Here is a 57,671-nt window from a genome sequence, read left to right on the forward strand (position 1 = left end):
AGCGCATGGTTGCCCAGGCCCTCGATTGGTTAAACTTGCAGCCAAATGAACGTGTATTGGAGCTGTTCTGCGGCTTTGGCAATTTTACCTTACCGATGGCTACGCAATGCGAAAGTGTACTAGGTGTGGAAGGCAGCTTGAGTCAAGTAGAGCAAGGCAGCAAAAATGCGCAACTGAACCAATTTGATAATCTCCGTTTCACATCAGCAGACCTGAATCAGCCACTCAATAAATTCAGTTGGGCTAAAAACTCGTTCGACGTGGTAGTACTCGATCCACCTCGCGCAGGTGCCGAGCATGTGTGCCAACAAATATCAATATTGGCGCCGGTGCGCATTCTTTATGTATCCTGTGACCCCGCAACCCTTGCCCGGGATGCGGAAATTCTCGTGGCCCAGGGCTATGTTCTCAAACAATGGGGAATGCTCGACATGTTCCCGCAAACAGGCCATATGGAAACTATGAGTCTTTTTGTGCGAGCCAACGATCAAGGTGATTAGCAAATTTTTGTCGGTCCGCCTGAGTTAACGGTGGCGGGCCACCCGTATGCACTCCACTGGCCCGCATTGTGTCCATAAAGTCGCGCATATTCAGGCGCTCCCCTATTGACTCGGTGGTATACAGCTCACCGCGAGGACTTAACGCCTGCGCACCTTTTTTGATCACATCAGCAGCAAGTGGGATGTCACTGGTAATCACCAAATCATTCACGCCACAGCGCTCTGCAATCGCGTCATCGGCCACGTCAAAGCCTGCTGCCACCTGCACAACATCTATAAACCGAGACGGTGGCACTTTTATCCGTTGATTAGCCACCAAGGTAAGTTTTGTTTGAGTTCGATTTGCAGCCCGATATAAGATATCTCGGATTACCACTGGGCATGCATCTGCATCAATCCAAATTTGCGCCACTTGAGTATAAGCCTTGAAGTAGTAGTTGAAAAATAAATAGAAATTTCGACCAGTTAAACTAAACTGGTTGGTACACAATGGTCCTGTCTTTGGAGCCCACTTGCAAGCGATTAACGATCAAAGCCGCTTAGCATTCTATCAGATGGTCGCGAAAGTTTCGGCGCGTTTTGTTGCGTCTAAAGTAGATGATATCGACAGCTCTATTAATCAGGCTTTGGCCGATATCGGCGCTTTTTTCCATGCCGACCGCAGTTACATATTTGAATTTAGCGAGCACCTAAAGTTTGCTGATAACACCTATGAATGGTGCGCTCCTGGGGTTTCTGCAGAAATAGACAACCTCAAAGACCTGCCAATGGATATGTATAAAGATTGGATTGGCGATTGGCAAGCAGGCCGCTCCATCCCAATTTCAGATGTACAAAGCCTAGACCCCAATAGCCCCGAGCGAGCTCTTTTAGAACCGCAAGGAATGCGTGCATTACTCATGGTGCCTCTACCGAGTGATGAAGGCTTGCAAGGCATCTTCGGCATCGACTTAATGCAGCACCCCTATGACTGGCAAGAAGAGCAAGTCACATTGCTGCAAGTGATTGGCGAGATCGTATCAAGCGCATTACAGCGCAAACGCGCCGACCAATCCTTTCGTTTACGCCAACTTATCTCACGCATTGCAGTCGAATTTATTAATCTGCCGACACAAAAAGTCGATGCCACTGTACGCAAGGCCCTTTCACAAATTCGAGCCTTCTTGGGGCTACGAGATATCAGCATTAAGCGACCTTTAGCGCAAACATTTCAAAATGAGCACCGCAATCTTTTTAAGCAGTTACAAAAACAACCCGTACTAACCACGTCCTTTCAGCTTGGCGTTCCACTCAAGAAAGATTTGCCTGCGTTAGGAGTGTTGCTGCGCCATGGTGACACCGAGCTTGGAGTTTTGCGTGCAGTGCATAACTCTCGGCGTATTTTCGAGCAAAATGAAATCATCGAATCCTTGCAGTTGATTACCGACCTCATTGCCGGCACATTGGTTCGCAAAGCAACAGAGCAAAAAGTAGAACACCTCGCCTATTTCGACGAATTGACCGACTTACCAAATCGCCGTTTGCTAACCAATCGACTCGAACATGCGCTCAGTGTTGCCAGCTCTCAAGCGCATACATGTGCGTTACTGTATCTCGATCTGGATCATTTTAAGCGCATTAACGACAGCTTAGGGCGGGATGCAGGCGATTTACTGCTGCAATATACAAGTAAACGATTACTCGCCGCTGTTGGTGAGGGCGACACTGTGGCCCGAGTCGGCGGCGACCAATTTGTTGTGCTTATGGAAAGCCCATTTGAAAGCGAGGAGCAGGCGGTATTGAAGGTGCAGGATTGCGGTGAACGGGTGCGCAGCGAACTAGCTCGACCGTTTCGGCTTGATGGTCACACCTTCCACGGTTCCGCAAGCGTAGGGATTGTCTATGGTAAACATCATGAAACTCCTGCTAGCCTGCTCAAACAGGCAGAACTTGCGATGTACCGGGCCAAAGCCCAAGGTCGCAATACCATTCAGTATTACGACCCTGCCATGCAGCAAGAAGCCGTCGAACGGGCACAACTTTATGCCGATTTGCGCACAGCCATAGCCGAGGAGCAATTTGAAGTGTATTACCAGGCACAAAGCGATGCCAGTGAACGCATTATTGGTGCCGAAGCCCTAGTTCGTTGGAATCACCCCACCCGAGGGTTGCTCGCTCCAGGGCGTTTTATTGAATTTGCAGAAGAAACGGGACTGATTGGCGGGATCGGGCGTTTGGTCTTGAAGTCAACCTGTCACTTATTGAAACACCTAGACGACGCGGGATACTCTATCCCTATCGCAGTGAACATCAGCGCAGAGCACATTCTACAACCGGAATTTTTACAAGATATTCATGACATCTTGCAGGCAACTGGGGCTAAACCGGAACGCCTGAAATTCGAGATCACCGAAAGTGCGATGATCCGTGATACCCATACGGTTGTTGAGCACATGCTCGAGTTACAAAAACTCGGAATACGCTTCTCACTCGATGATTTTGGAACCGGTTACTCGTCTCTTTCCTATTTAAAAGCATTGCCTATACACGAGATCAAACTCGATTTACGCTTTGTTCAAGATATGGTCATCAACAAAGACGATGCCGCCATTGCTGATCTTGTGTTTAATTTAGCAAAAGCAATGAAACTTGAGGTTATCGCAGAGGGCGTGGCTCAAGAAACGCAAAAAGATTTTCTCTTGAAGCTCGGCTGTAATCGTTTCCAAGGCTTTTTGTTTTGTCATCCGCTGCCGGTTGCTGAGTTTTGGCAGTTTCTCGAGTCAACACACGCCGAGTGATAATCCGCTCCTAGCGTCTGCGCTTGCGCCCCATCAGCCCCTGATCCGCACGTTGCAGGGCTTCTTCTAAAGTTTCTTCTGGCTCCACTTGTACCATGCCATAAGATGCTGAAATGGGCTCGTCCAAACCATCTACCGCGATATACTCAAAGGCTTGGCGAATACGCGCCATCACTTTGGCACCGCTTGCCTCCGTCAGTCCAGGCAAAAGAATAAGAAACTCGTCTCCACCAAAGCGCCCGCATAAATCCGAAGGGCGCAATTGACTCTTTAATACATCAGCCACGGCGATCAGGGCCTTGTCACCCACCGCATGACCGTAGGTATCATTGATTCGCTTAAAGTGGTCAATATCGAGCATTAACAAGGTAATAGGATATTGATAATGACTGGCCCGCTCTAGCTCATCGACAGCCAACTCGGTGAAATAACCGCGAGAACTAACGCCTGTTAAATAATCGTACTGGGCTTGCAACTGTAACTGCTGGTTCTGCGCCAGCAACACTGGAACGGCTAAGCCAAAGTATACACTTGCGGCAATCACGGTAACCGCAAATTGATACACCATGGCCGACTCACCTAAATCAAAGATATTTACGCCAATCGCAAGAGACAAGCTAAACACCCCTAAACTAATGGCGGTGCGTAACGCGTTTTCGGTGTAGGCAATCCACATTTGCGGGATAATCAGGAAAAATACGGCGAAGGCGACATCACGATGCTCAAACCACCAAGACAAAAGAATACAGGTGTAGAGCAGCGAAAGTAGTAGTGTCAGCTTAACCCCAAACTGGTAAATAGGCGTCGGTTCAGTGCTGATCCGCAACGTACGCACCCAACTAGATAAGTGCGGTTGTCGCCACAGCATTAACACCATAAACAATGGGGTGAGTACAAGCACCCCAGCCATATCGCCAATCCACCATGGAAGCCAAATCGTGTACACATCGAAAATGCTAACGGTGCCGGCAATCAAAAGTACTTGGGTGCCCAAGAAAGATGCCAATAACGACGTAAGCGCACCCAACGCAAGAAACGACATCACCATGACCGGTAAATCACGCACGACGCCAAAGCGCACAAATTGGCGCAACAAGGCGGCACCTAATCCATAGGAAAACGAAATAGCGAAGGTGAATAAGAGACCCACAAAGAGGGTCTCGGTGAGCGTTTGTCCCGCATCATAAATGATGTTCATCCAGAAGGTGGTGAGCAGCATAGCCGCCGCCAGCGGAATCAAGGCGCGGACACCGAAGATGAGAAATGCAGCAAGTGTCCAGCCTGCCGGAGGAAACCACAGACTCGCATGGGGGGCGTATTCCATCAGCGCAGAAACACGCCATAAGAAAACATAACCTAAGAACAGCAGCAGTCCGCGCACTAACGTTAATTCGCTAGATTGTTCAAAAACACGCGGTGTTTGATCATCCTGTTGAAGTTTTCCGCTTAATTCATCCATTGTTTTATCATTTTTATGGTACCTAGCGTTGATGTATTCAAAATACGTGAATCAGGTAAAGATGCAAAGGATAAGTTGCCCGATGCCGCGCAAAAAAAACCTCGGCGATAGCCGAGGTTTGATGTAGTTGATTGATACCTTTTGATTAAAACTCGTGATCAGCAAGATCAAACAAACTGTCGGAGCCGGATTCAATGGCTGCGATTAGGCCCGAAATGCGAGGCAATAACTTAGCAAAATAAAAACGTGCTGTTTTTTCTTTTGCCGTTGCGAATTCAGCGAGTTCCGGCTGGGTTTCTGCCACCCGAGCCATGCGCAACCACATATAGCCGTAAACCACGTAACCTAGCAAATGTAAGTACTCAACAGCAACGCTGTTGATAATGTTTTCATCACTTGGCACCTGCTCTAATACGCGTGTCGTTACCGCCTCTAGTTGATTCACTGCATCGTTTAATTGTTGGTACTGATGTGCCCAAGCGCCGGCATCTTCCGCAAGGAATGATTTCATTTCTTGCACCAGCGGCTTTAGTAACTCACCGCGCGATCCGGCGACTTTCCGACCTAACAGATCCAAGGCTTGGATGCCATTGGTACCTTCATAGATTTGCGCAATCCGGCAATCACGAACCCATTGTTCCTGACCCCATTCCCGCACATAACCGTGTCCACCAAGGATCTGCTGACCGGCAATCGTCGCCTCAAAACCGGTGTCGGTCATAAACGCCTTAGCCACGGGTGTAAGCAATTGCACTGAAGCTTCTGCTTTGGCTCGCTGTTCCGGCGTGGGCGCGTATTTAGCCCGATCTAACTGCTGCCCCACATACGTCGAGAATGCACGGCCTCCTTCAACGAATGCTTTCATGGTTAAAAGCATCCGGCGCACATCACCATGCACTAACAATGGATCCGCTTCCGCTTCACGCTGCTGGGTTGCTTTCGCACCACGGCCCTGACGACGATCTTTCGCATACGCAAGAGCAGTCACGTATGAGCGAGAGGCGGCGCCTAAGCCTTGAATGCCCACACCTAAACGCTCGTAGTTCATCATGGTAAACATTGCTGCCAAGCCACGGTTCGGTTCACCAACGAGCCATCCTTTCGCACCATCGAAGTTCATCACACAGGTCGCCGACGCGTGGATACCCATTTTATGTTCGACCGAACCTGCCACAACCGGGTTGCGCTCACCCAAGCTGCCATCTTCGTTTACCAAAAACTTCGGAACTAAAAACAGAGAAATCCCTTTGGTTCCCGGAGGTGCATCAGGTAATTTGGCCAGCACTAAGTGCACAATGTTGTCAGCTAAATCGTGTTCACCGCTGGTAATAAATATCTTGGTACCAGAAATTGCGAAGCTGCCATCGGCGGCAGGAATCGCTTTGCTGCGGATAATGCCTAAGTCGGTACCACAGTGAGGTTCAGTTAAGCACATCGTGCCAGTCCATTCTCCTGCAGCTAGGCGTGGCAGATACATGTCTTTCAGTGCATCACTGCCATGCGAGTCGAGGGTCATAATCGCACCCGCAGTAAGCCCCGAATACAAACTAAAGGAAATATCAGCAGCACACATCATTTCTTCGTATTGCGCTGAGAGCGTTTTCGGCAGCCCCATACCACCATACTCAGGATTTGCGGTCACCCCTACCCAACCGCCTTGAGCGAGCTGGCGGAATTGTTCTTTATAGCCATCAGGTGTCGTCACGGTGCCATCTTTAAAGGTAATCCCTTGCTCATCGGCAGCACGCGCATTCGGAGCAATCAAGGTTTCCGTGAGTTTGGCGGCTTCGTCGAGAATCGCTCGCGCCGTATCAGGGTCCATCATTTCTGCCAACTGTGGCATGGTTTCCCAGTCTTGGCCGACTTTAAATACATCATGCAACAGGAAATTCATATCCTGCAGCGCCGCGCGATAATCAGTCATGTGCTACTCCCATATTCATCAATAACGGACTTTATAGGCCCTGGTGAACATTTTCAAACAGGTGTTTAATTTAGGAGCATCATCGCAAAGCTTCGAGATTGACGCAAGTATTTCGGCGGGTTAGAAATTCAAATCTTCGAGGGCATCAAGGCGGAATAGAATATCCCGATAACCAAAGACCGTATGAGATGGTTCAATTGCAATGACTCGCAATTCACCCATGCGCTCACCTTCACGGAGCATGCGATCATTCAAACGAATCCAACGATCTCGAGTGCGTCCACTATACATATGGGAGTCATAATTAAAGCGCGGTAATTGTTGCCGTTCATCACGCGATAAATCGCGAGCAAAAGGTAAACTCATGGTTACCGCGGCTTGATTCTCATTGCGCAATACATCATCGATACCAATTTCGGCTACTGCACTATCAAATAAATTGCGAATATGCGAAGAGACCTCCTCGGAAGCCACGTCTGGGTTCGGGGGCGTCGTTTGAGTGTCAGCGCTCGCGGTTGTAACCCGCTCACCACTCGTATTCCCAGAGCTTACTGGCTTAGTTCTGCGCTCCAACGGAATAGAAATCTCTGCCATAAGCGTCGTGCGATCATCATCCGCCACGAGACCTTGCGGAATCTGCACGTTCTGTGGACGTTGTAGCGAGGGTCTATTAGTAAAATAACCTGAGCTCAAATAAGCTAATTCAATATCCGTTAGCTCATCATCACTAAATTCAGATAAGCGCGAGTTCACCAAACGTCCAAGGCTTGCTCGCAGCCACTCAAGCTGTTGTGCCAGCGAAGCAGATCGCAATGAATAGGGAAGATACTCCTGCACCCCTTCCCGTACCCAACCTTCAAAATTTGATTCCGTTGGCAATTGCCAGAATACAATCGCTTCGCCACTCCAGTTTCGTTGCAATTCGTTTTCACTAAGTGAGCGCACGCCATAGCGATCCGCTACTCGATAACGGTGCTGTCCTTGCTCTGTCGTTTCAATGCCATTGAGCATGAGCCAAAGTTCGGGAACACGGGATTCTAATACCGCCGGTAAATCCAGGCGCACTAGCTGTTCTGCGGTAAAATGACCGCGCACACAGGCTAAGTTTAACGCCGGAATTTCGGCACAGGCGTCTATACCGGAAATGTAATTTTGAACCTGCCAACGATCCCCAAGTATTCGCAACATATGGGCTGGTGATAAACCTGTTAGCACTACCTCTCGCGAGGCACTTTCACGTTGCTGCTCTTGTTGAACTCGTTGTTCTGATAAGCGTGCGGTTTCAGCCTCTTCGGTCTGATCCAAGCGCCACCAGAGGGCTGCGGCTGCAATAACCGCAACAACACTCACACTGGTAAACACTGTCGCCCAAGGCACCCGCCCACGTGACTCTTGGTGACGTTGCACCGAAAAACTGAGCGATTCTGCTGCTTCCGCCACGATTGCCTTGCTCACTTTTCGGGTTTCTTGGCGGGCGGCTAATTGTAGCGCGCGATCCGCTACTAAATTAATTAAACGAGGCGTGCCTTGGCTAAATCGAAAGATCTGCTTGAGTGCCGCCGCTTCAAATATATCAAAATCACCACCTACGCATTGTAGGCGATGCTGAATATAGGCTTGTGTCTCTTTCTCCGTTAGTGGGAGCAAGTGATAGCGCGCAACAATGCGCTGGGCAACCTGACGTAATTCGCGGCGTTGCAACAATGTTTGCAGCTCTGGCTGCCCAATAAGAACAACGCTCAATAGCTTGCGTGAATTGGTTTCTAAGTTGGTTAGTAAGCGTAATTGCTCAAGTACGGAAGGCAACAAGTGCTGTGCTTCGTCGATCAACACAACCGGCTGTCTGCCTTGGGCACTGGCTTCCTGTAGGAAGCGACTCAGGTGGTCGGTTAAGCGTTTGAGGGAGGCTTTCTCATGCCGACCTGGAATGGCAAATTGGTCACAAATTGTAGCTAATAACTCGCGCTCGCTCAGCATTGGGTTAAGCACAAATGCAACATCCACATGCTCTTGTAACTCAGCCAACACGGCCCGCGACAAGGTTGTTTTTCCGGTACCCACTTCGCCGGTGAGCAACAAGAAACCACCACTCCCACTTAATCCTTGACGCAAGTGCTCAAGTCCCTCTTGATGACGGGGCCCTAAATACAAAAAATCGGGATCGGGCGCGATAGAAAAAGGCGTTTGCTCGAAACCAAAATAATCGTGGTACATGGATGTGCTCAATTCAACCGAATAGAAATCAAAGTAGCAGGCCTTATGAATCCTTGCAATGCGCGCACGCATTCGTGATTATCTGTACCTTGAATTCATTAAAAGTTTCATCAGGAAAAAAATAGTATTCTTGATGCAGGATTTTATAACGCATGCACCGAGCAAAGGACAATCATGAACGACGATCCTAAATTAAAAGGACTGCAAGTGTACCTCGTGGGCGGTGCCGTTCGGGATGCGTTGCTTGAGCTACCCGTGCATGAACGTGATTATGTTGTGGTGGGCGCAAGCCCAGAGGAACTAACCGCTCGTGGATTCGAGGCGGTAGGCCGTGACTTTCCGGTATTCTTGCATCCCCACAGCAAAGAGGAATACGCTCTCGCGCGCACGGAACGCAAGTCAGGCCCCGGGTACACAGGATTTATCTGCGAATTTAGTCCCGATGTGACTCTCGAAGATGATCTCCTCCGACGGGACTTGACCATCAATGCAATCGCTCAAGACCCAGATGGGACGTTAATCGATCCGCATCACGGCGTCGCCGATATTAAAAACCGGGTATTACGTCATGTCTCCCCTGCTTTTAGTGAAGATCCTCTTCGAGTGCTGCGGATTGCGCGCTTCGCTGCTCGCTTTCATGGCTTAGGCTTTACCATAGCCGCTGACACAAAACGTCTGATGACCACCATGAGTCGCGTCGGTGAGTTGCAACACCTCACACCGGAACGAGTGTGGATGGAAACCTATAAGGCACTTACAACGGATTTTCCTGCGGTATATTTTGATGTACTACAACAAGTTGGGGCATTATCGGCCATCGTCCACAAATCCGTTGAAAGTGTGCCCATGCGCACACTCGAACGGACACACAAAATCAAAGAGAGCGATATCGTTCGTTATGCTCTGGCCCACTATGATCTAAATCTTTCTGTCCTTACGGCGGATAAATGCTCGATCGATTTATCGCACTGGTGCCGAGTACCCAACCTGCACCATAAAATCGCTGACTCGGTTATCCATATCAGTCGAAAACTGCAATCAGGCACATTAGGCGCTGCCAATATTTTGGCATTTCTGCATTTCTGTGATGCCTTTCGCCGCCCGGAGCGGCTAGAACTCACCCTAAAAGCACTTACTTATATTGCGCAAGAGAACGGCTGGAGTCAGCGCGACGACGTGATGTTACTGGCACGCGCCTTGTCTATTACCGCAGAAGTCGATGTACAGAGCGTGATTGCTGATGGTCATCAGCATGGAGCGATTAGTGAAGAACTCGACCGTCGACGCTTGGCTAAACTAAAACAACACCTAGGGTCTTAATTCTCCATGGCCTCTGTCACCATCGATAGATGCTGATTTTGGTGATGTTCTTGCTCTTGGAAGGTCTTCCATAAACGTTGAAAAGACGTGTTCGACCCTGGATGACACACGTGCGGTGCCAATTCAGCAAGCGGCTTGAGTACAAATGCACTTGTAAGAATTTCCGGACGGGGCAATTGCGGTTCGCGACCCGGCACTTCGTTTTGAACACAGTTCCCATACATCAAAATATCGATGTCTAACGTGCGAGAACTAAACTTTTCCGCATCCCTCGCTCGCCCATAACGGGATTCAATCGTGCGAATTTTTTCCTGAACTTCCGCTAAGGAAAGAGGCGTTGCGGTCATCGCGACTAAGTTATAGAACGGCGGACCTTCAAAACCTAAGGCTTCACTTTCATACACGCTGGAAATTCGCAAAGGCGCATGGGGGAAGCTCTCCGCCAATTCGGAAATGCCCGCCTGAATATGTTTTTTGCGTTCAAGGTTACTACCAATGCCAAAATAGACATGTTGGAGATCTGCAAGAAAAGCCATACGCTAGTTCGCTCCTTCCGTATAACGGGTAATTTGAACAGCCACGGAGCGAGCCGCTTTAACAGCCGTAGGTTTAGCGACCTTTAGTTGCACCGCCGCGACTTTAAACTCATGAAGAATACGATCCGCGAGCACTTCTGCCACTTCTTCAATTAAGCCATAAGGCTTTTCTTGAATCCAATCCTGTATCGCACGACTCAAACGATCGTAATCGAGGGCGTCATCAATCGACCCCGAGGCAGCAGGAATGCGGTTATCCCAAACAACCGCCACATCCACGACTAACGGCTGCTGGATGTCTTGTTCCCAATCGAAAATGCCAATCACAGCTGGCACTTCAAGGCCCTCTACAAGCACTAGATCGCCGGAAAACGGGGTCTGATTAAACACACTTTTGCTCTCAGTCTTCATCTGAATCGCTGTACCTCTGCGCGCATTCTGCGCCATGGTTATAAATTGTTACAGTTTTGTCGAAATAATCGACGACTCAGCCTTACAGGTCGGATAGCATTTATTGAGGAAACACCGTATCCTTGGGAAAACTAACGCACTGCAGCAGGCATCTTAACGTGCTGGCTACAGCGCAACAAGAGCAACGCTACAAGGAATTGCCGTACCGCTGATGTCTGCCCTAGCCATCCTCATGATCGTCTTTGCCTACTTGTTAGGCTCAATTAGCAGCGCAATAATCATGTGCAAGCTGTTCGGACTTGACGATCCCCGTTTTCGCGGTTCAGGTAACCCTGGGGCCACTAACGTGTATCGACTCGGCGGCCCCATTCCTGCGGGGATGACACTCCTATTCGATGTACTCAAAGGGATGATTCCGGTATGGGCCGCGTATTTACTTGGCCTCCCCCCCATCATTTTAGGCTTAGTAGCCGTTTCCGCCTGCCTTGGCCATATTTATCCGTTATTCTTTAAATTCCAAGGTGGCAAAGCGGTAGCAACCGCGTTGGGGGCTATGTTCCCAGTTGCCACAGAAATGGCGCTACTACTGATTGTGACTTGGGTGATCGTGTTCTGGATCAGTCGCGTTTCGTCATTGGCAGCATTGATTACGGTTTCACTGGCACCTCTATTCGCATGGCTCATTAAGCCCCAGTACACCATTCCAGCCATTATGCTTGCGGCGCTTATTATTTGGCGCCACCGTACCAACATTAAACGCTTGTGGCATGGCACAGAAGTAGGCTTGCGCAACGCCAAGCCGAACCGCAAAACCCCGCCTAAAAAATAATTAAATTGCCGGTAACTCAACCAAAGGCCAACGAGGACGAACCTGCACGCTTAAGCCCTCGGTACTACCTGCCGCCAAGCGCTGTGCTCCCGCAAGGGCAATCATAGCCCCATTATCGGTACAAAACTCAGGGCGCGGATAAAACACCTCGCCACCTAAACTTGCCATGGTCGCTTCGAGCGCTTCGCGTAAACGCAAGTTAGCACTTACGCCCCCGGCCATAACCAAACGCTTTAAGCCAGTCTGTTCAAGAGCTCTGCGGCATTTGATAATTAACGTATCCACCACCGCATCCTCAAAAGCACGTGCAATATCTGCGTGGGTTTGCGGATCGTCACCGTGCTTTGCGATGGCTTGTGCAGCAGCTGTTTTTAAGCCGCTAAAAGAAAAGTTAAGCCCTGGCTTATCAGTCATCGGACGCGGGAATTGAAAACGGTCTGGACGCCCAGATATAGCTAGTTTGGCTAAACGTGGGCCACCAGGATAATCCAACCCCAATAGTTTGGCGGTTTTATCAAACGCTTCGCCTGCCGCATCATCCACCGACTCTCCCAATAGTTCGTAGTGACCAATACCATCGACACGGACCAATTGGGTATGACCACCGGACACAAGCAACGCCACAAACGGAAACTCTGGGCGACGATCTTCTAACATGGGTGCCAGCAAATGCCCTTCCATATGATGAACGCCAATTGCAGGCACATTCCATCCAAACGCTAAACTACGACCGATGGTAGCCCCAACCAACAGGGCACCAATTAAGCCCGGACCTGCGGTATAGGCCACGCCATCAATGTCAGAAGCGGTCAGGCCCGCATTAGCTAGGGTTTGTTCAATCAGTGGGAGTGTTTTACGTACGTGATCGCGGGATGCTAGCTCTGGCACAACGCCGCCATAGTCCGCATGCAGCTTCACTTGGCTATATAAAGTATTCGCCAGTAAGCCCTTTTCGGTATCGTAAATCGCAATACCGGTTTCATCACAACTGGTTTCAATTCCTAAAACGCGCATGTTGTCTCCACACCTTCAACATCAACTTCCGGGGGTGTAGAAGGCTTACCATCATCCACCGCTCGTGCTACTCGGGTGTAGTTTACCAGAGCTTGCCGAGGGCATGAAGACTTCACTACCCTCGACCATCGGCAACTAACTGCTAATTTGCCCTAGTTTCGCACGCACTTGCTCATCGGATATTTCGCCAGCATCGCGCAATCGGTTCAGTGCTTGCTCCATAGTTTGCATCCCCAAAGCGCCACCGGTTTGAATGGCGGAATACATCTGCGCCACTTTATCTTCCCGAATCAAATTCTTAATCGCATGGGTGGCCAGCATAATTTCATGGGCAGCCACGCGCCCACCGCCTTCTTTTTTCAGCAACAATTGGGCGACAACCGCTCGTAGTGATTCCGATAGCATAGAGCGCACCATTGCCTTCTCGTCACCGGGGAACACATCGATAATGCGATCGATCGCTTTCGGAGCCGAGGTAGTATGCAAGGTTGCAAATACTAAGTGACCGGTTTCCGCCGCTGTCAGCGCTAGGCGAATTGTTTCCAAGTCACGTAACTCACCGACCAAAATCACATCAGGATCTTCACGTAGAGCTACACGCAAGGCATTTTTAAAACTTAACGTATCCCGATGCACTTCGCGCTGATTGATCAACGCACGTTTATTCTTATGCACAAACTCGATGGGATCTTCGACCGTCAGCACATGATGGGGGAAGGTATCGTTGATATAATCAACCATCGCCGCCAAAGTGGTCGATTTACCTGAGCCAGTGGGTCCCGTGACCAACACCAGCCCGCGCGGGTATTCGGCGATTCGCTTCAATATTGGAGGAGCGTTTAAGGCATCCAAACTCAGCACTGAATCTGGGATGGTGCGAAACGCTGCGGCGGGTCCGTTCTGTTGCACATACACATTGGCTCGAAACCGCGCTAACCCTTCCACGTGAAACGAAAAATCCACTTCAAGATTTTTCTCAAACTCAGATTTTTGCCGATCATTCATCACCGAGTAGACCATTTTCTCTACATGATGAGATGACAACACCTCTGTGTTAACCTTATGCAAGTCGCCATCAATACGAACGACCGCTGGAGAACCAGAGGAAAGATGCATGTCTGATGCATTGCGCTTTACAGCGTACGAGAGCAGTTCGTTGATATCCATAATTACGAGTCTTGGTTCTTTTTAGTATGATGCCCACATTCCAGAGCAGGATTAATTTCGAGGCTTGCAATTCATGACACCTAACGCAAATGCGATTGCAATGAATCTTACCCAAGTGCGCCAGCAAATCACTGACGCTGCTCAAGAAGCAAACCGTACTCCTGAAAGTATCGCACTTCTGGCGGTCAGTAAAACGAAACCTGTGTCAGCGATCCGCGCAGCCTACGCTGCAGGGCAGCGTCTTTTTGCGGAGAACTATGTGCAAGAAGGGGTCAACAAGATCCACGAATGCCAAGATCTCGATGGAATCCAATGGCATTTTGTCGGGCCCATCCAAAGTAACAAAACCAAAGACATCGCCGAGCATTTTGATTGGGTTCACAGTATTGATCGAGAGAAAATTGCGCGGCGCTTGAATGAACAGCGTTTACCTCGCCAAGCACCGCTGCAAGTCCTCATTCAAGTGAATATTGATGATGAAGCAAGTAAAGCGGGAATCACGCTTCATCAAATAGATACCCTAGCTAGCTTTATTCGATCCTGCCCCCACTTACAGCTGCGGGGATTAATGGCAATTCCGCGGGCGAATAGTAGCGAAAATGAACAAGCATCGTCTTTTTCTGCACTTCAACACGCTTTTCTTGAGTTACAACAAGGCGATCCCAAAGTAGATACATTATCCTTAGGGATGAGCGGCGATTTAGCATCGGCAATTAAATATGGCTCAACCATGGTGCGTATTGGCACCGCTATCTTTGGAGCCCGAGAACGCAACGCGTAGTACATGAACGTGCGTCCAATTATCAACAAAGAAGGAAGTAACATGACCTCATCCAATGTTCGGACCATCGGTTTTATCGGTGCGGGCAATATGCCCCAAAGTATACTCGGTGGCATGGTGAAAGGCGGATATCCAACCACCGCAATCATGGCTAGCAACCCGAGTCGGCCGAAGCTTGATATGTTGGAAGAAAAATACGGGATTTACACAAGTCAGGATAATCATGAAATAGCGGGCAAAGCCGACGTTATTGTCTTGTCTGTGAAACCTCAGTTAATGCGCGACGTATGCGCAGATCTTGCAGCCCATGTTCCTGATTTAGATGAAAAACTTATCATCACCATTGCCGCCGGGCTACGTTTCGAACGCTACTACGAGTATTTAGGGAATAATATTACCCTTGTACGGGTGATGCCCAATACACCATCATTGGTTGGTGAAGGTGTGTCTGGATTGGTGGCCGACGATAAAGCCACGCAAGCGGATAGAGACTTTGTCACCCAAGTGTTTAATTATGTGGGTCTGACATTATGGCTCGACAACGAAGATGCCATCGATGTACTTGGCGCAGTCGCAGGGAGCGGCCCTGCTTACTTCTTTGAGTTTATGCATGGTTTGCAGCGCGCTGCAGAAGATTTAGGGTTTGACGCTGAGCAGGCCCGTGCCATGGTTCAACAAACGGCATTTGGAGCCGCTAGAATGGCCATGGAAAGTGACTTGTCATTAGTTGATCTACGTAAGCAAGTCACCAGTAAGGGCGGCTCTACGGCGAAGGGTATTGAGGTATATCAGAACGCTCAACTGAGCGATATTTCTAAGCGAGCGGTTGGTGCTGCGGTAACGCGTAACCAAGAAATGGCTAAACTTTTTTAAAGGAACTCAGCAATGAGCAATGGTGCTACTTTTTTAGTACAAACGATATTCGATCTCTTCATTATGGCGGTTATTTTGCGTTTATGGATGCAACTGGCCCGGGTCGATTATTTTAATCCGTTCTCACAATTTATCGTGAAGATCACCAGCCCTGTATTGAATCCTCTGCGTCGAGTATTCCCTACGCTTGGTCGCTTTGATATTGCTGCCGCTTTTCTCGCAACAGCGCTCGCAGCACTGAAAATTTTTGTAATTGTACAGATGCAAGTCGGTGCATTTCCGTATTCCGTGCTAAACCTATTTATGGCATCCATACAAAGTGTGCTGATCATCACCTTACAATTGATGTTCTGGATATTAATTATTCGAGCCATTTTGAGTTGGTTTAGCCAGGGGCGCAATCCTATCGAGTTCGTGTTTGCGCAGTTAACTGAGCCGATGCTTGCACCGATCCGACGCATTATTCCACCTATTGGTGGGCTCGACTTATCGGTACTCGTGCTTATCATTCTTGTTCAGTTTGTCCGCATTTCAATTATGGGAGCGGGTTAATATGATGAAACGATGGTTGTGTCGCCTCACGCCAATTGCATGGCTTATTGCGTTAGCGGTGCTTGCATTGCTTTCGTGGCAAGCCGTTGCCAATGAGCAAGGCGGCCAATATGAACGCTTTGGAAATTGGGAAGTGCACTATATTGCATTCCCAAGCACCATGCTCACCCCAGAAATCGCGAATGCTTATAATGTGCGTCGTAGCGGTTCACGTGGGGTAGTGAATATTTCTGTGCTCGACGCAGAACAAGAAGGGAAACCTGGGCAGCGTGTATCCATTTCAGGTTATGCGCTAAACAATTTAGGACAACGCCAGAACTTAAGTTTCCGCCGTTTTATTGAAGAGCCCGCGATTTACTATATCGCTGAGGTTTCTCATGTAAACGAGGATCGCCTGCGCTTCTTTATCACCATCAATCACGGTGACCGCAGCGAAGAGTTACGTTTTGTGCATACCTTCTATCGCGACTAAAAAAAACCGCCCCACGAGGTGAAGGGGCGGTTTTTCAGTTTCGTAAATTGTCTAGAGCTCTACCGGTTTCACACCAATCTTCAAAATGACCCCGTCGTCGCCCACTTCTCGGGCAGTAAACATTAAGTTCCCCAGCTTGATATGGTCACCCACTACCACTCGGCGGTGAAAGCGCTTCTTAAAGATGTCGTTAATTGATGTATCCAGGTCTTCTCCGCCATCTTCCGGCAACACGTAGAATCCAGCCAGGTCGGCCAGAGTGATTTCCCCGTTAAGCACAAAATCACCAAAGAAGCTTTTCTTGTTAATACGAGAATTCGTTCCGGTGCTTCCCAACACTTCCGAAATCTTACTCATATCATCAGAGCGGGCCAATATCATTAACGCATCGCCCGAACGCAACATCGGGTTCACGGCGCTCCGAATCCATTGCTCGTTTCGGATTAAACCAACAAAATCAGCCTCTCGGGGTAAATTAATCTCATCCCAATGATGGTCTGCGGCAGCACTATCTTCGGTAATATTAAACACAGCGATCTCGAGCACTTCACTGGCGTGCACCGCATCTAACGGTGTGCGGTAATCCGGTTCCGGCTCTTGTGGAATTTCCAGCCCCATCTTGCGAGCGACAAAAGCAATGCTCCAGCCCTGCACCACTAACGACACCAACACAACCACAAAGGCTATCTCAAAATAGAGTTGCTGGTTTTCCAACCCCGCAATCCAGGGGAATAACGCCAGAACGATAGGAACTGCACCGCGTAACCCCACCCAACTAATAAAGAATTGATCACGCCAGGGGAAACGGAATGGCGCGAGGCTAATGATCACGGCAATAGGACGCGCCACAAAGATGAGAATCGCCGCTAATGCCAGAGCTGGTAAAGCGATATCAAGAATAGACGACGGTGTCATCAGGATGCCCAACATTAAGAACATCACGATTTGAGACAACCACGCGAGTCCGTCGTGAACACGTAGAATATGCATCACTTGCGGCAAGCGTGAATTACCGACCAAGTACCCCATGAGGTACACCGCAAGAAAGCCGCTCCCGCCGAGCTGTGCGGTTAATCCAAACACCAAAACACTGCCAGACACAGCGAGCAGTGGAAAGAACGATACGTGCAGGGTGAGTTGCCTACAGCCATACACAAAGAGCTTACCAGCACCGAAGCCGACCGCAGCACCCACTAATGCTTGCTGCAAAAATACAAACAGCACGGTGGCGTCCATAGGCGTATCTGGCATCGCCAGCACACTCACCAGAGTGACTGTTAACATAACGGCCATAGGGTCATTACTGCCTGACTCTATTTCTAGGGTAGCGGCCACCCGCTCTTTAATGCGTAAGCGTTGCGATTGGAAGATGGAAAATACTGCCGCGGCATCGGTTGAACCCAATATAGCGCCTAGCAGAAGCCCTTCAATCCAGGAAAAACCAAATAGGTAAGCGGCACTTACCCCCGTAATTAAACAGGTGATAATGACCCCTACCGACGAGAGCATCGCCGCCGGTGCCAGGGCCACCCGAAAACGCTCTGGGTGGGTACGTAAACCACCATCGAAAAGTATAATAACAAGAGCAACCGAACCGATTAGCAAGGCCACATCGGGATTATCAAACTGTAATCCGAGCAAACCATCTTCGCCGGCAATCATACCGAGCACTAAGAACACCAGAAGCAGCGGAGCACCTACACGCACAGAAACTTGTACCGCGAGAATACTCACGAATAACAAGGTACCGGCAATTAATATCAGTAGGTTTACTGCATCCATAGGCTGCTTAAAATCTCCGTGTCTAACTCGCTTTGCTTCCGCGCGATTTGAGCGGATGAATCGATAATACCACAGGGGGCTAACTGCGCTATAATGGGCAGCGGATTTATTTCCTCCGGATTTAATTCACTAAGCAATTGAAATGTGTACAAAACAGGATTTTTCCATGACCACCTCTTCGCGCCAACTCGTTCTCGCAACCGGCAACCCGGGTAAAGTGTCTGAACTTTCAGATTTGCTAGCCCCCCTAGGCTGGTCTGTCACCCCACAAACAGAACTTGGGGTGAGTGACGCCGAAGAAACCGGATTAACCTTTATTGAAAATGCGATTATTAAAGCCCGTCATGCCTGCATGACTACCGGTCTTCCCGCTCTTGCCGATGATTCTGGTTTAGCCGTACATGCCTTAGGTGGCGCTCCCGGTATCTATTCGGCACGCTACGCAGGGTCTAACGCGACTGATCAAGATAACTTAAATAAGCTACTTGGTGCCTTAAAAGATGTTCCTGAATCTCAGCGACACGCAGAGTTTCATTGTGTATTGGTTCTCATGCAGAGCGCGGATGATCCAACGCCTCTCGTCTGCCATGGTCGTTGGCCTGGCCGCATTGCCTTTGAGCCCTCCGGGAGTGGCGGTTTTGGTTATGATCCAATTTTTATTCCGAATGAGAAATCGTGCACCGCGGCAGAGCTGGGCAAAGACGAGAAAAAGCAACTAAGCCATCGCGGTCGCGCATTGCGCTTATTGCTTGAGGCATTAGATCACTGATGGCCTCTCCCCTGCCAATGACACTACCCCCACTAAGCCTGTACGTTCACATTCCTTGGTGTGTACAAAAGTGTCCGTATTGTGATTTTAACTCTCATGCGCAGCCGGAAGTAATTCCAGAAGCCCAATATATTGCCTGCTTGCTCGATGATCTCGACGCCGACCTGATCTACGTACAGGGACGCGCGCTTTCCTCTATTTTTATTGGCGGCGGTACACCGAGCTTGTTCTCCGCAGAGGGTATCAAAAAGCTACTAGCCGGTATTCAAGCTCGTATTCCATTTGCCGAGTCCATTGAAATTACCCTTGAGGCCAACCCCGGAACCTTTGAAACTGAACGCTTCGCGGGATTTCAAAAAGCCGGCGTGAACCGCTTATCCATCGGTGTGCAATCTCTGCAAGAAGAACAACTGAAAAAGCTGGGGCGCATACACGATCCGCAACAAGCACAAGTGGCTGCACACCATGCCGCAAGCCTTCCGTTGCATTCGTTTAATTTAGATCTCATGCATGGGCTCCCACAGCAAACGCTGGCCACTGCCATGGCCGATCTGGAAGGGATCATTGCCTTAAACCCGCCCCATATTTCCTGGTACCAGCTGACCATTGAGCCCAATACCCTGTTCGCGAGCAAACCACCGGTGTTGCCTGATGATGACATCCTCTGGGACATTTACGAACAAGGCCACTTGCGCTTAGCCGCTGCGGGTTACCAGCAGTATGAAGTAAGTGCCTATGGCAAGCCCGGGCACCGCGGGCAACATAACTTAAATTATTGGCGCTTCGGTGATTACCTCGGCATTGGCTGTGGCGCCCATGGCAAAATCACCCTACCCGAGAACGGGAAAATTATTCGCACGGAAAAAATCAAACACCCGCGCGGATATCTCGACCTAACACGGCCTTACCTATTGCGGCAATGGGACGTTGCTACAGACGATCGCGTGTTTGAATACTTTATGAATCGCCTTCGGTTGCTTGAACCCATTCCCAAACAGGAGTTTAGTGAGCGTACCGGGTTGCCAGTTGAGCTCGCGGAGCAGGCGTTGAACAATGCGATTCGGCAGGAATTAATTCAAGACGGGGATAGCAGTTGGCAAACAACCGCCCGAGGGCGGTTGTATTTAAATAAAGTGCTCAGTGATCTACTTACCGACGATTAATTAAATGGCAGTAAATTTCATGTCCCACACCCCATGCCCCAGACGATGACCACGTTTCTCAAACTTGGTTAACGGCCGCTCTTCTGGGCGCGGAATATAGGTGTTATCTTCGGACTGGTTTTCAAAACCAGGGGCCGGAGTCATCACTTCGAGCATGTGCTCCGCATAGTTTTCCCAATCGGTGGCTAAGTGCAGCACGCCTCCATGTTTCAATTTTTGGCGCAACAACGCCACAAATGCAGGTTGAATCAATCTGCGTTTGTGGTGGCGTTTTTTGTGCCAAGGATCAGGAAAGAAAATCTGCACCTTGCTTAAACTACCATCGAGCACGGCCTTCTCTAACACTTCCACCGCATCGTGCTCAATCACCCGCAGGTTGGTTACCCCTTGGGTTTCCGCTTCAAGCAAACAAGCGCCGACCCCAGGACGATGCACTTCGATACCGACAAAATTCAATTCCGGCGAGGCCTTGGCCATTTCCACCAGTGACTGGCCCATGCCAAAACCGATCTCAAGCACCACCGGATGGTCGTTGCCAAAAATAGTAGTGAACTCAAGTGGCGATTCAGAGTAATCAATACCCATGGTTCCCCACTGGCGCTCCAAAGCACCCGCTTGGCCTTTGGTCAACCGGCCTTCACGGCGCACGAAGCTGCGCACTTTACGGATGTAAACACCCGCTTTACTCTGTTCTGGTGAGGAATTCTGCTCTGTCATCGTTTCTGAACCTGTTACACTCGGTTATTCATAACCAGATGGTCAATTTCTTTAGGGTCGCCATTATCCAATCTGGCGTCGGAAAAACAAGCAAACTTGTATGATTCAGCCAAAAAACTTTGTCAAAACCGTTCTCTCTTGGCAAGCAGCGCACGGCCGCCATCAATTACCTTGGCAGCATCCTGCCACGCCCTATCGCGTGCTTGTTTCAGAAATCATGCTACAACAAACCCAAGTGGCGACGGTTATCCCCTATTTTGAGCGCTGGATGACCCGTTTTCCAACCTTGCAAAGCTTAGCAGACGCCAGCGAAGATGAAGTGATGGCATTGTGGCAAGGGTTGGGCTACTACTCGCGCGCTCGCAACTTGCAAAAAGCCGCGCGCTTTCTAGTGGACACCTATAACGGCGAGTTTCCACAGGAATTAACCGACATCCAATCCATTCCTGGAGTCGGCCGATATACCGCGGGAGCGATAAAATCGTTCGCTTATGATGAGTACGGCCCTATTGTCGATGGCAATGTGCGTCGACTGTTCTGCCGACTCTTTGGTGTTGAAGGTGTACCTAGCACCAGCAAAGTGGATAAGGCGCTCTGGCAACTCGCCGAAGACTACACCCCTAATCAGAACAATCGGCGCTTTGCCCAAGGGTTACTCGATCTTGGCGCCACGCTGTGTACCGCCCGCAATCCAAAGTGCACGGAATGCCCTTTTGCAGATCACTGCGTTGCCTTACATACAGGGCGAGTCTCTGAGCTTCCCACGGCAAAGCCGAAAAAAACTATCCCAAAGCGAACTGGGCATTTTTTATGGCTACAGAAAGACAGTGAGCTCTACCTAGAGAAACGCCCAGAGCATGGTATTTGGGCCTCGCTATGGAGCCTCCCAGAACTTGGCGAGGCACCTACAAATGCAACGCTTAAAGGCTCGTTCCAGCATACGTTTAGCCATTACAAGTTAGATGCAAAGATATGGACCCTAACCACCATACCTAACGATACCGTCGCTGAAGGCAAAGCAGACAAATGGGCGGCATTTGATGATCTTACCGATATTGGTTTACCCGCCCCAATACGCAAATACATTGAACAACATTCACGGTAAGTGACGATCATAAGAAGCCCATTGTGGTATGATTTAGGGCATAAACTTAGTGCAACAGGGCTATCCAATCGCACTCGTGAAAATATTGGAGATTAGCATGGCAAGAACCGTTTTTTGTCAACGATTACAAAAAGAAGCAGAAGGTTTAGACTTCCAATTATACCCTGGAGAGCTCGGACTTCGCATTTACGAGAATATTTCCAAAGAAGCTTGGGCTGAGTGGCAAAAAAAGCAAACCATGCTGATCAATGAAAAACGCCTGAACCTTATGGATCCAGAGGCTCGTGCACTCATTGAAAAGGAAATGGTCGCGTTTCTATTTGAAGGCAAAGATGTTCAAATTGATGGCTATGTACCACCTGAAAAATAAGGCAGTTCACGCACATAACTTATAAAAATACCGTGAATTGTGTGTATAGCGAATGAAAATGCCATTTACAGCCATTTTACTGGGCCGTCGGTGGTGATAAAAAGCTCCCTGTGGTAAACTGCGCGCCTCGATTGACCAACAGGGAGTCTCTATGAAAATCCCAGCCTGGCGAAGAGCAGTGATTAAAGTCGGTAGTGCTCTTATCGCGCCAGATGGAAACGGGTGCAGTTCCAAATATCTTCTCGCCATCGCTCGCTTTATTAATGAATGCCGTGAGCGCGGACAAGAAATTGTCCTGGTGTCCTCTGGATCCGTTGCAGCAGGCCGACATCACTTCGAATTTGAGCACAACAACGTGCCGGTAGTCCTCAAGAAAGCTATGGCAGCTGTCGGACAAACCCACGTCATGGAAAGCTGGCAACGCTTTTTCGATTTCCCCTGTGCCCAAGTCCTCATGACCCACGATGATTTACGCGACCGCGAACGCTATATCAGCATTCGTAACACAGTAAATACCTTACTCGAGCATGGCATTATGCCCATCGCTAACGAGAACGATGCACTGGCAACCGATGATTTAAAAGTAGGTGATAACGATAACTTAGCGGCCATGGTCGCCACGGTTGTCGATGCCGACGCCCTGTTTATTTGCAGTGACATCGATGGTCTGTTTGATAAAGACCCCAACAAAAACAAAGACGCCACATTGATTCCAACCGTGGAAGAGATTAATCAAGATATCTATGCACTAGCTGGCGGTTCCGCAAGTGCTGTAGGTACTGGAGGTATGCGTACCAAAGTGGAGGCCGCCGAGAAAGCGACGACCCATGGTATCGATACCTACATATTGAATGGCCGCAAAGGCAGCAAGTTCGAAGTGCTTTTACGCAACGAGAACCCTGGCACGCTGTTTAAGGCCAAAGAAAACCCGCTAAGTAATAAGAAACACTGGTTGCGGCATACCTTGATCGCGCAAGGAGAAGTGCTTGTCGATTCAGGTGCCGTCAGTGCATTGCGCAATGAAGGTGCTTCATTACTGAGTTCGGGTATCGTCGATATACAAGGAAACTTCGATCGCGGCGATGCAGTACTCATCCGTAGTGCAGAAAACATGGAAACGATCGCTAAAGGTATATGCCGGTATAGCTCCCATGAGCTGATCCATATTAAAGGACAATCCGGCAGCGCCATCGCTGAAGCATACGGGTATAGCCCCATCAGCGAAGTCATTCATCGCGACGATTTAATGTTATGGAGTAAAAAATGAGTAACCAATCGCTAACGAATACAGAATTAGCCAATGATATTGCCAAACGTGCGGCCAAAGCGGCACGTTCAATTGCTACCTTGTCTACCAACGACAAAAACAAAGTATTGCAACGCATGGCCGACGCCATCCGCGCCCATGCCGAAGCTATCTTGCTCGCCAATGCGGAAGATTTGCGTGCGGGTGAAGCGAAAGGCCTTGATGCCGCCATGATGGACCGCCTGGCCCTTGATAACGACCGTATCGAAGATATGGCCAGCGCTATCGAAGAAATTATTGCCCTGCCTGATCCAGTGGGCGAGAGCTATTTGTTGGAAGAACGTCCAAACGGGATGCGGGTCGATAAAATGCGCATTCCATTGGGTGTGATTTGCATGATTTATGAAGCACGCCCCAATGTCACCGCCGATGCCGGTGCCCTGTGCTTTAAATCAGGCAATGCCGTTATTTTGCGTTGTGGTCGTGAAGCCATCGGCACCAGTAAAGTCATTGCTGAAGCCATGCATAGCGCAATCGAAGCAAGTGGTCTGCCAAAAGACGTCGTTACCGTGGTCCCTACCCCGGATCGTGACTTAATGGCTGAGCTGCTAAAGCAAAGCGATCACATTGATTTGGTGATCCCACGCGGTGGCGAAGGTTTAATTCACTATGTGAGTGATAACAGCAAGATCCCAGTCATCCAGCATTACAAAGGCGTGTGCCATTTGTATGTGGATAAAGACGCGGATTTAGATAAAGCCCTACAGCTGTTACTCAACGGTAAGACTCAGCGTACCGGCGTTTGCAATGCCCTCGAAGGCTTACTCGTACATGCGGATGTTGCCGACACCTTCTTGCCAATGGCCGCGAAAGCCTTAGCCGATAAGCAGGTAAAAATTCATGCCTGTAACAACTCCATTGCGCATTTCAACGATGCCGAAACTATCGCTGATGATGCCTTTGGTGTTGAGTATTTGGCGCTAGAGCTCGCGGTGCGTACCGTGCGTGATTACGATCATGCGGTCGAACATTTGGATCAGTTTTCAAGCGGTCATACCGATGTGATTTGCACTGAAAACGAAACCACCGCACGCCGCTTTATCGCGGATATTGATTCCGCCGTGACTATGTGGAACACCTCATCACGCTTTTCTGATGGTGGCCAACTCGGTTTAGGCGCGGAAATCGGTATCTCAACCTCGAAGCTACACGCTTATGGGCCAATGGGATTACAATCCCTTACCACAGAGAAATTTGTGGTTACGGGCACGGGTCAGATTCGCGAATAGCGGTTGACAGCGGCCGCTAAAACGAGTCTAATACCGCCCGCATCGTCAGATGCACGGCATGCCCAGATAGCTCAGTCGGTAGAGCAGGGGATTGAAAATCCCCGTGTCGGTGGTTCGATTCCGCCTCTGGGCACCATTATTTAAGGAAGCCTGTCCATTCGGACAGGCTTTTTTGTATCTGTGCCCCGGCGTCATCTTCGATTATGGAGTATCTACCGACAAGGGGTTTATGTTAGAAAAGTGTCCTAAATGGGGAAGTTTACAAAAGGCTTTCTGAAAAAGAGAAGCTTAATAGACGCTATCTAAACTTAGTAAATAATTAGACAAATTTTATTTCAGTTACTACGCTTATTTTTCGTCGTTAGTATAGATTTTTTAGAAAAGTGATTATATGAATAAGTTTCACTCAGTGTTTTTATTGATATTTACATTATTTTTTAGCACTTCTGTTGTAGCGGGAGACATAGTTACAGTCTGCCCTGCATGCACTTCTGATCAGTCATACATAGCTACTGCTACTAATGCTTCGCTTGATGATGAGGATTTGACTCAGGCATTTAACAAAAAGGTATTAATTCTTAATACCGGAGAAGATGAAGGGAGAGTGTACTCGGTTAATTTCACACCGGAAGAATCAGGTTTTCCGCAGCAAACAAACGATGGTACATCGATTAACACCAACTTCATCCGAACAGACTATGATTGATGAGGGTTTAGTGGCGTACGCTGCAATTGATAATGAATTAAGCTTGGAGCATATAGTCCCGACGACTGAAGTTCCGTCAGCTTATGACATCATTCTCTACTCATCTAGAGAAACCAGTGTCATCGATCATTATATGAATGAGAGAAATATATTGCAGACAGTTTCGGATTTCCGCTCAGCATTTGTTACTGTATTCACAAAATTTTTTAATATTACAGGTATTAGAGTTATTACATTCGAAGACGGCTCTCAGGCCGTATTTGAAATGAAAATCGTTGTCAATGCAAGCTCGTGGCGAGAGCAAGTCGAATTCACATTGATCAAGGTGATTGATGAAAATGGGAATGTTGTAGACATTGACGAAAACGGTAACCCTAATTTCGCCGGAGCTTTCGATTTCGATGAAGGTTCAAGCGCGATTGATGCTTTTATCAATGCAGCTATTCGAGCGAATATCCCAATCGTTTCGGATGATTTTGCATGTCTAGACAGCGTATGCTCGGTTACTATTACAGACATAGGAACTGATGATGATTGATAACTTTACTGATTTTGCGCTAGCATTACTCCTTATTTCCGCTCTCGTGTTTGTAACTTTGCTCCCGTTAATAGTATGGACGTTCTGTCAGGAGGCACCGAGACCTAGTTGGCAGCTTGCGGTAGTATTTGTGTTATGTTTACTGTTTCTGCCTGTAGGCGTGCTCTTCGTGATTATTTATGTGCTGAATATTATTATCACTCATAAAGCTAAGATTAGATCAAAAAGGGAGAGTTTAGACAGTGAGCGAGCCCCCTCTGAGCCGCCCAATTAGTTTGCAGAAATTGCGCACCTCTAGCATATTTACACGTCTCAGTTGGTTTGCTGTGTGTGATGATCAGATGACCATTAATTAAGGATGTCTCATGCGCGCAATTGGTAATCTGATTTGGTTTGTTTTTGGTGGCTTTATTATGGGGCTATCATGGTGGTTGTTTGGCTTGCTCGCTTTTATCACTATTGTTGGCATCCCTTGGGGGCGCGCTTCCTTTGTGATTGGTCAGCTCGCATTCCTACCCTTTGGTCGCGAAACCATTAGTCGTCGTGAGCTAAAGGGCCACGGTGATATTGGTACCAGCGTCTTTGGTACCCTAGGCAATATTCTTTGGTTTATCTTTGCCGGATTATGGCTAGCCATCGGTCATGTGATATCGGCATTGTTCTTCTTTATCACCATTATTGGCATTCCATTTGGGATCCAGCATCTGAAACTTGCGGGTGTTGCCCTCGCCCCTATTGGCCAAACCGTTGTTCCTATCGCCGTCGCACAAGCGGCGCGTCAGCACAATGCCCAAGAAACTGTGGCACGCTATCGCAAGAAGTCTCACTGAACTCGGTAAGCTGCGAGGAGGAAAAATGCACTATTTATTGTTTTATACCGATTTGACGAAGAACTACGTAGAACGCCGGGAAGCATTTCGCGACGATCATTTAGCGCATGCGCGAGCTGCAGTCGCCCGCGGTGATTTAGTATTAGGTGGTGCACTAGCGGACCCGGTAGATGGCGCCGTATTGCTCTTTCAAGGCGATAGCGCAGAGGTCGCTGAGGCGTTTGCTAAAAGCGACCCGTACGTGATCAACGGACTTGTCGGCACTTGGTCAGTGCGGCCATGGACAACCGTGGTAGGTGCCGACGCTGCGGTGAAGTTACCGAGCTAAAAACCCCCTGCACATTCCTTGGAAAACTGAAGAAGCCCTTGAATACAGGCTATGTTTGCCATGCCGTGATCAAATCCAGCGACGCACCCTGCCCTTGTATTGCTGATACGCGTGACCGAATTTCTCTTTCAAAATACGTTCTTCAGGAAGAATTTGAAACCGATTCATGTACCAAACAAATAACGGTAACATCACTAAACTTGCCACATTTCCTAAGTACACGCCTAACCCACACAACAGCAACAAAAAGCCCAAGTACATGGGATTACGTGTGTGTTTGTAAACCCCAGCTTGGACAATCTGACTTGATGCTTCAGGATGCATTGGATCGACTGTTGTTTTGTGTTTATAAAACTGCAAAAAACCAAGAGCCGGCAGCACGATGCCAACAACAACCAACCCAACGCTGACATAGAGTTGCCCGGTAAAGCCAAATTCTGGTCGCGGGAACAACCAACGCAAAATCAGCATATCCGCAACAAAGATTAACACCAGCAACACCGGAGGGATTTTTAATTCTAAGCTATTCATCGATAACAACCTTGTGATGAAAAACGCAATAGTGCGGGTAGAAGTATAGTTAGGATCTAGAGTTCAGACAGGTTTGGATTCCACACCACTTCCCAAAGGTGTTCATCCGGGTCGGCAAAAACGCCACCATACCCCCCCCAAGAAAAAGGCTTTGGCTCGCGCACAATAGTTGCGCCCGCAGCCCGTACCCCTGCAATAATCCGATCGACGTCTTCGGCACTGGACACATTGTGGGCTAACATCATTCCCGCGGGATCGCGTGAGCCTAATGGCAACTGATGTTCCGCAGCAATACTTTCACGTGCCCATAAAGCCAAACGCAAACCCGGCTGCATGTAGAAGAACGCCACGGCTCCATGGGGTATATCTTGCCCGACAATGCCTTTGGTTTCGAGACCTAAGCCATCGCGATAAAAGACGACCGCACGCTCGAGATCATCAACACCCAGCGTAATAAAGCTTATTGAGTGCCCCATAGGTGCGGGCGTGATTTGCGGCTTTTTTTGACTCATAATTTCGCCTCAACAATACGTTTTACAATTGCTTCAGCCCACAACGGATAACCTTTTTCACCGGGATGAAAGCCATCGCTTGCCATCAGCCCTGGCTCTAAAGGAAACGCCACATCCAATACCTCACAGTTGTCGTTCACGGCTGCGACCGTATCCAACTCGCGCGTTAATCGAGATGCTTGCTGCCCTAAGAACCAACGCAGTGGCTGCGGCAGCGCTGGAAAGCTATGCATGGGTGGCACTGCCGTTAAAATAACATGGCGTGCCGAAAATTTGCTGGTTAATAAATCCACCAACGCTTGCTGCTGGCGTCTGAAGCGATAGGGTCTTACGTTGCGGGTTACATCATTCACCCCTAACGACGTGATCACCACATCAAAGTCTTGGCGTGGACGCAGATGCAGTTTAATCAGCGCCATGGCTGTGGTATCCCCATTCTTGGCCCATAAGCACCAATGGATACGACGACCAGGAAAGGTATGTTGCAAGCATCGTAGCAGTTGCCCACTTAATGCTTGCTCCTGCCGCTCAACACCTACACCTGCGCCAGCAGAGTCGCCAACAATTAACACCCGTAACGGAGAGACATCAGATTGCGTGTCGGCAGCCCCTTCGATTACCCCTTCGCGCGGTCCTTCAGGTTCTGGAAGCCGCGGCGTGTGTGTGCGCACATAGCGTGCCTGCTTTAACAATGCGGGAGCCAGTATAATTTTCGCGAGGGATGTCAGCATGGATTGTCGTTATTCCGTTGAATTAGTGTTAAAACTATACCTGATTTCGACTAAAAACTTCGAACAAAATGAGTGGAATCTTCGATGTCATCGACCCAGAAAATCGCGCAACATGATTACAGCACAGATGTATTAATCATCGGTGGAGGCATCGCGGGCATTACGGCGGCCTTCGAAGCCTTGGATGCCAACCTGCGCGTAATTTTAGTCGATGCAGAACCAGAAACCGAGTTCGGTGGTCAAGCCAATCAAGCATTTGGTGGCATGCTCTTGATCAATACCCCGGAGCAGCGCAAAAACGGAATCAGCGATTCGCCGGAATTACTCTACCGAGACTGGTGCGTAGCGGCGCAATTTGGTGAACAGGATGTTTGGGGCAAGCGCTGGGCGTACGAGTATGCCTATCATTGCAAATCCGAGATTTACGATTGGTTGCAGCACCGAGGTATCCGCTTCTTCCCGGCAGTGCAATGGGTAGAAAGAGGCAATCATGGCGATGGTAACTCCCGCCCCCGCTACCATATCGCTTGGGGTTGCGGCCGCGGCATCGTACAAACACTGATTCAGCAGCTTCGTACACATAAAAACGCAGCGAAGCTCTCCTTATTGTTCGAGCATCGTGTTGAATCGCTCACATTAGCGAAGAACGGAGTCACCGGCTGTGTTGGCCTAAATGCTGAAGAGAATCAGTTTAGGGTGCAGGCGATGTCCACGGTGGTCTGTTCTGGCGGTATCAATGGCAACCTGGAGCAAGTGCGGGCTCATTGGGCTGATATTTACGGACGTTTCCCAGAAAATATACTCAGTGGGGTATCCCCTGCCGCGGACGGATCCGTTCACCATGCGGTTTCAGAGATTGGCGGTCAGGTGATTAACCTTGGCTATATGTGGAATTACGCAGCCGGCATTGCCCATCCTCAGCCCCAGTTCCCGCACCATGGTCTTAGCCTCATTCCGCCCCGCTCTGCTCTCTGGTTTAATGCCCATGGCGAACGCATTGGGCCTATGCCCATGGTGACCGGTTTCGATACCCATGACTTGTGCAAACGGACTGGGCAGCAACCAGGCCAATATACATGGCAAGTCATGAATTGGCGGATTGCCGCAAAAGAACTCGCTATTTCAGGTACCGATGAGAATCCACATTTCCGTGACAAAAAAATACTCAAAGTAATTTGGCAAACATTGCGCGGTAATCACCGTTTGGTGCAATGGCTCACCGATGAATGTCCCGACGTTGTTATGGCGGACACGCTCGAGCAACTCATTGAGAAAATGCAGGCCCTTGAACCCCGCATCGCTATTAATGGAGAACAACTGGCGGCCGATATTAAACACTACGACAATCAAATTAACGCTGGCCCCAGCTTCTGGAATGACGACCAGTTACGCCGTATACAACAACTCCGTCAATGGCGAAGTGATCGCTTACGTACCTGCAAGTTTCAGAAGATCATGGACCCGAAAGCTGGCCCGCTTATAGCTATTCGAGAGCGTATTATTAGCCGCAAGAGTATGGGTGGCATTCAAACCAATCTTCAGGCGCAGGTGCTCGATGCCAAAGGCAGCGCGATTCCTGGGCTATTTGCAGCGGGCGAAGCTGCTGGGTTTGGCGGGGGCGGGATAAGCGGCATCCGTTCCTTAGAAGGCACTTTTCTGTCCAACTGTATTTTTAATGCGCGCCGCGCAATTCAGGCTATCACTCACATCTCAGAACAGAGTAACGCGCTGGAGCGCAATGGGAGTTCATTATGAAAAAATCAGGCGCAGCTTTGGCGCGGTACGCCTTAGAACAACTGGGAGTCACTCACACTTTTGGCATTCCCGGGGTTCACAATACCGAGCTGTACGATGAGCTCAATGCTTCCGAGCAAATTCATCCGGTACTCGTTGCTCATGAAGGCGGTGGCGCCTTTATGGCAGATGCCGTGAGCCGTATGGGAGAGACCATTGGTACTATGGTTATAGTGCCCGCCGCAGGCGTCACTCATGCCGCTAGTGGTATCGGCGAAGCGGGTCTTGATGGCATTCCAATGTTAGTTATCTCCGGCGGTATTCATACCCAAAGTGGTCACCGTTATCAGCTCCATGACATGGATCAACACACACTGCTTTCACCAATTACGAAAGCCACGTTCCGTATCGAAAGTCATGCGCAAGTCATCCCGACCATATATGAGGCCTATCGCATTGCTACTTCGCAAGAACCAGGGCCCGTGTTCGTTGAGTTGCCATACAATATTGGCAATTTCCTCGGAGAGGTTGAAGGCATGCCGGCGTTCGAAACCAAAGGTGCCTCGCCCCAAGTTGATAAAACCTTGCTCAAACAAGCCGCCCAACTGCTCAGCAATGCATCGAAACCAGGGATTTTTGTTGGCTGGGGCGCTATTCCGGCAGCGGATGCTTTAATTGAACTGGCGGAATATTTAGGGGCGCCCGTCTGTACAACGTTACAAGGCTTAAGTGCGTTCCCGGGCAATCACCCATTGCATACCGGGATGGGGTTTGGGGATTATGCCGTGCCAGCGGCCGCGCAAGCATTTGCCGACTGTGATTGTCTGCTTGCCATTGGCACACGCTTCGCAGAAATCCCCACGGGTAGCTATAGCATGCCGGTTCCTGAGCAATTGATTCACCTCGACATTAATCCAGAGGTGTTTAGCGCGAACTTCCCAGCGAAGATTGCGGTTCCCGGTGACTCGCAACAGTCTGTCCCTCTACTTCTCGAGGCATTGAAAGCCACGATGGCGCCCCGCGACCATACGCAGTTGAGTCAATTAATTGCAGATGCGAAAGCCAGTTATAAAAAAGAATGGCTTGATTACGATAGTGGCGAGCGCGTTAACCCTGGGCTGTTCTTCGATGTACTTCGGCGCCAGCTCGAGGACGATGCCATTCTCGTGGCCGACGACGGTAACCATACATTTTTAATGGCGGAGTTAATGCCCGTGCATGGCCCGCGCCAATTTATTTCACCCAGCGACTTTAATGCCATGGGATATTGTATCCCAGCAGTGATTGGTGCCAAGTTAGCCAAACCAGATCGACAAGTGGTGGGGGTTGTTGGTGATGGTGCGTTAAAGATGACCGGACTGGAGCTATCAACAGCGAGTCAACTCGAGCTCGGCTGTGTCGTCTTCGTGTTTAATGATGGTGAGCTATCGCAAATTGCCCAGGCTCAGGAAATTCCATACAACCGGAAAACCTGCACTGTGCTGAAGCCGCTAAACATCAAAGCGCTAGCAGAAACTACCGATTGTCGGTTTATGGATCTGAGCAACAATGAAGATTGCGAGCGCGTTGTTGCTGCTGCGCTCAAGGCAGCCCACGAAGGTGAGACCGTGCTTGTAGACGTGAATATTGATTACAGCAAACGCACACGATTTACCCGAGGGGTAGTAAAGAGCACCTTAAAACGCTTTGAAACCAGAGATAAAATACGTGTGATTAGCCGCGCGTTGATTCGAAAAATAACCGGTTAATTGTATCAAGGAGCTCTCGCCAGTGAGGGCTCCAGCACTGCTGCTTTAATTTTCGTAATGCAGGGCAGCTTGCCGCACCCGCATGGCAATGTCTTCTCGCAAATACGTTGGCGCTAACACTTCAACGAGCTCACCCAATGATAATAGCCACCAACGAAGTTGCCACGAGTCATTTACAGTGGCTGTCAATTGCGTCTGGGCTTCCTGAGGTTCTAGCGCCTGATCACGACTTAGCGGGCTTTCCCTCAGTAGCCGCACAATATCATTACAATGCAAATTGACCCGTAACTGAAGGGTTTTCCCAGAGCCAAATTGAAAGGCTCCCTGCGCTAAATAAGTTTGTAAATCAAAGCCTTTCGGAGGCTCACAGGCCACCTCGACTATTTCCGCCGAAGACATTCTTTGTAAAGCAAACATGCGCACATCGCCATAGCCTTCAACCCGCGCGATCAGATAAGTCACAGTGCCGCGCTGCACAAGTCCCAGAGGATGTAATCGCATTGCTTTACCCGTGTCTTGCCCCATTCCATGATAGAGCACTTGCAGGCAGTGCTCATGCAAAAGAGCCAGCTGAACTTGATTGAGTACCTGCTCATCAATATGCGGGGGTAACTGAGGTAACGCGGTAGGAACGTGCGCGACTTTCTTGCTCCAGTTGAGCAGTTTTTGGTCGTCTCCTAAGCTATTTAACTTTGCCCGAGCAAGAGCAAAGCGCGGCTGCACCGCTTGCAGTACAGATTGTGGCAACAATGGATTGAGCGCTTCTTCCACTAACGTGAGTGACATAGCTTCGGCAAGCGACAAGCCTGGCAGATCCGCACTGGCATCGCGCTGCCAGTACCAGCCAAAAGGTTTGCTCTTGTCGTTACATTGAATAGGGAACAGACAACTTAACTCTCCTAAGTCTCGTTCCACCGTGCGTTTGCTGACATCAAACCCATCGTCTTTTAAACGCTGAGTCAATTCGCTACAGGTGATACCGGGCCCTCGGGAGGGGAGTTGCTTTAATAGTTCCCATTGACGGGTAATTGTCTGTCGGGTTCCTTGCGCGCTCATCGTTCTCTCCATGAAAACTAGACAACTAAACTGTACCCTGCTGCTATTAACTTCCGCAAGCTTTTCCTAATAAAAGGCGTCTTGCGCCTGTTGTTCGATTAATTGAACCAATTGTTCGCGCACCCAGACAATTCGAGGATCTTGGTGATAACGTTCGTGCCAATAGAGATAAAACTTAACTGGACGTTGCTGAATACTTGGTGGCAACTCCCGAATCACTAAGTCCCGTCCTACTGCAATACGCTCTGCCAATTTTTGCGGCAAGGTGAAAATGAGGTCCGTGTGCTCAAGAAAATCTGCAACCGACGTAAAGCCAGCTAAGCGCACCGCAACACGTCGCGATAAACCTACTTTCTCTAACACGCCATCCATGGAGCCAGGTCCACGCCCAGTAATAGATACTAATCCATGGGGAGCGGCGGCATAGTCTTGTACGGAAAATTGTTTGCTTGCTAATGGATGATCGCGCCCCATTAAACACACCACGGGCACCTCTTCTAGCATACGACGATGTAATGAATGTTCCGCGCTCATAGGATGTAAACCACTTAAACTGAAATGAACTTCATCTCGCTCAAGCATGGGAAAGCTATCCGCTTCTTGGCGCACAACTTCAAAGCGCATATAGGGCGCGTGCTTACGCAAATAACGAATCAGCATTGGAAAGTACAAGCCTATCTCCAGATCTAATCCAGTGATGCGAATCAAACTGGTATCGGTTGCCGGATCAAATTCAGGCGGCTCCACTAAACGATTTAAATCCCGCAGCACGGGCTGCAGATCCAAGGCTAATTTTTCCGCACGAGAAGTGAGCAACATGCCTGCCCCACTCCGCACTAACAAGGGATCAGCAAACCCCTCCCGTAGCTTCGCTAGAGCGCGACTCACCGCCGGTTGACTCATATTGAGCTTTTCTGCTGCCCGCGACACATGCCGTTCACTTAACAACACATCAAGTACCACAAGCAGATTGAGGTCGAGATCACGAAGGTTGTTTGATATCACCTGATTTCCCCCAAAAATTTTCCCATGCGCATATTTTATATTCAATTATGACATAAACCATTACAGTTTAATCCAATATATGGATAGCTAATTTCTATACCCATTGCGCATACAAAAGTCAGTACCCTAACCGTCAAGTATGCTAGTCTCTCATTTACGTAGGGTTCTCTGCCGTAGTTAATGAAGAGCTTCTGTATGTTCAACATTCGATTTGCAAGTGCTTCCGACATTCCTCATATTGCAGCCATCGAGCGCGCTCAGTATGGGGATGACGGTTATCCAGAAATGCTGTTTTGGCAGGCATTGCATCAATGGCCCCACGCTTTTTTTGTGGCCGAACAAAAGCAACTCACTCATGCATCGCCATCCATTCTTGGTTATATTTTGTATGCGCCAGGCGCCGTGAGTACTACCTATTGGTGCATGTCATTGCTCACCAGTGCCAACAGTCGCGGGCATGGTGTGGGTAAAACGCTGCTGCAAGAATCTCTGCGGCAATTGGCCAAGCAACCTATTACCTCTATTGAGCTTACCGTTTCCCCTGAGAATACCCAGGCTTGGGCGCTGTATTCCCAAGCCGGCTTTAGAACTCTCACTGAACACCAAGATCATTTGGGTCAGGGCGAGCATCGATTGCATATGCAATTGGATGATTTCTCTGCCTATCGGTAGTTCGGCGTTGCACAAGAGCCGAAGATTCACGTAACATCATAACGTCACTAAACAACAGAAAGGAAAGTGGATGGATGCACAATGGCAAGCTCGTCGTTCCGGTGCTGAACCTGCCCGCCCCGGCGATCTTCGAAACCCTTGGCAACGGGATCGCGCCCGCATTCTTCACTCCGCCGCCTTTCGTCGCCTGCAATCGAAAACGCAAATCATGAATGTGGGTGAAAACGATTTTTATCGAACTCGCCTGACTCACAGTCTCGAAGCCGCTCAAATTGGTAGTTCGCTGATTAACCATCTGAAGCAAAGTGCCGACGACACCATTCGCTCGCTATTGCCTGATGAAAATCTCATGGAAGCCCTCTGCTTAGCCCACGACATCGGTCACCCGCCATTTGGTCATGGTGGCGAAACCGCGCTGAACTATAAAATGCTTGGCGCTGGTGGGTTTGAGGGCAACGGCCAAACATTCCGCATTGTCGGACGCCTTGAAGCCTATCACGAAAGTCATGGTATGGATTTATGTCGCCGGACACTCCTAGGCCTTCTGAAATACCCTGTGTTAATGCCAATATTACGCGCACCCGATGAGCCTTACCCACGTTCTCTAGCAGCGTGGAAGCCGGCCAAGGCCGTATTTGAGTCGGAAGCCGCATTGTTAGACTGGGTATTGGCGCCGCTGAGTTCAGCCGACCGCACATTATTTCAGAGTGTCGAAACACTCTCTCATTCGCCATGGCAGCGGGCACTGTATAAATCTTTCGATGCTTCAATGATGGAATTGGCCGACGATATTGCCTACGGTGTGCATGATTTAGAGGACGCGGTAGTCACAGGAACCCTTGATCAGGCCCAATGGCACGCCCATATGGATCCAGTTGTTGCAAAACTGGATGCGCCACTGCGTCAGTTGATGACGGAACTTGGTCAACAACTATTCTCCCCGACACATCATCAGCGTAAGAATGCGATTGGCGCGATGGTCAATATATTTGTTACCGCTATCTATGTGCACGAAGTGCTGCCGGATGCTGAATCGCCTTTGGTACGCTTTAACGCATGGTTGCCAGCACAGCAGCGGGCGCTGCTCAACGCCCTCAAGGCCGTTGTGTTCGAACACGTGATTAACCAACCGGCTATCCAACAGCTGCGCTATCGCAGCCAAAACATGCTGCTTCATCTATTTGACGCCTTTCATGCAGAACCAACGCGATTGTTACCTCGTAACACCAGAACTCGCTGGGAGAAAGCCCATACTGACGAAGGTAGCCAGAGCGCAGACCGTATTCTGTGTGATTATATTTCAGGCATGACCGATGACTATGCAGAGCGCATGTATCATCGGCTGTTTGTGTAAGGTATTTGTGCAGGTTATTCAATGTAACGCGCAGCTAACGAGCTAGCTGCGCTACTTCTTCCGCCGTAAGGTCACGAAACTCTCCCGGCGCTAAATTTGGGTCAAGTTGAACACCGCCAATAGCCTCACGATGAAGGGTTTCAACGCGATTGCCAATGGCCGCAAACATCCGTCGTACTTGGTGATAACGCCCTTCAGTGAGGGTCACTAGAGCTTCATTTTCAGAAAGAATATCAAGTTGAGCAGGTTTCGTTAGCTCTACGTCACCATGCAACTTCAAGCCTTCCGCAAATGCTGTTACATGCTCATCACGTAACGCTTCGCTGACCTGGGCACGATAGACTTTTTCACAGGCATGCTTCGGTGATGTGATACGATGTGACCACTGGCCGTCATTGGTTACTAGCAATAGACCCGAGGTGTCCAGATCCAAACGGCCTACCGTATGGAATTTGTCGGGATTGGGTAAATCTAAATAAGAAAATACCGTAACATGGCTCGGATCGTCATTGGCGCAGATACATCCCACCGGTTTGTGGAACATAATGTAAGTCGGCCCTAACAAGGTAAGGGTCACACCGTTCCATTCAACGCATGAATCTTCAGACACGTGTACAGCGCCTTTTTTCACCACCTGACCGTCCACGGAAACTTCGCTACGATGCAACGCCCGCGTCGCCTCTTTTCGACTCATTCCCGTGGTATCTGACAAAAATCTATCTAATCGCATGAAATAAACGAACCTGATTCCGAGTTTGTACGTAGTCTACACTATCTTGAAATGCGAATGGCAACAAAACGCCATTCACCTGTGTCCGTTAAACGATAGCTTGGAGCCATTCTGGTGCCCCACAAAAAGCAGAATCTGCCGCACAAAGTGTGCCCTGTCTGCAATCGCGGTTTTAGCTGGCGAAAAAAGTGGGAGCGTAACTGGGATCACGTCATCTATTGCTCTGAGCGTTGCCGACGAGCGCGTAACCTTACGTAGTATTTAGGAATAGTCCCATGGCGCTTTCGTATCACTCGCAACAACTTCCGCTCACGCGGAATGCATACCGAGAGATCCGCCTGATTCTCGGTGACCAGTTGAACGCCTCTCACTCATGGTATAAAGACGACGACGAAGGTCGCGTGCTTTATGTCATGATGGAAATGCGGCAAGAAACAGACTATGTGGTACATCATCGTCAAAAAATACTCGCTTTCTTCGCGGCAATGCGGGCATTTGCGGATGCTCTCGGCACACTCCACGATGTATTTTATTTACGCTTAGATAGCGATGAAAACCAGCATGATCTCAGCGCCAATTTAACTTGGCTGTTAGAACTCACGGGGGTTAAGAAATTAAGTTACCAAGAGCCCGATGAGTATCGCTTAGAAAGCCAGCTAGCACAGATGGACTTGCCAACGTCTGTTCAGCGGTCTTGCGTATCGAGTGAACACTTTATAACGCAACGGGATGATCTAGTACGCTACTTTCCGCAACTCGACTCCGCCGACGACAAATCCGGAAAAGGGTTGTTGATGGAAACCTTCTACCGCCAAATTCGGAAACAAACCGGATACCTTATGGATAACGGGAAACCTATCGGCGGTAAATGGAATTTCGATTCAGAAAATCGCAAAAGCCTCTCGAATCAACAATCGATACCCGAACCGTTATTGTTTAAAAACGACGTATGCCATATCGATACCACTCTGAAAAATATGAAGATCAGAACGATAGGCAATTGTAATCCAAGCGAACTTCTTTGGCCGATCAGCCGACGCCAATCTCGAGAGCTTTTGGAGCATTTCATTCGTTATTGCTTGCCCAATTTCGGACGCTATCAAGATGCTTTGAGCGAACGTGGTTGGTCGTTATTTCATGCGCGGATATCCTTCAGCCTCAATATAAAAATGCTCTCCCCTCAAGAAGTGATTGAACGTGTCATTCGCGCCTATGAAAAGAATCCCGACACGATTAATATTGCGCAAGTTGAAGGTTTTGTGCGGCAAATTCTCGGATGGCGGGAGTACGTACGTTTAATTTATTGGCATTTTATGCCCGACTACAAACAAACGAACTACTTCAATCACAATCGCAAACTTCCTCACTATTATTGGACTGGCGACACCAAAATGCGCTGCATGCAGCAGTCCATTCGCCAGTCTCTGGATTACGCCTACGCCCATCATATTCAGCGGCTTATGGTGACAGGAAATTTCGCGCTGCTCACCGGCGTGAGTCCGGATGAAGTGAACGCCTGGTACTTAGGGATTTATATCGATGCAATTGAGTGGGTTGAGCTCCCCAATACCCATGGGATGAGTCAATTTGCTGATGGCGGGATTTTGGCCTCAAAGCCTTATGTGTCGTCGGGAAACTATATCCACAAAATGGGCGACCATTGCCGAAATTGCCACTACGATATCAAAGCCAAAACAGGCGACAATAGCTGCCCATTTAACTCACTCTACTGGCACTATATTGATCGCAACTTGGCTGTATTCGAAGGCAATCCGCGCATGTCGATGATCATTAATCAATGGCAGCAACGTGCTCCCGACGACCGCGCTGCAGTGCTCAAACAAGCAAATATCTGGCTTTTGGATCTCAACGCGCTTTAGGCTAAACCCGTGTAGACGTCAGTGACAAAACGCCGGCGTTGGTGCCGGCGTTTACTTGCGAGGATGTAACGGCCTGCTCAGGCCAGAAAGCAATACTTAAAATAAGCCGCACTAGTCGCCGTTAAAATAACCTTGATTACCGCGATCATCCATGGCCTGGGTGATTCGGCGAATTCCTTGCATATAAGCAGCATTACGGAAGGAGATATCTTCATCTTCAGCGAGCTTGAAGCATAGTTCTGATTGTTCTGAAATACGTTCCTGCATACGCTCCGCCACTTTTTCCGCGGTCCAATAGTCGCCGGTGCGGTTCTGAATCCACTCGAAATAACTCACAATCACACCGCCAGTATTCACTAACACATCCGGCAACACGGGAATGCCCCTATCCGCGAGTATTGCATCTGCTTTACTCGTCACCGGACCATTTGCAATTTCTAACAACAATCCGGCACGAATATCCTTTGCATTCTTTTCTGTCACTTGATTTTCAAGAGCGGCTAAGGCCAAGATATCCACATCTAAAGTCAGCAGTTCATCGTTCTCTAAGTGGTCAACATTCTTTTCTTCTTCCACGGATTTATCCGCATATACAATCCCCTTGAGCTCCTTAGTGCGATTCTTGTGCTCCCAAATTGCGTGTACGTCTAAGCCTTTTCTCGAGTAAACCGCCCCTTTTGAATCCGATACGGCAACCACTTTAAAACCTAATTTTTGCGCAGCACAGGCAAAGTAATAGCCAGCATTTCCGAACCCTTGCACGGCTACTGTCATCGCTGATGGGTCGCGATCATTTCGTTCTGCCCATATTTTCAGTACTTGAAGTGCCCCATCGCCAGTAGCGGCCACCCGACCTTCAGAGCCACCAAGACCCAAAGGTTTCCCCGTAATTACACCGGGAAGTTGACCACGAGCAATATTGGAGTATTCATCGGCCATCCATCCCATAATGGTCGGATTGGTGTTTACGTCGGGCGCAGGAATATCCATATCAGGTCCCAACACGTCGTACATGGCTCGCATATAACCGCGCGACAATCGCTCTAGCTCCATCCGCGACAGCTTCTTTGGATCAACTTTCACGCCGCCCTTTGCACCACCGTAGGGGAGATTTACCACCGCACACTTAATTGCCATCCAAAAGCTAAGGGCTGTGACTTCATCAGCATCAACATTAGGATGGAAGCGAATCCCCCCTTTCCCTGGCCCTCGAGTGGTATCATATTGCACTCGCCAGCCCTGAAAAACACGCAAGGAACCGTCATCCATGCGCACGGGAATAGCGGTTTCAATCAATCGCTGAGGCTGTGCTAAGCGCTGACGGGCATCATCGGACACGTCTAAACGCTCATAGATAAATTCAAGTCGACCGCGGGCATCGTCGAGAACTTTTGGGGTTGTAGTATCACTCATGCAAAATCTCCATGCTCAATGCTCAATGCTTTTTAATGGCGTTCTGCAAGGAACGATTTCATTAGACTTCCGAAAATAAAAAAGCACCTACGTTGGTAAGTGCTTTCACTATAGTTCAGGATACGCGTTCTCTCCTGAAATTGATCAACTTTTTCAGAGCCTTGCTGCTACTTCTGCGCCTTGTCGAATGGCTCGTTTCGCGTCGAGTTCGGCAGCAACATCAGCCCCGCCGATGAGATGCACTCGCATTCCAGCTTGTTCAAGAGGAGCTTGCAAGGCGCGCAGTGGCTCTTGTCCCGCACAGATCACAATATGATCAACTTCCAAGAGTTCAGTGTCACCATTGCGTTCAATCTCGATACCGCGATCGTTTATTTCTTTATAGCTCACACCATTAATCATCTTCACGCCTTTGTGCCGAAGCGCGTTTCGATGCACCCAGCCTGACGTTTTACCAAGACCCGCGCCCACTTTCGTTTCCTTACGCTGAAGTAAGTACACTTTACGCGGTGATGGATCTGCAAGAGGCTTTGCCAATAAGGCGCCAGGATGTTTGTAATCCTGATCAATTCCCCAAATCCCATGCCACTCGTCTGGATTTAAGGTTGGTGACGATTGGGTAGTCAGGTATTCCGCCACATCGAAACCAATACCTCCGGCGCCAATGATGGCCACCCGATGCCCCACGATCGTGTGATCGCGCAATACGTCGAGGTACCCCAACACTTTTTTCGATTCAATGCCGGGAATTTGCACCTGACGTGGCACCACACCCGTGGCCAAGATAACATCGTCGAATCCTTCTTCTTGCAACGACTCCGCACTTTGTTTGCTCTTCAAGTGCAGATGCACACCAGCATCTTCGAGCCGCTTGCTGAAATATCTGATGGTTTCGTGGAATTCTTCTTTCCCAGGGATCTGCTTGGCATAGTTAAACTGGCCGCCAATTTCTTTGGCTGCATCATATAAATGGACTTCGTGTCCCCGTTCAGCGGCAAAACACGCTGCCGCTAAGCCGGCAGGTCCGGCACCGACCACCGCGACTTTCTTCGGATCAGTCGTGGTTGTCATCACCAATTCGGTTTCGTAAGCCGCTAAAGGATTCACCAAGCAACTGGCGCGTTTGTTTTCAAACACATGATCAAGACAAGCTTGGTTACAGGCAATACAGGTATTGATGCGATCCGCTTTGCCCGCGGCAGCCTTGTTAACAAAATCAGGGTCTGCCAGAAACGGACGCGCCATCGACACCATATCCGCTTCATTATTGGCGAGAATATCTTCGGCGATTTCTGGAGTATTAATTCGATTTGTCGCCACAACGGGAACACTAAGTTCCTGCTTGAGGCGGGCAGTAATCCAGCGGAAAGCAGCCCGTGGTACCGAAGTCACTATGGTAGGTACGCGGGCTTCATGCCATCCAATTCCGGTGTTAATAATAGTCGCACCCGCTTCTTCGGCAGCTTTTCCTAACGCAATCACCTCATCTAAGGTGCTTCCGTCTTCCACCAAGTCGAGCATGGATAAACGATAAATCACAATAAAGTCAGTACCTACGGCCTCACGAACAGCACGTAAAATCTCAAGCGGAAAACGAATACGGTTTTCAAACGAACCGCCCCAGCCATCCTTACGCTGGTTAGTACGACGGCAGATAAACTGGTTAATCAAATAGCCTTCCGAGCCCATGATCTCAACGCCATCGTAACCTGCTTTCTTAGCAAGAGTCGCCGAGCGAGCATAATGTTTAATCGTGCGCTTGATTTGGCGTTCCGACATTTCTTTCGGCTTAAATGGCGTAATCGGCGCTTTAATGGCGCTCGGTGCCAGGCTGAGAGGATGATAGGAGTAACGCCCTGCATGCAAGATCTGCATGGCGATTTTGCCACCGGCTTCATGCACCGCTTCAGTTACTTGTCGGTGTTTCGCAACTTGCCAGGGATAAGATAATTGGCTCGCAAATGGGGCGAGGCGCCCACGTACGTTCGGACTTATCCCCCCAGTCACGATCAAGCCCACACCGCCACGCGCTCGTTGCGCGTAGAACTCAGCAAGCTTCGCAAAACCGCCTCGTTCTTCTTCTAGATTGGTGTGCATAGAGCCCATTAACACGCGGTTCTTAAGCTGAGTAAAGCCCAAATCGAGTGGGGCTAACATATGCGGATACTGTTCACTCATTATACTTCTACCTTCTGGTCCTACCTCTATGGGAATCACTCTAGCCGCTTCTTGCGACACGTACAAGCACAGGTGTACGCTGAGAATCGCCCGAAATGCTGAAACTTGCCGTCATACTTGCCACCGATCCCTGCCACGAGTTCAGGTAAAAGTGGATGTTCTGTAAAGAGTTCGATAAGTTAATGGGCATGGAAAGTGAAGTGCTAGTGGCACTCATTAGGTACCTTGAGGAACACCATGTCGAAAAAACCATCGCGAAGCAAACGAGCATTAGGTTACCTAAGCGGATTTATTCTTGCTGTGATATTCGCGGGTGGATTAGGCTCAGTGATTCAAACACAGTTTAATCTTCTGGCCATGAGTAGCATTGGCCCGTCTATCGACTTTACGACCCGCCTTCAGGTGACAGGGTATGACCTCGTGCACTTTGCACCATTTTTGATCGGAATTATGGCCGTAACCTTTCTCTTTTCGTTGCCCGTTGCCCATGCCTTTGCCCGCATCCAAAAACGACAATTTATAGGCTGGTGCGCCGCCGGAACGGGCATTGGTTTTTGGCTTGCTTTGCAATTGATCGACCATCTTGCCCCCATGCCCACGTTAATTGCTGCCACTCGCACCTCTGCGGGCACTTTTTTTATGGTGATGAGCGCGGTCAGTGGTGGTGCAGTTTATGCTTGGCTTAGTCGTTACTTTCGTCGTGTTCTACGTGGCAAAGTTCAGCCGCCAGAAACAACCGTTCAAGGAGCGTCCGAATGACGATTGCCCGTAAAACCAGTGCCGTTTTTATTGCCTTAAGCCTCATGTGGGTCTATTCCCCAACCGTAAGCAAGGCAATCGATGCTGATACCGATAACCAAGACGCCCCCGCCTATGAGCTTGCCACACTAGAAACCCGCATAGCGTTTCCGTGGTCTCTGGCGTTCTTACCTAACGAAACCATGTTGGTCACATCCCGTTCTGGAACCCTTTGGCATATTGATGAAGCCTCCGCAGAACGTACCGACGTGACCCCAGAACTTCCCGATTTACTTGCTGATGGCCAAGCAGGATTGTTCGAAGTCGCATTGAGTCCTTCTTTTGCTCGTGATCGTACCGTCTTTTTAAGTTGGGCTTGCGGCACCTTGCGCGCCAACAATACCTGTTTAGGGAAAGGCTTTTGGAATGGGAGCGAAATCACGAACTTTCATGTGATTTTCCGTGCGAGTCCAGATAAACGGGGCAATGCACACTACGGTGGTCGCATCGCTTTTTTACCAGATGACAGCTTACTCCTAACCTTAGGCGATGGCTTCGATTACCGAGAAGAAGCTCAACGTCTTGGTAATCATCTCGGTAGTGTGGTGCGCCTAGAAATCGATGGCACCGTTCCTTCCGATAATCCGTTAATCTCTAATCCAAAAGCCAAGCCAGAAATTTATACCTTTGGTCATCGCAATGTTCAGGGAGTCGCATGGCACCCACAGCGACAAGCCGTTTTTGTCAGTGAGCACGGCCCTCGCGGTGGAGATGAGATAAACCTTCTGCGAGGCGGTCAAAACTATGGTTGGCCACTAGTGACCGGCGGGGTGGATTACACCGGCGCAAAAATCACACCCTATCAGAGCCTTCCCGGTCTTACTGGGCCAGAATATGAATGGACTCCTTCCATTGCACCATCAGGGTTGATGGTTTACCACGGTGCCATGTTTACCGATTGGTATGGTGATTTTTTAGTGCCCGCGTTGGCCGCTAAAAAAGTGGTGCGCTTACGTTATCACGACAATCAGTTAACGACTGAAGAGGTGCTATTCACCGAACTCAATGCACGAATTCGCTATATCACCATGCATCCAGAGACAGGCGCCCTCTACCTCCTCACCGATCACGCTGATGGGAAGATAATCAAAGTTACCCGCAATTAAATTTTTTGTGATCCAACTATTTATTACACACGTTTAATCAGATACAGCAAGTTTGCCGGCTTGCTGTACGCTAGCAACGAGCTTGAGCCAGCATCCCCTGCTGGCTCTTTTTTTGAAAACCCTTTGCCCAATCATTGTCTATACTCAAAGCAAACAAATGCATATGGACTATACACATTAAGGCCGAGGAGGCTCCGTGCTCAAACTCAATCATGTGATTATTGGTGTTTTGGCCAGCGCCGCTATCTATTTTTTTATCGCAAGCGCCCATGGCATCCGTCTGCCTATGTTTTCGGATTTTCCGGTAGAGAATGTGTTTAGCGGCGAACATGTAAAGCCAAACGTTGAAGAAGCGCCAGCACGAACATTTAGAACCCGCTTGCGCTATGCCGCCGAACAAGAGGTTAACTTTGCTGGCGAGTACGTGTTTACAACATGGGGCTGTGGCACGAGCTGCGCCATGGCTGCGCTGGTGAATGTCCGCACAGGTGATTCTATCGTAATCGATGACACCTTTTGCTGTTGGTACGGGGAGGAGGACTGGTTTGATTATCGCCCAGATTCCAGATTACTGATTATACGTGGTCGTCTCGGCGAGTTTTCTGAAGAACACGGAATTCATTACTTTGTGCTCGAAGAAGGCGCGTTACATCGAATTCATTTTGCCCCCTTACGGGAGTTTGATGATTAACCATGTCTTTAAAGCAGTATGAGCGACGTAATGAACACCACCTTGCTCGCGGTTATTTTGAACGGGTCCTAGCAGAGTTGGTGTCGTCACCCGAAAAAATGATGATTGTGCGCAGTAACGTTGACACTTACTCTCAACATCAACATCTTCCGAAGTCAGCACAGGCCGCATTGCGGCGCTTCCAGCATTTTTTTGCAGTATCTGAAGACCCGACCGAATTGCAGCGTTGGGTTTTAGAGGACAGCTATGAAGGACGGCGATTTCGCCAGTTCCCATTGTTGTTTAAGGGTGTTTTGCCGTCCGCGTAGAAAAGTTTTTATAGTGTCCTTTTTTCCCTTGCGGTGGTTCACCGATCTCAAGTCCTGACATCGCAAGCGCGGAACGTAACTCCTCCCGAAACTGGTGATAGTCTACCTCCGCCGCATGACGCGCTCCCCCTTCAAAACGGTAATGCGGATGATCGATTTCCCGTTGAATGGCCTTGCCCATATTGAGCGGACGACGATAAAGCCCTTGAATTTCCCGAACCGCCAATTTGGCTTGATAGTCGGCCAGTGGCCAGATACATCCAAGCGGCTGAAAAAGCCCAATAAAGTAAAGCCGCTCCCAGCTTTGATGCATCATTTTTAGATATAACGGCAACTTCTCAGCATCTTCAAAATCAATCACATCCTCACGGAAAAAAGGAAATACGGTGCGGAATCCGGTACAGGCCACCATGATATCGTACTCGCCCTCATTACCATCGGTGAATGTCACATGACGCCCATCAACCGAGGCAATCGCTCGTTGCGGCGTGATCCGCCCATGGCGAATAAAGTCCAATAGATCAGAGTTCACCGTCGGGTGATGACTCAAGAGCGGGTATTTGGGTTTGGGCAGCCCGTATTGCTTTTCATAGTCACCTTGCAGCAATCGAACCAACCAAGTCATCAATCGTTGTTTTAGTCGCCTTGGGAACCATTGAGGTGTTTTGGCACCGAGCACATCGCTTGGCATACCAAACATAAATTTAGGCAGAAACCACTGGGGATTACGCATGCTTAGATGCACGGATTTTGCCACCCGAGCAGTTTCAACGGCAACGTCACAGGCCGAGTTGCCAGCCCCAATCACCAGAACTGCTTTATCGCGCCAATCGTCAGACACGCGCTTAAAATCATGGGAATGCAAATAGGTGCCGCTAAAGGTACCAGGCAATTGCGGATGGCGCGGGCACCAATGATGGCCATTCGCCACCATCACATGAGTGAAGTGCTGCTGTTGGATCTTGCTTTTTTCATTCAGGGCATCACGCCAGCTAACCAAGAAACCATCTTTTTCCGGTTCGACCGTCACAACCTCAGTCTGAAAACGAATCACATCAAGAATTTCAAAGTGCGTTGCGTAGTCTTGGAAGTAGGCTTGTAACTGCGCGTGGCTGGGGTAGTCAGGATAGTCTTCCGGCATGGGAAAGTCTTCGTACTCCGACCACGCCTTGGAACTTATAATATGGGTGTTTTCATACACACTTGAGTGGCCTGTTTTCGATTGAAAAACCCAGTTACCACCCACTTGGTCATTCTTCTCAAACACAACCACATCAAGACCTGCCTCAAGACAGTTCTTAGCGGCCGCAAGCCCGCTTGGACCAGCACCAATAACCGCGACCTGTATTCGCTCTTGTTTCATACCTTAGCTCCATGAGGTCGAGTACCACATCATCTCGCTGATTCCATTGTATTTAGGTCGACGTGTTTATCTCAGTATAGCCGAGAGCCCCTATGCTTTTTTCACAAACTCAGTTTTCAGCTTCATCGGACCGATTCCATCAATCTTACAATCGATATCGTGATCGCCATCGACCAAACGAATGTTCTTCACTTTGGTACCGACTTTAACCACTAACGACGAGCCTTTCACTTTGAGATCCTTGATCACGGTAACCGTATCGCCGTCGTGCAATTCGTTACCATTGGCATCGCGTTTCACTGGACTGCTAGTTTCATCGTTCGGGGCGGCGTCAGACCATTCATGGCCGCATTCAGGGCAGACCATAAGGGCGCCATCGGCATAGGTAAATTCAGACTGGCATTGCGGGCACGGAGGAAAATTCGACATGGGATTCGCTTACACTTTGGATTTCCCATAATAATGCATGAATTTACTCGGGCTTTCTATGTGAAAGCGTAGCTCACCGATAAAACACCATTGTCCTATTGCGATAGCAATTCATTGACGCACTCCTAAAATACCGAAACAATGGCGTTACTCATCATCTTCAAAAGAGCGCTATGGCGATGTCTAACTACTTATTGCATCTCTATCAGAAAACCCTCAAGTTGCCGTTTGGGCGACAGCTTTTTTCAATGATGTTTGCGCGCAAAGCTCCGTATTTCCGAACCATCCGACCCACCATTCGTGAGCTGCGTCCTAACTATTGTGAACTGACATTTAAAAAACGGAAATCTGTCGAAAATCATATTGGCACCGTTCATGCCATCGCGTTGTGCAATGGCTTAGAAATGGCCATGGGAGCCTTAGCGGAGGCATCAATTCCAAAACACCTGCGCTGGATTCCAAAAGGCATGAACGTGCAATATACGGCGAAAGCGAACTCCGACATCCGCATTATCGCGGAAACCTCACCCGAGGCGTGGGTTTGTGGCGATCTTCCCGTAGCTGTCACTGGTTTCCGCAGCGATGGTACACCGGTTATTACCGGCGAAATTATCATCTATATTTCTGAAAAACCGGTAAAAGCCGACCGCTAGCCCCAACTTAAATGACGATCAGTTGGTGGCATTTCATCGTCGGTTAAGCCCATGGCGTTTGCCCCTGTGGGCCAAAACCTGATATAACGCTTTGTCAGCTTCACTACGATGCAGATTTGGCTGAGCGTCGTAATATTCAGCATTACTATTAAAACAACAAGAACAGGTACTGTTTATGAGCACAGCTCGCGAACACTTTAGCTCTCGAATTGGCTTCATCCTTGCCGCAGCAGGTTCCGCGGTAGGGATTGGTAACATGGTCGGGTTTCCGGTGGCAGCAACAAAAAATGGCGGCGGCGCTTTCTTGCTAATCTACGCTCTTTTTGTCGTATTTATTTGCTTACCTATCATGCTTGCAGAAATGGGCTTAGGCCGACGTACTCAATCGGATCCCCATGGCGCCTACATCGCCATCGCTGGTGCTAAGCACCCCTGGCGATTTGCTGGTTGGCTCGCGGTTATCACCCCGTTTATGATTGGCGTTTTCTACATGGTCATCACTGTGTGGATTCTCGGTTACTTAGTACAAACGCTATTTGGCAACCTCGACGTGATTGCCAACCCGGAGTATTTCGGGGTCTTTATCAATCATGGAAGTGTGTTTGCCTATCTACTGATGGTTGCCGCGATCGTTTATATGGTGTTGGTGAGCGGCGTACGAGGCGGGATTGAGCGGGCGGCTCGGTTAATGATGCCAGCGCTCTTTGTAATGCTTATTGCCTTGGTGATATTCGTACTCACCCTAGATAATGCATTTGCTGGCGTGCAGTTCTTCCTGATTCCTGATTTTAGTAAAGTAGACGGCGGTGTGATTAGCGGGGCACTTTCACAAGCGTTCTTCTCACTTTCGTTGGGAATGGGGATACTTATCACTTACGGGTCGTATTTGCGCCAGAAAGATAACCTCGTAGGCGCAAGTAAACTGGTTTTAATCACCGACACTGCAGTGGCGTTTACCGCGGGTTTGATGGTTCTCCCTGCGATCTTCGCAATTAACCCAGACACTAATCCAGCGGAACTCAGTGAGTCCTCTGTGGCTATGATCTTTACCTTCTTGCCGCAGATTTTCCTTGCCCTATCTGGCACTATTGGTTATCTCGGCGCGAGCATCGTCGCGGTAATTTTCTTCTTGTTGGTGTTTGTGGCGGCGATTACATCATTGGTGTCTATTATCGAGGTTCCGACCGCCACCATCGTACGTAAATACAATATTACCCGTCAGAAAGCCCTTGGCGTCTTAGCCCTCACAATGGGCGTGCTCACCTTGATCGCGACAGCGTCGTTTGGAATGGTGGCCTTCTTTACCGACTTCGTCGGTTATGGCGGCAATCGTCATTCTTTCTTCGATGTAATTTATGACGTGTTCTACGACACAGTGTTGCCATTAAACGGCTTACTCATTTGTTTGTTTGTTGTATGGCATTGGAAAAAGAACAATTTCCACGATGCCCTCAATGAAGGAGCAGTGAAGTACCGCGGCGGGTTATTAGAAAAATATGTCAGCTTCTCACTGACGACCTTTATACCCGCTATACTAGCCATTGTGTTTATCAACACGGTGCTTGGGAAATTCTTTAACGCCGCATTTTTCTAAAATGACTGGCCAACCAAAAAAGCGCCGATTTCGGCGCTTTTTTTTGACACAATACCCAATGCTCGTAGACCAATGCTCGTAATCTCTGGAACAAGGATGCTGTGAAGCCAACGCCCACGCTAACAACGACTCGTCATATCATGCTACTCGACCATAGCATCGAGTTACCACCTTTGCCTGAGCATCCGTTGATTTGCGCTTTAGATCGCCATCATATTACCCAATACCGCCGTTATCTCGGTATGGAGCACACACTTGTTTACCTCGACCTACGGCAGGGAATGCATGCTGATGCGTTGGTCGCACTCGCGGGAACCATCCGGGAAAACGGCTGTTTGGTGGTGCACTGTAATCGCGAAGAACCTGGAGCCACCCTCGAACGTCTGATTGCTTTGAGCGACGATATCCCTTGTGTTCAACCCATCCAAGACATAGACCAACTCAACGCAATCATAGAGACAGCTTTAGAGCAGGCAGAAGCGACGCCAATTCATGCAGGGTTCACACCTACCAAACAGCAATACGCGCTACTGGATACCTTAGATGGCTTACTCGCAAACAGTAGTTCATGTGTCGCCTATTTAGAGGCCGCCCGAGGCCGCGGTAAATCAAGTATCCTCGGTCATTGGATTGCTACCCGGTCGATTACAGCAACCGTGTGTGCGCCATCGAAAATACAGGCAGAGCGCCTGTTAACGCGTGCACACGGAGGTGCATATCGCTTTATTCCCCCTGATCAATTACTCGATTGGACTCCAGATAGCGATTCCGAATGGCTCATTATCGACGAGGCAGCAAGCATTCCTGCACATGTCCTTGGCGAATGTACTGAACGCGCTCAGCGGTTAATTCTCGCTAGCACCTCAGAAGGTTACGAATGTGCGGGTAGGAATTTCTCGCTGCGGCTCAAAAAGCGCTTACCTAACCTGTTTGATACCGTATGTCTGTTGGAGCTCACCGAGCCAATTCGATGGCCTCATCACGATGCTCTGGAATTACTATTGAATGAAACCTTCTGCATGTTTCAAGGCGATGCACCGCAATTAAGCGACGACGAGCGCAAACTGGGAATGTCTGTACGTTTTGTCAAACCAGCGGATTTGAGCCTGCATGAATTTAGCCATGTGTTTACCATGTTGATGGCCGCACATTATCAATCGTCCCCGAACGACGTTAGAATGCTGCTCGAGGAAAACGATCAGCAATTGATTCTCGGCTATATTGCCGACGAGCTCGTGGCTGCCTGTTGGTTAGCATTTGAATCACCTCTTTCGCAGGATCTCCGACAATCAGTATGGCAGGGCAAGCGCCGCGTTCCCGGACATTTGCTGACGCAATCACTTGGATACCATTTGCGTGAAAAAGATCTGATGAGGAAGGCCTACGCGCGCATCGTACGTATCGTAGTCGCCCCAGAGCTCCAGCAGCAAGGGCTAGGATCGGAATTCTTAACGCGTATCATCAGCTTTTATCGCACCTCTGGTTTTTTTGCGATCGGAACCAGCTTTGGCGCAACTCATGATTTACTTCGGTTTTGGCGCCATGCAGGGTTTCGATTACTTCGTTTTGGTCAGAAAGCAGACGCCGCAAGCGGTCATGTATCCGCACTGATGTTATATCCACTGACTCATTCGGCAAGTATTGAGTTAGATTGCTTGCACCATCGCAACATGCTCACGCTCCCGTTTCAGGCGATAAAGCAACCTCAGGATGGTTTCTTCTATGTGCTCCCTGTAGACACTTTAATCGCTAGCGACCAAATAATGCTGTGTCGGTATGTACAGGAAATGCTCGTGGCCTTTGTTGCCCAATGGGTGAACTTTGGTTTAGCACAACCTGTGTTCGCTGCCGGCATGCATTATGGTTTGATCACATTTCCCAATGCTCACAACGCAAAAATCAAAGACGCACTGTTCAGCGACACCTCACTCAAAGATCTTGCCAAGCACTGGAAACTTCAGGGGAAAAAAGAAGCCGAACAATACTTGCGGGAAGTTTGTGCGCAAGCACGGCTATCGGTATAGTAATCGCCACAATAATCATCAGTCTTTTTGATAAGTCATGAGGAACATCATGGGTTCAAATTTTAATCGTCTGAGTATAAAAAAGAGCAGCATTGCCGCGATGACCAGCCTTCTGTTGTTGGCAGGGTGTGCACAAGTCGTTGAGCCAGAAGCAGAGAGACCTGCTGGCCCAGACTATCCAGCATCGCCCACAGTCGCCCAGGTGGATACTTATCACGGTGTGGAAGTGGCCGACCCTTACCGTTGGTTAGAAGATATGAACTCGGCGCAAACAAAAGCCTGGGTTAATCAGCAAAACGCCCTGACCTTTCCTTATCTAGAGAACTTATCTAGCCGCGACTCATTTAAAGAGCGGCTCACTCAGGTATGGAACTACGAGCGTTTAAGCACACCGTTCCGTGTGCATAACCAGTATTTTTATTATCAAAACCAAGGGTTGCAGAATCAATCCGTACTATTCGTCACCGCTGACGTAAATCACCCAGGCCGCGTATTGATCGATCCGAATCAACTTAGTGAAGACGGAACTATCTCTTTATCGCGGGTGTATATTAGTCCACAGGCCAATTACATCGCCTATGGCGTATCCGACGGCGGCTCCGACTGGGTCGAGTTCCGTGTTCGTGATATCCGTACCGGAGAGGACCTGATCACATCGATTACCGGTACGAAGTTCACCAATTTATCTTGGCTGCCGGATGAGTCGGGCTTTTATTACAGCCGCTATCCGGAAGGTGGCGACGGCGTTGCCGATGATCAACAAACGGTACAAATCTATTTCCATCAGCTTGGAACGGTGCAAAGTGCCGACCAAAAAATATATGCGGTGGAAAGCGAGCGCCCGATAAACCCTTACCCCACAGTAACGAGCGATGGTCGATTTTTGATCGCCACTCATTGGGACGGATACATGGCCAATGCGGTATATGTAAAAAATCTCACCAACGATCAGGCCGAATGGCGTCCACTTTTGGATCAATGGGATGGACTCTATTCGCTCGTTGAAACAGATGGCAATATTTTCTATTTCTCCACAACGAACGAAGCTCCGACAGGTCGTGTGATTGCCGTCGATGTCAATCGACCTGAACCAGCCCATTGGCAGGAAATCATCCCCGCGCGCGCTGAAACACTCGATAGCATTTCTTACGTCGGCGGTAAGTTCTTTGCAAGCTACTTAAAAGATGCTCAGTCGATGGTGCATATTTATGATGCCCACGGACGTTTTGAACGCGAGCTAGCGCTTCCGGAAATCGGCTCCGTATCTGGTTTTACTGGTCAAAAAGATCATCGCGAGACGTTCTTCCGCTTAACAAGTTTTACTCAACCCGGCGCCATTTACCGCTTGGATATTAGTTCCGGTGAAGCGGAACTACACCAGCAAACTGAAGTGAATGCCGACCTAACCGGCTATATCACCGAGCAAGTGTTTTATGAAAGCAAGGACGGCACACGCGTCCCTATGTTTATCGTGCGTCATGAGTCCACAGAGCTTGATGGTAATGCGCCATTGCTTTTGCATGGCTACGGTGGCTTTAATATCTCAATCACTCCAGGATTCAGTCCTGCGCGCTTAGTATGGCTCGAGCGTGGTGGCATCCTAGCGTTACCAAATCTACGCGGTGGCGGTGAGTATGGCTTTGAGTGGCACCAAGCAGGTACACGCCTCAACAAGCAAAATGTCTTTGACGACTTTATTGCAGCAGCGGAGTATCTCATTGAACATCAGTACACCAACCCTAACCGCCTCGCAATTCAAGGGGGCTCCAACGGCGGCTTATTAGTTGCTGCTGTAACGTTGCAACGCCCAGAACTCTTTGCAGCAACGTTGCCCGCGGTTGGCGTACTCGACATGTTGCGATACCACACACCTAGCGCCAATGCGCGCGCCTGGAGTGACGACTTCGGTTTGAGCGAAAACGCGGATGAGTTTGAAGCTTTGTATGCATACTCGCCTGTACACAATACACAACCCGGTGTTTGCTATCCTGCCACCTTGATCACCACAGGCGATCACGATGACCGTGTGGTACCATGGCACAGCTATAAATATGCGGCTGTGATGCAACGGGATCAGGGCTGTGAAAACCCGATTTTACTTCGCGTAGAAACCCGTGCAGGGCACGGTGCTGGCACACCAACCTGGATGCGCATTGAGCAAATCGCTGACCAGTGGGCATTCTTGGTCGAACACTTAGGTGTCGAATACAGCGAAAATTAATCGGTAAATGATTGCTTTTAAACACGGGCGTAGGCACAATCGCGCCCGTTTTATATACACAACCCATGCATGAAAAAGGGGTGAAGATTATGTCTCGAGTTTTAGTTATTGGTGCCGGTGGCGTCAGTTCAGTTGTTGTAAAAAAATGCGCAATGTTGCCTGAGTATTTTGATGAAATTCATCTTGCTTCACGGACACTATCCAAGTGCGAACGCCTGCAAGAAGAAGCGGGCAAAGACCGCGTTGTTGGCGTGTACCAAGTTGACGCCGACAATGTCGACGAGTTAGTCGCGCTCATTGAAAAAGTGAACCCGGCGCTCGTGATTAACGTCGCCTTACCCTATCAAGATCTGCCCATTATGGATGCGTGTTTAGCAACAGGTGTTCACTATCTTGATACCGCCAATTATGAGCCAAAAGACGAAGCCAAGTTCGAGTACAGCTGGCAATGGGCTTACCACGACCGCTTTAAAGAAGCCGGTCTTATGGCACTGTTAGGTTCGGGATTCGATCCCGGCGTGACCAACGTATTTACTGCCTACGCCGCAAAACACTACTTTGATGAAATTCATTACTTGGATATCGTTGATTGTAACGGTGGTGATCACGGCCAAGCCTTTGCCACCAACTTTAACCCTGAAATTAACATCCGTGAGATCACGCAACGGGGTAAGTACTGGGAAAATGGCGAGTGGGTAGAGACTGACCCAATTAGCGTGCGCAAAGACTTGGATTATCCAGGGGTCGGTGTTCGCGCTTCTTACTTGCTATTCCATGAAGAGCTCGAGTCGATCGTAAAGCATTTCCCGACCATCAAGCGTGCCCGCTTCTGGATGACTTTCGGTGACGCCTATCTGAACCATTTACGAGTTCTTGAAGGCATCGGAATGACCTCCATTAAACCGATCGACTTCAACGGTCAGCAAATCGCGCCCCTCGAGTTCCTTAAAGCGGTATTACCAAACCCAGGGTCACTGGCCGAAGGCTATGAAGGCTTAACCTGTATAGGTACCTACATTACCGGCGTGAAAGACGGTAAAGAAAAGACTATCTTTATCTATAACAATTGCGACCACGCTGAAACCAACCGTGAAGTGGGCGCCCAAGCAGTGTCGTACACCACCGGTGTACCTGCCATGATCGGTGCATCGCTCATGCTTCAAGGAAAGTGGATGCAGCCAGGCGTGTGGAATATGGAACAATTTGACCCAGATCCATTTATGGAGCGTCTGAATCAATATGGTTTGCCATGGCAAGTCGTGGAAGTCGACACAAGTCCTCTGGCAGACTAATTAGGAGTGACAGCAATGAGTAATCCATACCTGTCTGCACAAATTCCATCACCCTGTTATGTGATGAATGAAAAAAAGCTTCGTGAAAATTTAGAAATCATGAAGCGCGTGCAAGACGAAAGCGGTGCCAAGATTATCTTGGCACTGAAAGGTTTCTCCATGTGGAGTACATTCCCGTTGGTGCGCAAGTACTTGCAAGGGTGTACCGCAAGCTCTGCGTGGGAAGCCGAATTGGCCGCGGAAGAGTTTGGAAAGGAAGTTCATGCCTACTCACCGGCCTATAAGCCGCAAGATATGGACATTCTATTGCAACACTGCTGCCATATTTCGTTTAACAGCATTACCCAGTGGCATTTGTATCGTGATCATGTGAAGCAAGAAAAAGTGTCTATGGGATTGCGAGTAAATCCAGAGCATCAAGAAGCATCTACTGAGCTCTACGATCCTTCTGCCCCTGGGTCGCGCCTTGGCATTTTAGCGTCTCAGCTCGAAGGCGAAGACCTCACGGGTATTGAAGGCCTGCACGTTCACAATTTATGTGAATGTGACTCCTTTGCTCTTGAGCGTACTTTGGCTGCTGTGGAAGCTAAATTTGGTAAGTGGCTGCCGCAAATGAAGTGGCTTAACCTCGGTGGCGGTCACCTGATGACCCGCAAAGGCTATGATGTCGACCATCTGATCGCACAGCTTAAACGTTTGCGCGAACAGTACGATCTGGAAGTCATTTTGGAGCCAGGTTCTGCGGTTGCATGGCAAACCGGTCCTTTAGTGGCCCAAGTCGTGGATATCGTTGAGAATAAGGGCAAAATCGCCATTCTCGATATCTCAGCTACCGCGCATATGCCAGATGTATTGGAAATGCCCTATCGACCAACCATTACCGATGCCGACCTTCCTGGTGTAAAAGCACATACCTATCGACTTGGAGGTAACAGCTGTCTCGCTGGCGATGTGATTGGCGAATATAGCTTTGATAAAAAACTGAAGCCAGGTGATCGGGTCATCTTCGAAGATATGATGCATTACACCATGGTGAAAACGACTTATTTTAACGGGGTCGAACACCCGGCGATTGGTATTCTTGAAGAGAGTGGAATCTTCCGCTTAGTGCGTAAGTTTAATTATCACGACTTCAAGGATCGTCTATCCTAAAGGTTCGCTTAAGCTGAGCGACGGTGTTTAATCCACTGCGCTAAGCCTTCAAGCACCAGATGAGGCCTTTCCTCTACGACACCTTCGGGAACGTGAGGAAGGGCCTTTTTATTGATTAGCTTCCCATCACCACCGGTGATAATCACACGGTCGGGATATTCCTGGAGCGACTCTTTGGCAGCAAGCACTGCTTCTGCTGCAAATCCTTGCAAACTCGCTTGGCAACCCAAATGGATAGCCGCTTCTGTGCCTTTGCCGATTAATCCCACTGGGGCTTCATCGTTAATACGTAACCGGCTACTTTTTTGAATGAGCGCTTCTTGCATCAAGCGAAAGCCAGGCGCTATCCAGCCGCCAAGGTGTTCACCGTCCGCACTTAACACATCAAGAGTCACCGCTGTTCCTGCATCAATAATGGCAACAGACTCTTTAGCAGGCCGCACCGCAAGTAAAGTAAGCCACCTGTCTACGCCGAGACGGCTCGGATCTTGATAACACAGGGTGATATCGTATCCCGACTCAACGACTGCTTCCTGGACCTCTGCACGGCCTTTACAGGCATCATGCAGTCGCTGTACATGCTCCGGTTTCGCAACATTTGCTACAGCCACGTAAGGCGCGCTTATGGATTGAATCAACGCAATGAGTGGCTCTAGCTCTGAGCCCACGCCAAGAAACTCTAAAGTCTCCTGATCCGTTACGCGGGCAAGCTTCCAGCGGGTATTGCCAAATTCAAGCAGAAGGGGTTCGGACACTAATTTCGCCTCCAAAATAACGTTTCAATCCGTCTTCTTGTTTCACCAAGAATGCGCCCATCTCATCAA

The 57,671-nt window shown here is 49.2% G+C and carries 56 protein-coding genes and 1 tRNA gene (2 of these 57 only partly in view); 35 read left to right on the forward strand and 22 right to left on the reverse strand.

Annotated features, from left to right (window positions below; translation table 11 throughout):
• Nucleotides 1–500, forward strand: partial view of a 23S rRNA (uracil(1939)-C(5))-methyltransferase RlmD gene (rlmD, locus tag FM042_RS11410; RefSeq protein WP_143236574.1) — the 3' portion only. Its footprint begins 943 nt before the window's first position; the window shows 500 of its 1,443 coding nt (coding positions 944–1,443); its start codon lies off the left edge, out of view; its stop codon occupies nucleotides 498–500.
• On the opposite strand, the gene FM042_RS11415 is transcribed toward rlmD, so the two are convergent.
• On the reverse strand, nucleotides 460–912 hold the full coding sequence (locus tag FM042_RS11415; RefSeq protein ID WP_143236575.1) for a YaiI/YqxD family protein: 453 nt from the start codon (nucleotides 910–912) through the stop codon (nucleotides 460–462). The two genes, rlmD and FM042_RS11415, sit on opposite strands and share 41 nt — an antisense overlap.
• Nucleotides 913–1,012: 100 nt before the next feature.
• On the opposite strand from FM042_RS11415, the gene FM042_RS11420 reads away from it, so the two are divergent.
• The gene (locus tag FM042_RS11420; protein WP_143236576.1) at nucleotides 1,013–3,277 is read left to right on the forward strand and encodes a bifunctional diguanylate cyclase/phosphodiesterase; all 2,265 of its coding nucleotides are present in this window, start codon (nucleotides 1,013–1,015) and stop codon (nucleotides 3,275–3,277) included.
• 10 nt (nucleotides 3,278–3,287) lie between these two features.
• On the opposite strand, the gene FM042_RS11425 is transcribed toward FM042_RS11420, so the two are convergent.
• The 3 genes from FM042_RS11425 to FM042_RS11435 form a co-directional block, all read right to left on the reverse strand.
• Nucleotides 3,288–4,736, reverse strand: coding sequence for a GGDEF domain-containing protein (locus FM042_RS11425; RefSeq protein WP_143236577.1), 1,449 nt, complete (start codon nucleotides 4,734–4,736; stop codon nucleotides 3,288–3,290).
• A 145-nt stretch (nucleotides 4,737–4,881) separates the two neighbouring features.
• Complete coding sequence (locus FM042_RS11430; RefSeq protein ID WP_143236578.1) at nucleotides 4,882–6,660, reverse strand: acyl-CoA dehydrogenase C-terminal domain-containing protein; 1,779 nt, start codon at nucleotides 6,658–6,660, stop codon at nucleotides 4,882–4,884.
• Nucleotides 6,661–6,780: 120 nt separating this feature from the next.
• Complete coding sequence (locus FM042_RS11435) at nucleotides 6,781–8,946, reverse strand: AAA family ATPase (RefSeq protein WP_143236579.1); 2,166 nt, start codon at nucleotides 8,944–8,946, stop codon at nucleotides 6,781–6,783.
• Between the two features lie 129 nt (nucleotides 8,947–9,075).
• Between FM042_RS11435 and FM042_RS11440 the strand changes: the two genes are divergently transcribed.
• Nucleotides 9,076–10,194 carry a multifunctional CCA tRNA nucleotidyl transferase/2'3'-cyclic phosphodiesterase/2'nucleotidase/phosphatase gene (locus FM042_RS11440; RefSeq protein WP_143236629.1) on the forward strand — a complete coding sequence of 373 codons (1,119 nt, stop codon included), beginning with the start codon at nucleotides 9,076–9,078 and terminating at the stop codon, nucleotides 10,192–10,194.
• On the opposite strand, the gene folK is transcribed toward FM042_RS11440, so the two are convergent.
• Nucleotides 10,191–10,730 (reverse strand): 2-amino-4-hydroxy-6-hydroxymethyldihydropteridine diphosphokinase, encoded by a 540-nt coding sequence (gene folK / locus FM042_RS11445; protein ID WP_143236580.1) that lies wholly within the window; start codon nucleotides 10,728–10,730, stop codon nucleotides 10,191–10,193. The two genes, FM042_RS11440 and folK, sit on opposite strands and share 4 nt — an antisense overlap.
• A gap of 3 nt (nucleotides 10,731–10,733) precedes the next feature.
• The gene (gene folB, locus FM042_RS11450) at nucleotides 10,734–11,141 is read right to left on the reverse strand and encodes a dihydroneopterin aldolase (RefSeq protein WP_143236581.1); all 408 of its coding nucleotides are present in this window, start codon (nucleotides 11,139–11,141) and stop codon (nucleotides 10,734–10,736) included.
• A gap of 211 nt (nucleotides 11,142–11,352) precedes the next feature.
• Here folB and plsY point away from each other — a divergent pair, with 211 nt between their 5' ends.
• Complete coding sequence (gene plsY, locus FM042_RS11455; protein ID WP_143236582.1) at nucleotides 11,353–11,970, forward strand: glycerol-3-phosphate 1-O-acyltransferase PlsY; 618 nt, start codon at nucleotides 11,353–11,355, stop codon at nucleotides 11,968–11,970.
• Here plsY and tsaD read toward each other — a convergent pair whose 3' ends face one another.
• Entirely contained in the window at nucleotides 11,971–12,984 is a 1,014-nt protein-coding gene (tsaD, locus tag FM042_RS11460) for a tRNA (adenosine(37)-N6)-threonylcarbamoyltransferase complex transferase subunit TsaD (RefSeq protein ID WP_143236583.1), read from the reverse strand. It abuts the gene before it with no gap.
• Nucleotides 12,985–13,119: 135 nt separating this feature from the next.
• Complete coding sequence (locus FM042_RS11465; RefSeq protein WP_143236584.1) at nucleotides 13,120–14,151, reverse strand: type IV pilus twitching motility protein PilT; 1,032 nt, start codon at nucleotides 14,149–14,151, stop codon at nucleotides 13,120–13,122.
• Between the two features lie 73 nt (nucleotides 14,152–14,224).
• Between FM042_RS11465 and FM042_RS11470 the strand changes: the two genes are divergently transcribed.
• The 4 genes from FM042_RS11470 to FM042_RS11485 are packed head-to-tail and all read left to right on the forward strand — an operon-like array spanning nucleotide 14,225 to nucleotide 16,829.
• Complete coding sequence (locus FM042_RS11470; RefSeq protein ID WP_143236585.1) at nucleotides 14,225–14,932, forward strand: YggS family pyridoxal phosphate-dependent enzyme; 708 nt, start codon at nucleotides 14,225–14,227, stop codon at nucleotides 14,930–14,932.
• Nucleotides 14,933–14,974: 42 nt separating this feature from the next.
• On the forward strand, nucleotides 14,975–15,805 hold the full coding sequence (proC, locus tag FM042_RS11475; RefSeq protein ID WP_143236586.1) for a pyrroline-5-carboxylate reductase: 831 nt from the start codon (nucleotides 14,975–14,977) through the stop codon (nucleotides 15,803–15,805).
• A 12-nt stretch (nucleotides 15,806–15,817) separates the two neighbouring features.
• Nucleotides 15,818–16,357 carry a YggT family protein gene (locus FM042_RS11480; RefSeq protein WP_143236587.1) on the forward strand — a complete coding sequence of 180 codons (540 nt, stop codon included), beginning with the start codon at nucleotides 15,818–15,820 and terminating at the stop codon, nucleotides 16,355–16,357.
• 1 nt (nucleotide 16,358) lies between these two features.
• Entirely contained in the window at nucleotides 16,359–16,829 is a 471-nt protein-coding gene (locus FM042_RS11485) for a DUF4426 domain-containing protein (RefSeq protein WP_232366433.1), read from the forward strand.
• A gap of 51 nt (nucleotides 16,830–16,880) precedes the next feature.
• On the opposite strand, the gene FM042_RS11490 is transcribed toward FM042_RS11485, so the two are convergent.
• Nucleotides 16,881–18,611, reverse strand: coding sequence for a potassium/proton antiporter (locus tag FM042_RS11490; protein WP_143236588.1), 1,731 nt, complete (start codon nucleotides 18,609–18,611; stop codon nucleotides 16,881–16,883).
• 166 nt (nucleotides 18,612–18,777) lie between these two features.
• Here FM042_RS11490 and rdgB point away from each other — a divergent pair, with 166 nt between their 5' ends.
• Both rdgB and hemW read left to right on the forward strand, forming a co-directional pair.
• Nucleotides 18,778–19,380 (forward strand): RdgB/HAM1 family non-canonical purine NTP pyrophosphatase, encoded by a 603-nt coding sequence (rdgB, locus tag FM042_RS11495; RefSeq protein ID WP_143236589.1) that lies wholly within the window; start codon nucleotides 18,778–18,780, stop codon nucleotides 19,378–19,380.
• Nucleotides 19,380–20,543, forward strand: coding sequence for a radical SAM family heme chaperone HemW (hemW, locus tag FM042_RS11500; RefSeq protein WP_143236590.1), 1,164 nt, complete (start codon nucleotides 19,380–19,382; stop codon nucleotides 20,541–20,543). The genes rdgB and hemW overlap by 1 nt, the downstream gene beginning before the upstream one ends.
• Here the strand turns inward: hemW and trmB are convergent, their stop codons facing one another.
• Nucleotides 20,544–21,260 carry a tRNA (guanosine(46)-N7)-methyltransferase TrmB gene (gene trmB, locus FM042_RS11505; protein WP_143236591.1) on the reverse strand — a complete coding sequence of 239 codons (717 nt, stop codon included), beginning with the start codon at nucleotides 21,258–21,260 and terminating at the stop codon, nucleotides 20,544–20,546. It abuts the gene before it with no gap.
• Nucleotides 21,261–21,360: 100 nt separating this feature from the next.
• On the opposite strand from trmB, the gene mutY reads away from it, so the two are divergent.
• From mutY to FM042_RS11550, 9 genes are all read left to right on the forward strand, one after another.
• Nucleotides 21,361–22,365 carry an A/G-specific adenine glycosylase gene (gene mutY, locus FM042_RS11510; protein ID WP_143236592.1) on the forward strand — a complete coding sequence of 335 codons (1,005 nt, stop codon included), beginning with the start codon at nucleotides 21,361–21,363 and terminating at the stop codon, nucleotides 22,363–22,365.
• A 97-nt stretch (nucleotides 22,366–22,462) separates the two neighbouring features.
• On the forward strand, nucleotides 22,463–22,735 hold the full coding sequence (locus FM042_RS11515; RefSeq protein WP_143236593.1) for an oxidative damage protection protein: 273 nt from the start codon (nucleotides 22,463–22,465) through the stop codon (nucleotides 22,733–22,735).
• A gap of 151 nt (nucleotides 22,736–22,886) precedes the next feature.
• The gene (gene proB, locus FM042_RS11520) at nucleotides 22,887–24,002 is read left to right on the forward strand and encodes a glutamate 5-kinase (protein ID WP_143236594.1); all 1,116 of its coding nucleotides are present in this window, start codon (nucleotides 22,887–22,889) and stop codon (nucleotides 24,000–24,002) included.
• Nucleotides 23,999–25,270: a glutamate-5-semialdehyde dehydrogenase gene (locus tag FM042_RS11525; protein ID WP_143236595.1), complete on the forward strand. Its 1,272-nt coding sequence runs from the start codon at nucleotides 23,999–24,001 to the stop codon at nucleotides 25,268–25,270. The genes proB and FM042_RS11525 overlap by 4 nt, the downstream gene beginning before the upstream one ends.
• Nucleotides 25,271–25,330: 60 nt before the next feature.
• Nucleotides 25,331–25,406, forward strand: a tRNA-Phe gene (locus FM042_RS11530).
• Between the two features lie 255 nt (nucleotides 25,407–25,661).
• Nucleotides 25,662–25,976 (forward strand): hypothetical protein, encoded by a 315-nt coding sequence (locus FM042_RS11535; protein WP_143236596.1) that lies wholly within the window; start codon nucleotides 25,662–25,664, stop codon nucleotides 25,974–25,976.
• On the forward strand, nucleotides 25,969–26,514 hold the full coding sequence (locus tag FM042_RS11540) for a hypothetical protein (RefSeq protein ID WP_143236597.1): 546 nt from the start codon (nucleotides 25,969–25,971) through the stop codon (nucleotides 26,512–26,514). Before FM042_RS11535 ends, FM042_RS11540 begins: the two co-directional genes overlap by 8 nt.
• Before the next feature lie 365 nt (nucleotides 26,515–26,879).
• A complete protein-coding gene (locus tag FM042_RS11545) occupies nucleotides 26,880–27,344 on the forward strand; it encodes a YccF domain-containing protein (RefSeq protein WP_143236598.1) in 465 nt (154 codons plus the stop codon).
• Between the two features lie 25 nt (nucleotides 27,345–27,369).
• Nucleotides 27,370–27,672, forward strand: a complete 303-nt coding sequence (locus tag FM042_RS11550) for a YciI-like protein (RefSeq protein ID WP_143236599.1) — start codon at nucleotides 27,370–27,372, stop codon at nucleotides 27,670–27,672.
• Nucleotides 27,673–27,741: 69 nt separating this feature from the next.
• Here FM042_RS11550 and FM042_RS11555 read toward each other — a convergent pair whose 3' ends face one another.
• The 3 genes from FM042_RS11555 to FM042_RS11565 are packed head-to-tail and all read right to left on the reverse strand — an operon-like array spanning nucleotide 27,742 to nucleotide 29,446.
• Nucleotides 27,742–28,203: a methyltransferase family protein gene (locus tag FM042_RS11555; RefSeq protein WP_143236600.1), complete on the reverse strand. Its 462-nt coding sequence runs from the start codon at nucleotides 28,201–28,203 to the stop codon at nucleotides 27,742–27,744.
• Between the two features lie 56 nt (nucleotides 28,204–28,259).
• On the reverse strand, nucleotides 28,260–28,715 hold the full coding sequence (locus tag FM042_RS11560; protein WP_232366434.1) for a VOC family protein: 456 nt from the start codon (nucleotides 28,713–28,715) through the stop codon (nucleotides 28,260–28,262).
• Nucleotides 28,712–29,446, reverse strand: coding sequence for an SGNH/GDSL hydrolase family protein (locus tag FM042_RS11565; RefSeq protein WP_143236601.1), 735 nt, complete (start codon nucleotides 29,444–29,446; stop codon nucleotides 28,712–28,714). The genes FM042_RS11560 and FM042_RS11565 overlap by 4 nt, the downstream gene beginning before the upstream one ends.
• Nucleotides 29,447–29,530: 84 nt before the next feature.
• Here FM042_RS11565 and FM042_RS11570 point away from each other — a divergent pair, with 84 nt between their 5' ends.
• Together FM042_RS11570 and FM042_RS11575 are read left to right on the forward strand one after the other, a co-directional pair.
• Nucleotides 29,531–31,201, forward strand: a complete 1,671-nt coding sequence (locus FM042_RS11570; RefSeq protein ID WP_143236602.1) for an FAD-binding dehydrogenase — start codon at nucleotides 29,531–29,533, stop codon at nucleotides 31,199–31,201.
• Nucleotides 31,198–32,928, forward strand: coding sequence for a thiamine pyrophosphate-binding protein (locus FM042_RS11575; RefSeq protein WP_143236603.1), 1,731 nt, complete (start codon nucleotides 31,198–31,200; stop codon nucleotides 32,926–32,928). Before FM042_RS11570 ends, FM042_RS11575 begins: the two co-directional genes overlap by 4 nt.
• Nucleotides 32,929–32,973: 45 nt before the next feature.
• On the opposite strand, the gene FM042_RS11580 is transcribed toward FM042_RS11575, so the two are convergent.
• Nucleotides 32,974–33,984 (reverse strand): helix-turn-helix transcriptional regulator, encoded by a 1,011-nt coding sequence (locus tag FM042_RS11580; protein WP_185960788.1) that lies wholly within the window; start codon nucleotides 33,982–33,984, stop codon nucleotides 32,974–32,976.
• A 66-nt stretch (nucleotides 33,985–34,050) separates the two neighbouring features.
• The gene (locus FM042_RS11585; RefSeq protein ID WP_143236605.1) at nucleotides 34,051–34,989 is read right to left on the reverse strand and encodes a LysR family transcriptional regulator; all 939 of its coding nucleotides are present in this window, start codon (nucleotides 34,987–34,989) and stop codon (nucleotides 34,051–34,053) included.
• Nucleotides 34,990–35,184: 195 nt separating this feature from the next.
• Here FM042_RS11585 and FM042_RS11590 point away from each other — a divergent pair, with 195 nt between their 5' ends.
• On the forward strand, nucleotides 35,185–35,661 hold the full coding sequence (locus FM042_RS11590) for a GNAT family N-acetyltransferase (RefSeq protein WP_185960789.1): 477 nt from the start codon (nucleotides 35,185–35,187) through the stop codon (nucleotides 35,659–35,661).
• 70 nt (nucleotides 35,662–35,731) lie between these two features.
• Entirely contained in the window at nucleotides 35,732–37,015 is a 1,284-nt protein-coding gene (locus tag FM042_RS11595; protein WP_143236607.1) for an anti-phage deoxyguanosine triphosphatase, read from the forward strand.
• A gap of 34 nt (nucleotides 37,016–37,049) precedes the next feature.
• Here FM042_RS11595 and rsuA read toward each other — a convergent pair whose 3' ends face one another.
• Nucleotides 37,050–37,745: a 16S rRNA pseudouridine(516) synthase RsuA gene (gene rsuA / locus FM042_RS11600; protein ID WP_143236608.1), complete on the reverse strand. Its 696-nt coding sequence runs from the start codon at nucleotides 37,743–37,745 to the stop codon at nucleotides 37,050–37,052.
• 114 nt (nucleotides 37,746–37,859) lie between these two features.
• Between rsuA and FM042_RS11605 the strand changes: the two genes are divergently transcribed.
• On the forward strand, nucleotides 37,860–38,003 hold the full coding sequence (locus FM042_RS11605) for a DUF2256 domain-containing protein (protein WP_143236609.1): 144 nt from the start codon (nucleotides 37,860–37,862) through the stop codon (nucleotides 38,001–38,003).
• A gap of 17 nt (nucleotides 38,004–38,020) precedes the next feature.
• Nucleotides 38,021–39,625: a cryptochrome/photolyase family protein gene (locus FM042_RS11610; RefSeq protein ID WP_143236610.1), complete on the forward strand. Its 1,605-nt coding sequence runs from the start codon at nucleotides 38,021–38,023 to the stop codon at nucleotides 39,623–39,625.
• 111 nt (nucleotides 39,626–39,736) lie between these two features.
• On the opposite strand, the gene FM042_RS11615 is transcribed toward FM042_RS11610, so the two are convergent.
• Both FM042_RS11615 and FM042_RS11620 read right to left on the reverse strand, forming a co-directional pair.
• A complete protein-coding gene (locus FM042_RS11615; RefSeq protein ID WP_143236611.1) occupies nucleotides 39,737–41,038 on the reverse strand; it encodes a Glu/Leu/Phe/Val family dehydrogenase in 1,302 nt (433 codons plus the stop codon).
• Nucleotides 41,039–41,191: 153 nt separating this feature from the next.
• Entirely contained in the window at nucleotides 41,192–43,216 is a 2,025-nt protein-coding gene (locus FM042_RS11620) for an NADPH-dependent 2,4-dienoyl-CoA reductase (RefSeq protein WP_143236612.1), read from the reverse strand.
• A gap of 237 nt (nucleotides 43,217–43,453) precedes the next feature.
• Here FM042_RS11620 and FM042_RS11625 point away from each other — a divergent pair, with 237 nt between their 5' ends.
• The 4 genes from FM042_RS11625 (at nucleotide 43,454) to FM042_RS11640 (ending at nucleotide 46,119) form a co-directional block, all read left to right on the forward strand.
• The gene (locus FM042_RS11625; RefSeq protein ID WP_143236613.1) at nucleotides 43,454–43,975 is read left to right on the forward strand and encodes a hypothetical protein; all 522 of its coding nucleotides are present in this window, start codon (nucleotides 43,454–43,456) and stop codon (nucleotides 43,973–43,975) included.
• Entirely contained in the window at nucleotides 43,972–45,120 is a 1,149-nt protein-coding gene (locus tag FM042_RS11630; RefSeq protein ID WP_143236614.1) for a PQQ-dependent sugar dehydrogenase, read from the forward strand. Before FM042_RS11625 ends, FM042_RS11630 begins: the two co-directional genes overlap by 4 nt.
• Nucleotides 45,121–45,316: 196 nt before the next feature.
• On the forward strand, nucleotides 45,317–45,811 hold the full coding sequence (locus FM042_RS11635) for a hypothetical protein (RefSeq protein WP_143236615.1): 495 nt from the start codon (nucleotides 45,317–45,319) through the stop codon (nucleotides 45,809–45,811).
• Between the two features lie 2 nt (nucleotides 45,812–45,813).
• Nucleotides 45,814–46,119, forward strand: coding sequence for a hypothetical protein (locus FM042_RS11640; RefSeq protein WP_143236616.1), 306 nt, complete (start codon nucleotides 45,814–45,816; stop codon nucleotides 46,117–46,119).
• On the opposite strand, the gene FM042_RS11645 is transcribed toward FM042_RS11640, so the two are convergent.
• Entirely contained in the window at nucleotides 46,094–47,482 is a 1,389-nt protein-coding gene (locus tag FM042_RS11645) for a flavin-containing monooxygenase (RefSeq protein ID WP_143236617.1), read from the reverse strand. The genes FM042_RS11640 and FM042_RS11645 overlap by 26 nt on opposite strands.
• 90 nt (nucleotides 47,483–47,572) lie before the next feature.
• A complete protein-coding gene (locus FM042_RS11650) occupies nucleotides 47,573–47,911 on the reverse strand; it encodes a zinc ribbon domain-containing protein YjdM (protein ID WP_143236618.1) in 339 nt (112 codons plus the stop codon).
• Nucleotides 47,912–48,084: 173 nt separating this feature from the next.
• Here FM042_RS11650 and FM042_RS11655 point away from each other — a divergent pair, with 173 nt between their 5' ends.
• The 6 genes from FM042_RS11655 (at nucleotide 48,085) to nspC (ending at nucleotide 56,847) form a co-directional block, all read left to right on the forward strand.
• Complete coding sequence (locus FM042_RS11655) at nucleotides 48,085–48,564, forward strand: hotdog fold domain-containing protein (protein WP_143236619.1); 480 nt, start codon at nucleotides 48,085–48,087, stop codon at nucleotides 48,562–48,564.
• A 175-nt stretch (nucleotides 48,565–48,739) separates the two neighbouring features.
• Nucleotides 48,740–50,158, forward strand: coding sequence for a sodium-dependent transporter (locus tag FM042_RS11660; RefSeq protein ID WP_143236620.1), 1,419 nt, complete (start codon nucleotides 48,740–48,742; stop codon nucleotides 50,156–50,158).
• A 101-nt stretch (nucleotides 50,159–50,259) separates the two neighbouring features.
• A complete protein-coding gene (locus FM042_RS11665) occupies nucleotides 50,260–52,182 on the forward strand; it encodes a GNAT family N-acetyltransferase (protein WP_143236621.1) in 1,923 nt (640 codons plus the stop codon).
• Nucleotides 52,183–52,231: 49 nt separating this feature from the next.
• Complete coding sequence (locus FM042_RS11670) at nucleotides 52,232–54,403, forward strand: prolyl oligopeptidase family serine peptidase (RefSeq protein WP_232366436.1); 2,172 nt, start codon at nucleotides 52,232–52,234, stop codon at nucleotides 54,401–54,403.
• A gap of 89 nt (nucleotides 54,404–54,492) precedes the next feature.
• Entirely contained in the window at nucleotides 54,493–55,695 is a 1,203-nt protein-coding gene (locus FM042_RS11675) for a saccharopine dehydrogenase family protein (RefSeq protein ID WP_143236622.1), read from the forward strand.
• A 15-nt stretch (nucleotides 55,696–55,710) separates the two neighbouring features.
• Nucleotides 55,711–56,847: a carboxynorspermidine decarboxylase gene (gene nspC / locus FM042_RS11680; protein WP_143236623.1), complete on the forward strand. Its 1,137-nt coding sequence runs from the start codon at nucleotides 55,711–55,713 to the stop codon at nucleotides 56,845–56,847.
• 8 nt (nucleotides 56,848–56,855) lie between these two features.
• Here nspC and FM042_RS11685 read toward each other — a convergent pair whose 3' ends face one another.
• Both FM042_RS11685 and birA read right to left on the reverse strand, forming a co-directional pair.
• The gene (locus FM042_RS11685) at nucleotides 56,856–57,602 is read right to left on the reverse strand and encodes a type III pantothenate kinase (protein ID WP_185960790.1); all 747 of its coding nucleotides are present in this window, start codon (nucleotides 57,600–57,602) and stop codon (nucleotides 56,856–56,858) included.
• Nucleotides 57,580–57,671: the end of a bifunctional biotin--[acetyl-CoA-carboxylase] ligase/biotin operon repressor BirA gene (gene birA, locus FM042_RS11690; protein ID WP_143236625.1), read on the reverse strand. Its footprint extends 895 nt past the window's final position; 92 of the gene's 987 nt are visible here — the last part of the coding sequence; the start codon falls outside the window, past its right edge; its stop codon occupies nucleotides 57,580–57,582. The genes FM042_RS11685 and birA overlap by 23 nt, the downstream gene beginning before the upstream one ends.

The organism is Aliidiomarina halalkaliphila, assembly GCF_007096385.1.
Classification (GTDB): domain Bacteria; phylum Pseudomonadota; class Gammaproteobacteria; order Enterobacterales; family Alteromonadaceae; genus Aliidiomarina; species Aliidiomarina halalkaliphila.

Bases quoted from the DNA above. Each gene is read 5' to 3' on its own strand.
- FM042_RS11580 (WP_185960788.1), bottom strand. From the start codon at position 33,984: ATGAGCGCGCAAGGAACCCGACAGACAATTACCCGTCAATGGGAACTA.
- nspC (WP_143236623.1), top strand. From the start codon at position 55,711: ATGAGTAATCCATACCTGTCTGCACAAATTCCATCACCCTGTTATGTG.
- FM042_RS11625 (WP_143236613.1), top strand. From the start codon at position 43,454: ATGTCGAAAAAACCATCGCGAAGCAAACGAGCATTAGGTTACCTAAGC.
- FM042_RS11490 (WP_143236588.1), bottom strand. From the start codon at position 18,611: ATGGATGCAGTAAACCTACTGATATTAATTGCCGGTACCTTGTTATTC.
- FM042_RS11590 (WP_185960789.1), top strand. From the start codon at position 35,185: ATGTTCAACATTCGATTTGCAAGTGCTTCCGACATTCCTCATATTGCA.
- FM042_RS11545 (WP_143236598.1), top strand. From the start codon at position 26,880: ATGCGCGCAATTGGTAATCTGATTTGGTTTGTTTTTGGTGGCTTTATT.
- FM042_RS11650 (WP_143236618.1), bottom strand. From the start codon at position 47,911: ATGTCGAATTTTCCTCCGTGCCCGCAATGCCAGTCTGAATTTACCTAT.
- FM042_RS11630 (WP_143236614.1), top strand. From the start codon at position 43,972: ATGACGATTGCCCGTAAAACCAGTGCCGTTTTTATTGCCTTAAGCCTC.
- FM042_RS11425 (WP_143236577.1), bottom strand. From the start codon at position 4,736: ATGGATGAATTAAGCGGAAAACTTCAACAGGATGATCAAACACCGCGT.
- FM042_RS11465 (WP_143236584.1), bottom strand. From the start codon at position 14,151: ATGGATATCAACGAACTGCTCTCGTACGCTGTAAAGCGCAATGCATCA.
- FM042_RS11485 (WP_232366433.1), top strand. From the start codon at position 16,359: ATGATGAAACGATGGTTGTGTCGCCTCACGCCAATTGCATGGCTTATT.
- FM042_RS11435 (WP_143236579.1), bottom strand. From the start codon at position 8,946: ATGCGTGCGCGCATTGCAAGGATTCATAAGGCCTGCTACTTTGATTTC.
- proC (WP_143236586.1), top strand. From the start codon at position 14,975: ATGACCTCATCCAATGTTCGGACCATCGGTTTTATCGGTGCGGGCAAT.
- FM042_RS11555 (WP_143236600.1), bottom strand. From the start codon at position 28,203: ATGAATAGCTTAGAATTAAAAATCCCTCCGGTGTTGCTGGTGTTAATC.
- FM042_RS11660 (WP_143236620.1), top strand. From the start codon at position 48,740: ATGAGCACAGCTCGCGAACACTTTAGCTCTCGAATTGGCTTCATCCTT.
- rdgB (WP_143236589.1), top strand. From the start codon at position 18,778: ATGACCACCTCTTCGCGCCAACTCGTTCTCGCAACCGGCAACCCGGGT.
- FM042_RS11550 (WP_143236599.1), top strand. From the start codon at position 27,370: ATGCACTATTTATTGTTTTATACCGATTTGACGAAGAACTACGTAGAA.
- rsuA (WP_143236608.1), bottom strand. From the start codon at position 37,745: ATGCGATTAGATAGATTTTTGTCAGATACCACGGGAATGAGTCGAAAA.
- FM042_RS11430 (WP_143236578.1), bottom strand. From the start codon at position 6,660: ATGACTGATTATCGCGCGGCGCTGCAGGATATGAATTTCCTGTTGCAT.
- FM042_RS11640 (WP_143236616.1), top strand. From the start codon at position 45,814: ATGTCTTTAAAGCAGTATGAGCGACGTAATGAACACCACCTTGCTCGC.
- mutY (WP_143236592.1), top strand. From the start codon at position 21,361: ATGATTCAGCCAAAAAACTTTGTCAAAACCGTTCTCTCTTGGCAAGCA.
- FM042_RS11655 (WP_143236619.1), top strand. From the start codon at position 48,085: ATGGCGATGTCTAACTACTTATTGCATCTCTATCAGAAAACCCTCAAG.
- proB (WP_143236594.1), top strand. From the start codon at position 22,887: ATGAAAATCCCAGCCTGGCGAAGAGCAGTGATTAAAGTCGGTAGTGCT.
- FM042_RS11540 (WP_143236597.1), top strand. From the start codon at position 25,969: ATGATTGATGAGGGTTTAGTGGCGTACGCTGCAATTGATAATGAATTA.
- folB (WP_143236581.1), bottom strand. From the start codon at position 11,141: ATGAAGACTGAGAGCAAAAGTGTGTTTAATCAGACCCCGTTTTCCGGC.
- FM042_RS11525 (WP_143236595.1), top strand. From the start codon at position 23,999: ATGAGTAACCAATCGCTAACGAATACAGAATTAGCCAATGATATTGCC.
- FM042_RS11515 (WP_143236593.1), top strand. From the start codon at position 22,463: ATGGCAAGAACCGTTTTTTGTCAACGATTACAAAAAGAAGCAGAAGGT.
- FM042_RS11620 (WP_143236612.1), bottom strand. From the start codon at position 43,216: ATGAGTGAACAGTATCCGCATATGTTAGCCCCACTCGATTTGGGCTTT.
- trmB (WP_143236591.1), bottom strand. From the start codon at position 21,260: ATGACAGAGCAGAATTCCTCACCAGAACAGAGTAAAGCGGGTGTTTAC.
- hemW (WP_143236590.1), top strand. From the start codon at position 19,380: ATGGCCTCTCCCCTGCCAATGACACTACCCCCACTAAGCCTGTACGTT.
- FM042_RS11645 (WP_143236617.1), bottom strand. From the start codon at position 47,482: ATGAAACAAGAGCGAATACAGGTCGCGGTTATTGGTGCTGGTCCAAGC.
- FM042_RS11615 (WP_143236611.1), bottom strand. From the start codon at position 41,038: ATGAGTGATACTACAACCCCAAAAGTTCTCGACGATGCCCGCGGTCGA.
- plsY (WP_143236582.1), top strand. From the start codon at position 11,353: ATGTCTGCCCTAGCCATCCTCATGATCGTCTTTGCCTACTTGTTAGGC.
- FM042_RS11610 (WP_143236610.1), top strand. From the start codon at position 38,021: ATGGCGCTTTCGTATCACTCGCAACAACTTCCGCTCACGCGGAATGCA.
- tsaD (WP_143236583.1), bottom strand. From the start codon at position 12,984: ATGCGCGTTTTAGGAATTGAAACCAGTTGTGATGAAACCGGTATTGCG.
- FM042_RS11535 (WP_143236596.1), top strand. From the start codon at position 25,662: ATGAATAAGTTTCACTCAGTGTTTTTATTGATATTTACATTATTTTTT.
- FM042_RS11470 (WP_143236585.1), top strand. From the start codon at position 14,225: ATGACACCTAACGCAAATGCGATTGCAATGAATCTTACCCAAGTGCGC.
- FM042_RS11565 (WP_143236601.1), bottom strand. From the start codon at position 29,446: ATGCTGACATCCCTCGCGAAAATTATACTGGCTCCCGCATTGTTAAAG.
- FM042_RS11560 (WP_232366434.1), bottom strand. From the start codon at position 28,715: ATGAGTCAAAAAAAGCCGCAAATCACGCCCGCACCTATGGGGCACTCA.
- FM042_RS11675 (WP_143236622.1), top strand. From the start codon at position 54,493: ATGTCTCGAGTTTTAGTTATTGGTGCCGGTGGCGTCAGTTCAGTTGTT.
- FM042_RS11480 (WP_143236587.1), top strand. From the start codon at position 15,818: ATGAGCAATGGTGCTACTTTTTTAGTACAAACGATATTCGATCTCTTC.
- FM042_RS11670 (WP_232366436.1), top strand. From the start codon at position 52,232: ATGGGTTCAAATTTTAATCGTCTGAGTATAAAAAAGAGCAGCATTGCC.
- folK (WP_143236580.1), bottom strand. From the start codon at position 10,730: ATGGCTTTTCTTGCAGATCTCCAACATGTCTATTTTGGCATTGGTAGT.
- FM042_RS11575 (WP_143236603.1), top strand. From the start codon at position 31,198: ATGAAAAAATCAGGCGCAGCTTTGGCGCGGTACGCCTTAGAACAACTG.
- FM042_RS11570 (WP_143236602.1), top strand. From the start codon at position 29,531: ATGTCATCGACCCAGAAAATCGCGCAACATGATTACAGCACAGATGTA.
- FM042_RS11595 (WP_143236607.1), top strand. From the start codon at position 35,732: ATGGATGCACAATGGCAAGCTCGTCGTTCCGGTGCTGAACCTGCCCGC.